General features: G+C 66.9%; 53 protein-coding genes, 2 tRNA genes and 1 pseudogene (1 of these 56 cut by a window edge). 40 read left to right on the top strand and 16 right to left on the bottom strand.

The window, feature by feature from the left end:
- The 3 genes from gltX to A5779_RS11460 all read left to right on the top strand — a co-directional run.
- Positions 1–999 carry the 3' portion of a glutamate--tRNA ligase gene (gltX, locus tag A5779_RS11470; RefSeq protein ID WP_064881894.1) on the top strand. The gene continues 468 nt to the left of window position 1, outside the view, so 999 of the gene's 1,467 nt are visible here — the last part of the coding sequence; the start codon falls outside the window, past its left edge; it ends in the stop codon at positions 997–999.
- Positions 1,000–1,140: 141 nt separating this feature from the next.
- Positions 1,141–1,215: transfer RNA gene (locus A5779_RS11465), tRNA-Gln, on the top strand.
- Between the two features lie 68 nt (positions 1,216–1,283).
- Positions 1,284–1,356: transfer RNA gene (locus A5779_RS11460), tRNA-Glu, on the top strand.
- A gap of 303 nt (positions 1,357–1,659) precedes the next feature.
- Here A5779_RS11460 and A5779_RS11455 read toward each other — a convergent pair.
- Complete coding sequence (locus A5779_RS11455; protein ID WP_064881892.1) at positions 1,660–2,361, bottom strand: IclR family transcriptional regulator; 702 nt, start codon at positions 2,359–2,361, stop codon at positions 1,660–1,662.
- A 119-nt stretch (positions 2,362–2,480) separates the two neighbouring features.
- On the opposite strand from A5779_RS11455, the gene leuC reads away from it, so the two are divergent.
- The 3 genes from leuC (at position 2,481) to A5779_RS11440 (ending at position 5,328) form a co-directional block, all read left to right on the top strand.
- The gene (gene leuC / locus A5779_RS11450) at positions 2,481–3,935 is read left to right on the top strand and encodes a 3-isopropylmalate dehydratase large subunit (RefSeq protein ID WP_064881890.1); all 1,455 of its coding nucleotides are present in this window, start codon (positions 2,481–2,483) and stop codon (positions 3,933–3,935) included.
- A gap of 21 nt (positions 3,936–3,956) precedes the next feature.
- A complete protein-coding gene (leuD, locus tag A5779_RS11445; protein WP_064881882.1) occupies positions 3,957–4,550 on the top strand; it encodes a 3-isopropylmalate dehydratase small subunit in 594 nt (197 codons plus the stop codon).
- Between the two features lie 214 nt (positions 4,551–4,764).
- The gene (locus A5779_RS11440) at positions 4,765–5,328 is read left to right on the top strand and encodes an HU family DNA-binding protein (RefSeq protein WP_064881872.1); all 564 of its coding nucleotides are present in this window, start codon (positions 4,765–4,767) and stop codon (positions 5,326–5,328) included.
- Positions 5,329–5,389: 61 nt separating this feature from the next.
- On the opposite strand, the gene mutT1 is transcribed toward A5779_RS11440, so the two are convergent.
- The 3 genes from mutT1 to cofC are packed head-to-tail and all read right to left on the bottom strand — an operon-like array spanning position 5,390 to position 9,279.
- Complete coding sequence (gene mutT1 / locus A5779_RS11435; protein WP_064881870.1) at positions 5,390–6,328, bottom strand: 8-oxo-(d)GTP phosphatase MutT1; 939 nt, start codon at positions 6,326–6,328, stop codon at positions 5,390–5,392.
- A 55-nt stretch (positions 6,329–6,383) separates the two neighbouring features.
- Positions 6,384–8,591, bottom strand: coding sequence for an RNA degradosome polyphosphate kinase (locus tag A5779_RS11430; RefSeq protein ID WP_064881868.1), 2,208 nt, complete (start codon positions 8,589–8,591; stop codon positions 6,384–6,386).
- A 22-nt stretch (positions 8,592–8,613) separates the two neighbouring features.
- Positions 8,614–9,279, bottom strand: a complete 666-nt coding sequence (gene cofC, locus A5779_RS11425) for a 2-phospho-L-lactate guanylyltransferase (RefSeq protein WP_064881861.1) — start codon at positions 9,277–9,279, stop codon at positions 8,614–8,616.
- A gap of 64 nt (positions 9,280–9,343) precedes the next feature.
- Between cofC and A5779_RS11420 the strand changes: the two genes are divergently transcribed.
- The 3 genes from A5779_RS11420 (at position 9,344) to A5779_RS11410 (ending at position 12,675) form a co-directional block, all read left to right on the top strand.
- Positions 9,344–10,342, top strand: coding sequence for an NAD(P)H-dependent glycerol-3-phosphate dehydrogenase (locus A5779_RS11420; RefSeq protein ID WP_082941650.1), 999 nt, complete (start codon positions 9,344–9,346; stop codon positions 10,340–10,342).
- 31 nt (positions 10,343–10,373) lie between these two features.
- On the top strand, positions 10,374–11,480 hold the full coding sequence (locus tag A5779_RS11415; RefSeq protein WP_064881859.1) for a cystathionine gamma-lyase: 1,107 nt from the start codon (positions 10,374–10,376) through the stop codon (positions 11,478–11,480).
- A gap of 61 nt (positions 11,481–11,541) precedes the next feature.
- A complete protein-coding gene (locus A5779_RS11410; RefSeq protein WP_064881858.1) occupies positions 11,542–12,675 on the top strand; it encodes a D-alanine--D-alanine ligase family protein in 1,134 nt (377 codons plus the stop codon).
- A gap of 2 nt (positions 12,676–12,677) precedes the next feature.
- On the opposite strand, the gene A5779_RS11405 is transcribed toward A5779_RS11410, so the two are convergent.
- Both A5779_RS11405 and A5779_RS11400 read right to left on the bottom strand, forming a co-directional pair.
- On the bottom strand, positions 12,678–13,241 hold the full coding sequence (locus A5779_RS11405) for a DUF3515 domain-containing protein (protein WP_064881849.1): 564 nt from the start codon (positions 13,239–13,241) through the stop codon (positions 12,678–12,680).
- Between the two features lie 10 nt (positions 13,242–13,251).
- Positions 13,252–13,494 (bottom strand): Lrp/AsnC family transcriptional regulator, encoded by a 243-nt coding sequence (locus tag A5779_RS11400; RefSeq protein ID WP_064881847.1) that lies wholly within the window; start codon positions 13,492–13,494, stop codon positions 13,252–13,254.
- 108 nt (positions 13,495–13,602) lie between these two features.
- On the opposite strand from A5779_RS11400, the gene A5779_RS11395 reads away from it, so the two are divergent.
- Together A5779_RS11395 and A5779_RS11390 are read left to right on the top strand one after the other, a co-directional pair.
- The gene (locus tag A5779_RS11395; RefSeq protein WP_064881842.1) at positions 13,603–14,595 is read left to right on the top strand and encodes a thiamine-phosphate kinase; all 993 of its coding nucleotides are present in this window, start codon (positions 13,603–13,605) and stop codon (positions 14,593–14,595) included.
- A 24-nt stretch (positions 14,596–14,619) separates the two neighbouring features.
- On the top strand, positions 14,620–15,303 hold the full coding sequence (locus A5779_RS11390; protein ID WP_064881841.1) for a uracil-DNA glycosylase: 684 nt from the start codon (positions 14,620–14,622) through the stop codon (positions 15,301–15,303).
- A 5-nt stretch (positions 15,304–15,308) separates the two neighbouring features.
- On the opposite strand, the gene A5779_RS33840 is transcribed toward A5779_RS11390, so the two are convergent.
- Both A5779_RS33840 and rpmB read right to left on the bottom strand, forming a co-directional pair.
- A complete protein-coding gene (locus tag A5779_RS33840) occupies positions 15,309–15,671 on the bottom strand; it encodes a hypothetical protein (RefSeq protein ID WP_131811633.1) in 363 nt (120 codons plus the stop codon).
- A gap of 70 nt (positions 15,672–15,741) precedes the next feature.
- Positions 15,742–15,936: a 50S ribosomal protein L28 gene (gene rpmB / locus A5779_RS11380; RefSeq protein ID WP_003881125.1), complete on the bottom strand. Its 195-nt coding sequence runs from the start codon at positions 15,934–15,936 to the stop codon at positions 15,742–15,744.
- Positions 15,937–16,193: 257 nt separating this feature from the next.
- Between rpmB and A5779_RS11375 the strand changes: the two genes are divergently transcribed.
- From A5779_RS11375 to A5779_RS11365, 3 genes are read left to right on the top strand one after another with little or no spacing between them, the layout of a single operon-like run.
- The gene (locus A5779_RS11375) at positions 16,194–17,819 is read left to right on the top strand and encodes a fatty acid kinase ATP-binding subunit FakA (RefSeq protein ID WP_064881837.1); all 1,626 of its coding nucleotides are present in this window, start codon (positions 16,194–16,196) and stop codon (positions 17,817–17,819) included.
- Complete coding sequence (gene recG, locus A5779_RS11370) at positions 17,819–20,068, top strand: ATP-dependent DNA helicase RecG (RefSeq protein WP_064881835.1); 2,250 nt, start codon at positions 17,819–17,821, stop codon at positions 20,066–20,068. The genes A5779_RS11375 and recG overlap by 1 nt, the downstream gene beginning before the upstream one ends.
- Positions 20,065–20,772 carry an HNH endonuclease family protein gene (locus A5779_RS11365; RefSeq protein WP_064881834.1) on the top strand — a complete coding sequence of 236 codons (708 nt, stop codon included), beginning with the start codon at positions 20,065–20,067 and terminating at the stop codon, positions 20,770–20,772. The genes recG and A5779_RS11365 overlap by 4 nt, the downstream gene beginning before the upstream one ends.
- Here the strand turns inward: A5779_RS11365 and A5779_RS11360 are convergent.
- Both A5779_RS11360 and A5779_RS11355 read right to left on the bottom strand, forming a co-directional pair.
- A complete protein-coding gene (locus tag A5779_RS11360) occupies positions 20,769–21,611 on the bottom strand; it encodes an aldo/keto reductase (protein WP_064881833.1) in 843 nt (280 codons plus the stop codon). The two genes, A5779_RS11365 and A5779_RS11360, sit on opposite strands and share 4 nt — an antisense overlap.
- A gap of 5 nt (positions 21,612–21,616) precedes the next feature.
- Positions 21,617–22,444: an aldo/keto reductase gene (locus A5779_RS11355; RefSeq protein WP_064881832.1), complete on the bottom strand. Its 828-nt coding sequence runs from the start codon at positions 22,442–22,444 to the stop codon at positions 21,617–21,619.
- Between the two features lie 13 nt (positions 22,445–22,457).
- Between A5779_RS11355 and A5779_RS11350 the strand changes: the two genes are divergently transcribed.
- From A5779_RS11350 to mutM, 11 genes are all read left to right on the top strand, one after another.
- Positions 22,458–23,594 carry an alpha/beta hydrolase gene (locus tag A5779_RS11350; protein ID WP_082941649.1) on the top strand — a complete coding sequence of 379 codons (1,137 nt, stop codon included), beginning with the start codon at positions 22,458–22,460 and terminating at the stop codon, positions 23,592–23,594.
- 27 nt (positions 23,595–23,621) lie between these two features.
- On the top strand, positions 23,622–24,482 hold the full coding sequence (locus tag A5779_RS11345) for a DsbA family protein (RefSeq protein ID WP_064881830.1): 861 nt from the start codon (positions 23,622–23,624) through the stop codon (positions 24,480–24,482).
- Positions 24,479–25,114 carry a vitamin K epoxide reductase family protein gene (locus tag A5779_RS11340; protein ID WP_064881829.1) on the top strand — a complete coding sequence of 212 codons (636 nt, stop codon included), beginning with the start codon at positions 24,479–24,481 and terminating at the stop codon, positions 25,112–25,114. Before A5779_RS11345 ends, A5779_RS11340 begins: the two co-directional genes overlap by 4 nt.
- A gap of 34 nt (positions 25,115–25,148) precedes the next feature.
- Entirely contained in the window at positions 25,149–28,571 is a 3,423-nt protein-coding gene (locus A5779_RS11335; RefSeq protein WP_064881828.1) for a pyruvate carboxylase, read from the top strand.
- Positions 28,568–29,122 carry a 16S rRNA (guanine(966)-N(2))-methyltransferase RsmD gene (rsmD, locus tag A5779_RS11330; protein ID WP_082941648.1) on the top strand — a complete coding sequence of 185 codons (555 nt, stop codon included), beginning with the start codon at positions 28,568–28,570 and terminating at the stop codon, positions 29,120–29,122. Before A5779_RS11335 ends, rsmD begins: the two co-directional genes overlap by 4 nt.
- A 40-nt stretch (positions 29,123–29,162) precedes the next feature.
- Positions 29,163–29,639, top strand: coding sequence for a pantetheine-phosphate adenylyltransferase (gene coaD, locus A5779_RS11325; RefSeq protein WP_055112796.1), 477 nt, complete (start codon positions 29,163–29,165; stop codon positions 29,637–29,639).
- An 83-nt stretch (positions 29,640–29,722) separates the two neighbouring features.
- Positions 29,723–30,289 (top strand): hemerythrin domain-containing protein, encoded by a 567-nt coding sequence (locus A5779_RS11320; RefSeq protein WP_064881823.1) that lies wholly within the window; start codon positions 29,723–29,725, stop codon positions 30,287–30,289.
- A 117-nt stretch (positions 30,290–30,406) separates the two neighbouring features.
- Positions 30,407–31,144: a cell division protein SepIVA gene (gene sepIVA / locus A5779_RS11315; protein ID WP_055112803.1), complete on the top strand. Its 738-nt coding sequence runs from the start codon at positions 30,407–30,409 to the stop codon at positions 31,142–31,144.
- A gap of 65 nt (positions 31,145–31,209) precedes the next feature.
- Entirely contained in the window at positions 31,210–31,827 is a 618-nt protein-coding gene (locus A5779_RS11310; RefSeq protein WP_064881821.1) for a YceD family protein, read from the top strand.
- On the top strand, positions 31,824–32,516 hold the full coding sequence (gene rnc / locus A5779_RS11305) for a ribonuclease III (protein WP_064881819.1): 693 nt from the start codon (positions 31,824–31,826) through the stop codon (positions 32,514–32,516). The genes A5779_RS11310 and rnc overlap by 4 nt, the downstream gene beginning before the upstream one ends.
- Before the next feature lie 6 nt (positions 32,517–32,522).
- Entirely contained in the window at positions 32,523–33,389 is an 867-nt protein-coding gene (gene mutM, locus A5779_RS11300; protein ID WP_064881817.1) for a bifunctional DNA-formamidopyrimidine glycosylase/DNA-(apurinic or apyrimidinic site) lyase, read from the top strand.
- A gap of 22 nt (positions 33,390–33,411) precedes the next feature.
- Here the strand turns inward: mutM and A5779_RS33835 are convergent, their stop codons facing one another.
- Positions 33,412–34,188 carry an Rv0361 family membrane protein gene (locus A5779_RS33835; RefSeq protein ID WP_064881815.1) on the bottom strand — a complete coding sequence of 259 codons (777 nt, stop codon included), beginning with the start codon at positions 34,186–34,188 and terminating at the stop codon, positions 33,412–33,414.
- Between the two features lie 137 nt (positions 34,189–34,325).
- Between A5779_RS33835 and A5779_RS11290 the strand changes: the two genes are divergently transcribed.
- The 3 genes from A5779_RS11290 to smc are packed head-to-tail and all read left to right on the top strand — an operon-like array spanning position 34,326 to position 38,652.
- Positions 34,326–34,733 (top strand): OsmC family protein, encoded by a 408-nt coding sequence (locus tag A5779_RS11290; RefSeq protein WP_064881813.1) that lies wholly within the window; start codon positions 34,326–34,328, stop codon positions 34,731–34,733.
- Positions 34,730–35,038: an acylphosphatase gene (locus A5779_RS11285; RefSeq protein ID WP_064881811.1), complete on the top strand. Its 309-nt coding sequence runs from the start codon at positions 34,730–34,732 to the stop codon at positions 35,036–35,038. The genes A5779_RS11290 and A5779_RS11285 overlap by 4 nt, the downstream gene beginning before the upstream one ends.
- A gap of 26 nt (positions 35,039–35,064) precedes the next feature.
- Positions 35,065–38,652 carry a chromosome segregation protein SMC gene (smc, locus tag A5779_RS11280; protein ID WP_064881808.1) on the top strand — a complete coding sequence of 1,196 codons (3,588 nt, stop codon included), beginning with the start codon at positions 35,065–35,067 and terminating at the stop codon, positions 38,650–38,652.
- Between the two features lie 7 nt (positions 38,653–38,659).
- On the opposite strand, the gene A5779_RS11275 is transcribed toward smc, so the two are convergent.
- Together A5779_RS11275 and A5779_RS11270 are read right to left on the bottom strand one after the other, a co-directional pair.
- Positions 38,660–39,283 (bottom strand): hypothetical protein, encoded by a 624-nt coding sequence (locus A5779_RS11275; RefSeq protein ID WP_064881806.1) that lies wholly within the window; start codon positions 39,281–39,283, stop codon positions 38,660–38,662.
- A 220-nt stretch (positions 39,284–39,503) separates the two neighbouring features.
- Positions 39,504–41,066: a PE-PPE domain-containing protein gene (locus tag A5779_RS11270; RefSeq protein WP_064881804.1), complete on the bottom strand. Its 1,563-nt coding sequence runs from the start codon at positions 41,064–41,066 to the stop codon at positions 39,504–39,506.
- 399 nt (positions 41,067–41,465) lie between these two features.
- On the opposite strand from A5779_RS11270, the gene ftsY reads away from it, so the two are divergent.
- From ftsY to A5779_RS11235, 7 genes are all read left to right on the top strand, one after another.
- Positions 41,466–42,833, top strand: a complete 1,368-nt coding sequence (ftsY, locus tag A5779_RS11265; RefSeq protein WP_064881802.1) for a signal recognition particle-docking protein FtsY — start codon at positions 41,466–41,468, stop codon at positions 42,831–42,833.
- Positions 42,834–43,062: 229 nt separating this feature from the next.
- Complete coding sequence (locus tag A5779_RS11260; RefSeq protein ID WP_064881800.1) at positions 43,063–44,367, top strand: ammonium transporter; 1,305 nt, start codon at positions 43,063–43,065, stop codon at positions 44,365–44,367.
- 6 nt (positions 44,368–44,373) lie between these two features.
- Positions 44,374–44,712, top strand: coding sequence for a P-II family nitrogen regulator (locus A5779_RS11255; protein ID WP_003881099.1), 339 nt, complete (start codon positions 44,374–44,376; stop codon positions 44,710–44,712).
- Between the two features lie 83 nt (positions 44,713–44,795).
- Positions 44,796–47,300 (top strand): [protein-PII] uridylyltransferase, encoded by a 2,505-nt coding sequence (locus A5779_RS11250; RefSeq protein WP_064881798.1) that lies wholly within the window; start codon positions 44,796–44,798, stop codon positions 47,298–47,300.
- A 28-nt stretch (positions 47,301–47,328) separates the two neighbouring features.
- Entirely contained in the window at positions 47,329–48,078 is a 750-nt protein-coding gene (locus A5779_RS11245; RefSeq protein WP_131811632.1) for a hypothetical protein, read from the top strand.
- 9 nt (positions 48,079–48,087) lie between these two features.
- On the top strand, positions 48,088–49,641 hold the full coding sequence (ffh, locus tag A5779_RS11240; protein ID WP_064881794.1) for a signal recognition particle protein: 1,554 nt from the start codon (positions 48,088–48,090) through the stop codon (positions 49,639–49,641).
- A 3-nt stretch (positions 49,642–49,644) separates the two neighbouring features.
- Complete coding sequence (locus A5779_RS11235) at positions 49,645–50,706, top strand: metal-dependent hydrolase family protein (protein WP_064881792.1); 1,062 nt, start codon at positions 49,645–49,647, stop codon at positions 50,704–50,706.
- Positions 50,707–50,781: 75 nt separating this feature from the next.
- Here A5779_RS11235 and A5779_RS11230 read toward each other — a convergent pair whose 3' ends face one another.
- From A5779_RS11230 to A5779_RS11220, 3 genes are all read right to left on the bottom strand, one after another.
- The gene (locus A5779_RS11230) at positions 50,782–52,353 is read right to left on the bottom strand and encodes a diflavin oxidoreductase (protein ID WP_064881790.1); all 1,572 of its coding nucleotides are present in this window, start codon (positions 52,351–52,353) and stop codon (positions 50,782–50,784) included.
- 83 nt (positions 52,354–52,436) lie between these two features.
- A complete protein-coding gene (locus A5779_RS11225) occupies positions 52,437–53,252 on the bottom strand; it encodes a D-alanyl-D-alanine carboxypeptidase (protein ID WP_064881788.1) in 816 nt (271 codons plus the stop codon).
- Positions 53,253–53,338: 86 nt separating this feature from the next.
- Positions 53,339–54,223, bottom strand: a complete 885-nt coding sequence (locus tag A5779_RS11220) for a D-alanyl-D-alanine carboxypeptidase family protein (RefSeq protein WP_064881786.1) — start codon at positions 54,221–54,223, stop codon at positions 53,339–53,341.
- Between the two features lie 75 nt (positions 54,224–54,298).
- On the opposite strand from A5779_RS11220, the gene A5779_RS11215 reads away from it, so the two are divergent.
- From A5779_RS11215 to A5779_RS32945, 5 genes and pseudogenes are all read left to right on the top strand, one after another.
- Positions 54,299–55,534 (top strand): osmoprotectant NAGGN system M42 family peptidase, encoded by a 1,236-nt coding sequence (locus A5779_RS11215; RefSeq protein WP_064881784.1) that lies wholly within the window; start codon positions 54,299–54,301, stop codon positions 55,532–55,534.
- A 19-nt stretch (positions 55,535–55,553) separates the two neighbouring features.
- Positions 55,554–55,973, top strand: coding sequence for a nuclear transport factor 2 family protein (locus A5779_RS11210; protein ID WP_055112870.1), 420 nt, complete (start codon positions 55,554–55,556; stop codon positions 55,971–55,973).
- A 250-nt stretch (positions 55,974–56,223) separates the two neighbouring features.
- On the top strand, positions 56,224–56,691 hold the full coding sequence (rpsP, locus tag A5779_RS11205) for a 30S ribosomal protein S16 (protein ID WP_064881782.1): 468 nt from the start codon (positions 56,224–56,226) through the stop codon (positions 56,689–56,691).
- An 8-nt stretch (positions 56,692–56,699) separates the two neighbouring features.
- Entirely contained in the window at positions 56,700–56,942 is a 243-nt protein-coding gene (locus A5779_RS11200; protein WP_003881089.1) for an RNA-binding protein, read from the top strand.
- Positions 56,943–56,952: 10 nt separating this feature from the next.
- Positions 56,953–57,087, top strand: a pseudogene (locus tag A5779_RS32945) (ribosome maturation factor RimM); the annotation flags it as partial.
- Between the last annotated feature and the right edge of the window lie 106 nt (positions 57,088–57,193).

The raw sequence follows: 57,193 nt of genomic DNA, 5'->3' as shown, positions 1-57,193 counted from the left end.
TTGCGCCTGCGGATGCCCGACGAGGACCTCGGCTGGACCGATCTGGTGCGCGGGCCGGTGAGCTTCCCGGCGGGTTCGGTGCCCGATTTCGCGATCACCCGCGCCAACGGAGATCCGTTGTACACCTTGGTCAACCCGGTCGACGACGCGATGATGAAGATCACCCACGTGCTGCGCGGCGAGGACATCATGCCCTCGACGCCGCGTCAGATCGCGCTGTACCGGGCGCTGATGCGGATCGGCGTGGCTGAGCGGGTGCCTGAATTCGCTCATTTGCCAAGTGTTCTCGGCGAGGGCAACAAGAAGCTGTCCAAGCGGGATCCGCAGTCCAATCTGTTCTTGCACCGTGATCGCGGTTTCCTGCCGGAGGGTCTGCTGAACTACCTGGCGCTGCTGGGCTGGGGCATCGCCGACGATCACGACGTGTTCAGCCTCGAGGAGATGGTGGCCGCGTTCGACGTCGTCAACGTCAACTCCAACCCGGCGAGGTTCGACCAGAAGAAGGCCGACGCGATCAACGCCGAGCACATCCGGCTGCTGACGGTCGAGGACTTCACGGCTCGGCTGCATGGGTACTTCGAAGCCCATGGCCACGACACAGGTTTGGACGACGCCGCATTCGCCGAAGCGGCCGCGCTGGTCCAGACGCGCATCGTCGTCCTCGGCGATGCGTGGGGGCTGCTGAAGTTCTTCGACGACGGCTCCTACGAGATCGACGAGAAGGCCGCTGCCAAGGAACTGCGCGAGGAGGCCGCACCGGTCCTGGATGCCGCTCTGAGCGCCCTGGAGGCGGTCGGGGAGTGGAACACCGCCAACATCGAGGCGGCGCTCAAGGAGGCCCTTCTGGACGGTCTGGAGCTCAAGCCACGGAAGGCGTTCGGGCCGATCCGCGTCGCCGTCACCGGCGCCACGATCAGCCCGCCGCTGTTCGAATCCATGGAACTGCTGGGGGCCGACCGCAGCCTGACGCGGTTGCGGTCCGCCCGGGCCCGGCTGTGAGCGCCGGGGGGTGGCGGGGCTTGGTAAAAAGCGCCGAAATTCTTTGGTAGTCTGCTCGTCGGCCCGAAAAGCAAAACGGGGAAGCCCCCGCTGAGCCGATCGGACCGAAATTGCCTGCCACCTGCGGTGATAGGCAATTAATGGGGTATGGTGTAATTGGCAACACAGCGGTTTCTGGTACCGCCATTCTAGGTTCGAGTCCTGGTACCCCAGCCATCCGGAGCGGTTCAGCCGGATTAGGCGAGCACCACTGCCTGAGCTATGCTGACCATCCGGAAGTTCTAGCCCCCGTCGTCTAGCGGCCTAGGACGCCGCCCTCTCACGGCGGTAGCGTGGGTTCGAATCCCATCGGGGGTACAGAAGGTGAGCGCCTCGGCGCGAACCGCAACAGCGCCCAGTTCTCACGAACTGGGCGCTGTTGCGTTGTATGGGATTCGTCCGCCCGGGTTTGCGTCGCTCTCCCGTCGTGCGCTCCTCTTGCGCCCGTCCCGCCGGCTTTGCCACGCCAGAGTGGCTCTGGGTGTCGAAGGTCACTCTGGCGTGACGCTCGGTGAGACTCGGTGGTGCGGGCGGCGGTGGGCCGCCTGGGTTGTCACGCTGGAGTGGCGCCGGCGCTCGACAGCCACTCTGGCGTGACACACCGGGCTACTGAGATTCGCCTCACAGTCGCCGGGTCAGGGCGTCGGACGCGGCGAGTAGATCGGCAGCCCAACGGGCTCCCGGCCGGCGACCCATACGGTCGATCGGTCCGGACACCGAAACCGCGGCGATCACGGCGCCGCGCCCGTCACGCACCGGCGCCGAGACGCTGGCCACTCCTGGCTCGCGTTCGGCGGCACTCTGGGCCCAGCCGCGCTTGCGGACCTCGGCCAGCGCCCGATCGGTGAACTTGGCCGCCGGAAGCACGGCCTGCTGGGTGGCCGCGTCGGCGTAGGCCAGTAGCACTTTGGCTCCAGAGCCCGCGGTCATCGGGAGGTGGGTCCCGACCGGCACGGTGTCACGAAGTCCGGCCGGCGGCTCCAACGCCACCACGCAGACCCGTGATTGGCCCTCGCGCCGGTACAGCTGGACGCTCTCGCCGGTGATCTCGCGTAGGCGGGGCAGTACCGCGGCCCCGGCGGCCAGCAGCGGATCGTTGACGTGGGAGGCCAATTCGGTCAGTGCGGGGCCGAGGCGCCAGCGGCCGTCGCCGTCGCGGGCCAGCAGCCGGTGGGTTTCGAGTCCCGCGGCCAGCCGGTGCGCGGTCGCTCGGGGGAGTCCGGTCCGCTCGCAGAGTTCGGCCAGCCCGCAAGGTGACTCGGCCACGGTGTGCAGCACACCCACCGCTTTGTCGAGAACGCCGATGCCGCTATCATTTCTCACAGAGAGATACTAGCGTCTCGCATTGTGAGATGACAGGCGAGATGACGACAGTACCGCCCAGCCCTGGCGGACTCTTGACGCAAGCCCGCATATGCCGTTAATCGAATCGAGAAGTAGCGATGGACCAATCGACACAGACATCCGTGAAGCCGCGCACACTGGCCGAAAAGGTTTGGGAAGACCACGTCGTGGCGCGCGGTGAGGGCGAGGGCGCGTCCCGCGAGCCCGACCTGATCTACATCGACCTGCATCTCGTGCACGAGGTCACCAGCCCGCAGGCGTTCGACGGTCTGCGCATGGCGGGTCGGCCGGTGCGACGGCCCGACCTGACGATCGCCACCGAGGACCACAACGTGCCGACGGTCGACATCGACAAGCCGATCGCGGACCCTGTCTCGCGCACGCAGGTCGAGACATTGCGGCGCAACTGCGAGGAATTCGGTATCCGACTGCACCCGATGGGTGACGTCGAGCAGGGCATCGTGCACATCATCGGACCGCAGCTCGGACTGACACAGCCGGGCATGACGGTGGTGTGTGGAGACAGCCACACCTCGACCCACGGGGCGTTCGGCGCCATCGCTATGGGCATCGGCACATCCGAGGTCGAGCATGTGATGGCCACGCAGACACTGCCGCTCAAGCCGTTCAAGACCATGGCGGTCAACGTCGACGGCGTGCTTCCGCCCGGGGTGAGCGCCAAGGACATCATCTTGGCCGTCATCGCCAAGATCGGTACCGGCGGCGGCCAGGGCCACGTCATCGAATACCGGGGCAGTGCCATCGAAGCGCTGTCCATGGAAGGCCGGATGACGATCTGCAACATGAGCATCGAGGCCGGGGCGCGGGCCGGGATGGTGGCTCCCGACGAGACCACCTATGAGTTCCTCAAAGGCCGTCCGAACGCTCCCAAGGGAGCGGACTGGGACGCCGCCATTGCCGCGTGGAGCCAGTTGCGCACTGACGAGGGTGCCGAATTCGACACCGAGGTCTACCTGGATGCCGCCGCGTTGAGCCCGTTCGTGACGTGGGGCACCAACCCGGGGCAGGGGGTCCCGTTGTCCGCTTCGGTCCCGGATCCTGAGTTGATCGGCGACGACGGCGAGCGTCAGTCGGCGGAGAAGGCTTTGGCCTACATGGATCTGCGGCCCGGGATGGCCATGCGCGACATCGCCGTGGACACCGTCTTCGTCGGCTCCTGCACCAACGGTCGCATCGAGGACCTCCGAGTGGTCGCCGACGTGCTGCGCGATCGCAAGGTGGCCGACGGGGTGCGGATGCTGGTCGTGCCGGGCTCGATGCGGGTGCGTGCCCAGGCCGAATCGGAAGGTCTAGACCAGATATTCACCGCCGCAGGCGCCGAATGGCGGCAGGCCGGCTGCTCGATGTGTCTGGGAATGAACCCCGATCAACTGTCCCCGGGGCAGCGCTGCGCCTCCACATCCAACCGGAATTTCGAAGGCCGACAGGGTAAGGGCGGCCGCACCCACCTGGTGTCACCGGCTGTCGCGGCTGCCACCGCCGTGCGCGGAAAACTCGCGTCCCCTGCCGATCTGCCCGCCGCGACCCGCTAAAAAGCCAGAAGGAGAAGCGTGATGGACGCTTTCAGTACACACACCGGAATCGGGGTCCCGCTGCGGCGGTCCAACGTCGACACCGACCAGATCATCCCCGCGGTCTATTTGAAGCGGGTCACCCGAACAGGTTTCGAGGACGGATTGTTCGCCGCCTGGCGCACGGATCCGTCGTTCATTCTGAATCTCCCGCCATTCGACAAAGGCTCCGTGTTGGTCGCCGGGCCCGATTTCGGTACCGGATCTTCTCGCGAACACGCCGTCTGGGCGCTCATGGACTATGGCTTCCGGGTGGTTATCTCATCCCGATTCGCCGATATTTTCCGCGGCAACGCCGGCAAGGCCGGGCTATTGGCCGCCGAGGTCGCCCAAGACGATGTCGAGCTGTTATGGAAGCTCATCGAGCAGAATCCCGGCCTGGAAATCACTGTGAATCTTCAAGATCGAAATATCGTCGCCGGAACGGTTGTGTTGCCGTTCAGAATTGACGACTACACGGCCTGGCGGCTGCTCGAAGGACTCGACGATATAGGCCTTACGCTGCGGAAACTGTCTTCGATCGAGGATTATGAGAAGCGCAGGCCGAGCTGGAAGCCGCGTACTCTGCCGGCCTGATCGAGGCCTCCCGAGGGCGCTTCAGCGCCCGAATTCGCCGCCTGCCAAACCGGTTCTGGACCCGTCCCGGCGGAGTCCAAGTGGGGCAAGCGGATTGCCGGATTGTTCGCTAGCTACGCCTGAAATTGCGCGTGGCTCTTGGAAATCAGTGGTCACAGGGTTTACCGTGTCCTCTAGTCGGTCCAAAGAGGACCACTGGTTTCGGAGGTTTTGGATGAACAAAGCGGAGCTCATCGACGTACTCACAACCAAACTGGGCACCGATCGTCGGCAGGCTACCGCCGCGGTCGAGAACGTTGTGGACACCATCGTCCGCGCGGTGCACAAGGGTGACAGCGTCACGATCACCGGCTTCGGTGTTTTCGAGCAGCGCCGTCGCGCTGCCCGGGTGGCCCGTAACCCGCGCACCGGCGAGACCGTGAAGGTCAAGCCCACTTCGGTGCCGGCTTTCCGGCCGGGTGCACAGTTCAAGGCGGTTGTCGCTGGGGCGCAGCGTCTCCCGGCTGACGGTCCGGCCGTCAAGCGTGGCGTCACCGCAGGCCCTGCCAAGCGCACTGCCGCCAAGAAGACCGCCGCCAAGAAGGCACCTGCCAAGAAGGCCGCGACCAAGGCTCCTGCCAAGAAGGCCGCGACCAAGGCGCCCGCCAAGAAGGCCGCAGTCAAGAAGGCACCGGCCAAGAAGGCCGCGACCAAGGCTCCTGCCAAGAAGGCCGCGACCAAGGCGCCCGCCAAGAAGGCCGCTGCCAAGAAGGCACCGGCCAAGAAGGGCCGCAAGTAATTACGGTAAAGGCACGTCGTGAGCCGTAGATGAGCTCACGACGTGCCTTTCTCGTGTGGGTTTACTGCTGCTTGGATAGTGGACTGCACATGTGGTCGGCGGCCAGCAGCCGGCCGTCCGCGATCGACAACACCCACGCACTGCCCTTGCGATTCCCAGTCGTGGCGGGTCGCACGCGGTCCCGTTCACACCACCAGGAGATCAACCCGGGGATCACCTTGCCTTGTGAGCAGATGACCGGTGTACCTGCACGCGCCGCGATGTCGAGCAATCGATTGCGAGCGGCCTTGTGATCGTCGGCGTAGGCCTCTTCGGTCAGTGCCGGCTCGTTGTGGATGTCCACACCGAGCTCCTGGCCCAGAGGTTCCAAGGTCTGATGGCAGCGCAGCCGATCGGCCGCGTAAAGCGTTGTGGCACCGAATGCCAATAGTTGGGCGACCAGAGCCTCGGCCTGCGCCCGACCTTTCTTGTCGAGTGGTCGCTTGCGGTCGTCGCCCTTGAATCGTGACCGCCGCCCGGCCGATCCATGCCGCACCACGATCACAGTTTTCGTATCTGGCGGGTATTTTTCGAAGCGGCGCAACACTTTTCGGTCATGCGGATAGGCGACCTGATCCATGGCCGCATGCACCGGCAGCCAGATGAGCTTGTCCACCTCGTCATTGGGCGTGAAGTCTCCTCCGGTGGCGCGAGCCGCCCAGTACCAGACCCGTTTGGTGCCCTGCGGAATCTCGTACGAGATCGAGCCGAGCCGGCGGCCGAGCTGTGCCGCGTACCCGGTCTCCTCGTGAACCTCGCGTACCGCGGCCACCGGATCGGTTTCGTCCGGTTCGACCTTCCCCTTGGGAAGCGACCAATCGTCGTAGCGAGGACGGTGGATCACGGCTACCTCGGTGACGGTCGCGCCTGCGGCGTCCTGACCGCCGCGCCACAACACGGCGCCTGCCGCGGGCACCAGCTTGGTGCCCGGTTTGGCCGCCTTCGTGCTGTCGTCGGACACCTCAACTCCTGCAGGTCATTCACCGGTCCGGGCTATGGGCCCGGCCAAGTGGGGATCAGGGGTGCCGGTGACGTTCCATCAGCGACACCTGGTGGTCGCGGACTGTCTGCCCTTCCTGGGGCAGCGCAGTCCAATGGCCGTCGTGTCGTAACTCCCAGCACCGGGTCGCCGGATCCATCGCGGACTCGAACACCTCGTTGAGTTGTGCGGCCAGCCTCGGATCCTTGACCTGAGCCATCACTTCGACACGGCGGTCGAGATTACGATGCATCATGTCGGCACTGCCGATCCAGAACTCGTTGATGGCGCGGAAGTGAATAATCCGCGAGTGCTCCAGGAAGCGTCCGAGGATCGAGCGCACTGTGATGTTGTCGGAATAGCCGGGCACACCAGGGCGCAGTGCGCAGATACCGCGCACCACGATCTCGACCGGGATCCCGGCCTGCGACGCCCGGTACAGCGCATCGATCACCTGCTCGTCGACCAGGGCGTTGGCCTTCAACCGGATTCCGGTCGTCGCTCCCTCATGGTGAGCGGCAATTTCGCGGTCGATGCGCTCGATGATGCCCTTACGCACGCCGCGCGGAGCCACCAGCAGATTGCGGTAGGAGTCCTTGCGTGAGTAGCCGGTCAGTGAATTGAACAGGTCGGTGAGATCGGCGCCGATGTCGGGATCGGCGGTGAGCAACCCCACGTCCTCGTACAGTCGCGCGGTTTTCGGGTTGTAGTTGCCGGTGCCGATGTGGCAGTAGCGTCGGATCGTCGACCCCTCGCGCCGCACCACAAGGCAGGTCTTGCAATGGGTCTTGAGTCCGATCAACCCGTAGACGACGTGTACGCCGGCCTGCTCAAGCGCTCTGGCCCACTTGATGTTGGCCTGTTCGTCGAAGCGGGCCTTGATCTCGACGAGCGCCACGACCTGCTTGCCGGCCTCGGCCGCGTCGATCAGAGCGTTGACGATCGGTGAGTCACCGGAGGTCCGGTAGAGGGTCTGCTTGATGGCCAGCACGTTGGGGTCGGCGGCGGCCTGCTCGATGAAGCGCTGCACCGTGGTGGAGAACGAGTCATAGGGGTGGTGCACCAGTACATCGCCGTCGCGCAGCGTCGAGAAAATGCTCTTCGGTGTCTCGCGTTCGCCGAAAGCCGGTGGGGTGGCAGGCACGAACGGCCGGTCCTTGAGCGCGGGCCGGTCCACGTCGTAGATCTGCCAGAGCGCGGAGAGATCCAGCAGCCCGGGCACCTCGATCACGTCGCCGGGGGCCACGTCGAGCTCCCGTAAGAGCAATTCGAGCATGCTCTCGGTCATGTCGTCGGAGACTTCCAACCGGACCGGCGACCCGAACCGTCGTCGAGCCAGCTCACGTTCCAGTGCCTGCAGCAGGTCCTCGTCGCGATCCTCTTCGACCTCGAAGTCGGCATTGCGGGTGATCCGGAACGCGTGGTGCTCGACGATCTCCAGGCCGGGGAACAGGACCGGCAGGAACGCCGCGATGAGTTCCTCCATCGGCAGGAACCGCACCACCGTCGATCCATCGGCAGGGGGCGTCAGTTCCACGAAGCGACCGACATTGTCAGGCACCTTGATCCTGGCGAAGTGTTGTCCGCCGTCGTCGGGGTGCTTGACGGTGATGGCCAGGTTCAGGCTGAGCCCGCTCACGAACGGGAACGGGTGCGCCGGGTCCACCGCCAACGGGGTGAGGACCGGGAACACCTGTTCGTGGAAGTACGTGGAGAGCTTTGCGCGTTCGGACTCGTCGAGCTGGGCCCAGTTGACGATGACGATGCCCTCTTCGGCCAGCGCCGGGCGGACCGAGCTGAGGAACACCTTGGCGTGCCGGTTGGCGATCTGCTGGGTGCGCTCGTTGATGCGACGCAACTGTTCGCGCGGGGACAGGCCATCGGCCGAGCGCACCGAAAGTCCCATCTCGTCGCGGCGTTTGAGACCGGCCACCCGGACCATGTAGAACTCGTCGAGATTGGACGCGAAGATCGCCAGGAACTTCGCCCGCTCGAGCAACGGCAGCGAAGTGTCGGCCGCCAGGGCCAGGACCCGGGCGTTGAAGTCCAGCCAGCTCAGCTCGCGGTTGAGGTAGCGGTCCTCGGGCAGCGCGTCGTCCACCGCAGGTGAGGTGGCCGCCGGTGGCGCTTCGGGTGTCGCCGACTCGTCGGACTGCCCCGATACGGCTGCCGCGGCGTCCCGGTGAGAGTTGTTCGACCGGGTACCTGGCTCGGCTTCGGTGGCTTCGCTCATCTGTCCGATCATTCCCTATCGCGCGGGTCCCCGGCTACCTAACGGCATGCCTGCCGAGGGTGCGTGCGGTGGCGGTGCCCACGCCGAGCCGCCGTGCCGTCTGCAAATCGTCGGGAGTGTCGATGTCGCAGCGCAAACCGGGCCAGGCGCCGGTGAGTTCGATCGCACCGGAGTGACGATGGCGCGCAGCCGAATCGGATCCGAAGTGCGGAGCCAGGGGAGTGCCGAACGCGAAGAGCGCCGAGGTTCCGGTGCCGTGCCGATCGCCGACGAAACTGCGTTGATAACCGCGGGCCAGAGACAGCGCCTCGGCCAACTCCTGGGGTTGCAGTGCAGGTAGATCCCCTTGGAGGACAACGATATTCGGTGAAGAGGAGCGGAGCTCGGCCTCTGCGGCGGCGATGGCGTTGTTGAGTGGGTCACGATGACCGGGCGGTGTGGGGTCCATCAGAACGCCGGCGCCGAGTTGCCGCGCGGCGTCGGCCGCCGTCTCGTCCGGGGTGACGACGGTGACGGGGGCGATGGACGACGCGGCGTTGATGGTGTCGACGAGCATGGCCAGCACGACGGCCTCGCGCGTGGCCGCGGAGAAGATGGGTGCCAGCCGGGTTTTGGCGGCCGACAGCCGTTTCACCGCGATCACGAGGGTGACGTCGGCGGCCTGCGTTGCTGCCGCGTTGCCGCTCCGGGAGCCGCTCATGGGTTCATCCTGCCAGCCCGGCCGGTGACGGCGCGTGGCGCAGCCGCCGGGATAGGGTGAACGGGTGGTAGAGGCTGCGGTGATGGGTGCCGGTGCGTGGGGGACGGCGCTGGCCAAGGTGCTGGCGGATGCGGGAAATCCGGTGACGATGTGGGCCCGCCGGCCCGAGGTCGCCGAGGAGATCAACACCGAGCATCGCAACAGTCGGTATCTCGGCGATGTCGTGCTGCCGTCGACGATCCGGGCCACTTCCGATCCGGCCGAGGCGCTGGCGGGCGCCTGCACCGTGCTGCTCGGTGTGCCTGCTCAGCAGCTGCGGGGGAACCTGGAGGGTTGGAAGCACCTGATCGGTGACGACGTCACCCTGGTCAGTCTGGCCAAGGGAATTGAGCTCGGCTCACTCATGCGGATGAGTCAGGTCATCGTGCAGGTGACCGGCGTCGATTCGTCCCGGGTCGCCGTCGTGACCGGGCCGAACCTGGCCAGTGAGATCGCCGACGAGCAGCCCGCGGCGACCGTCGTCGCCTGTAGTGACTCGGGACGCGCGGTCACGCTGCAGCGCGCACTGGCCACCGGATACTTCCGGCCCTACACCAACGCCGACGTGGTCGGAGCGGAAGTCGGCGGCGCCTGCAAGAACGTCATCGCGCTTGCCTGCGGTATGGCGGTGGGCGTCGGGCTGGGAGAGAACACCGTGGCCGCGATCATCACCCGCGGCCTGGCCGAGGTCATGCGGCTGGGTATCGCGCTGGGCGCCACCCCCGCCACGCTGGCCGGTTTGGCCGGCGTCGGAGACCTCGTGGCCACCTGTACGTCCCGGCATTCGCGTAACCGCACGTTCGGCGAGCGGCTCGGCAAGGGCGGCACCATGGAATCGGCGATGATCGCGGGAGGCGGTCACGTGGCAGAGGGAGTGGCCTCGTGTGAATCGGTGCTGGCGCTGGCGTCCAGCTACGGCGTCGAGATGCCGTTGACCGACGCCATTTATCGGGTGTGTCACAAGGGATTGTCTGTTCACGAGGCAGTCGCGGGACTACTGGGTCGCAGCACCAAACCGGAGTGACCGGCCTCCGGTGCGAGGAGGAAAAGCAGGTATGGACGGCTTGTACGGGGATTCCACGCGGAGCGTCAAAGCTGTTGGTCTGGAATCGGTTCCAGGCCAACCGGTGGCGCCGATCCCGGTGCCCGCGTCGACGTTTCATCTCTCGCCCGACGAAACCGAGCCGCTGGACAGCTACGGCCGCAGCTCCAACCCGTCATGGCGGCAGCTGGAAGCGGCGCTGGCCGAACTGGAGGGTGCCGGAGCTGCACTCACATTCGGGTCGGGCATGGCCGCGATCACCTCGGCGCTTCGGGTGCTGGCCAAACCGGGAACCACGCTCGTGGTCCCCGCCGACGGCTACTATCAGGTCCGCCGTTATGCAATGGAATACCTTGCACCACAGGGCATTACGGTAATCGAAGCGAGTGTCGCCGAGATGTGTGAGGCGGCCGCTCAAGCCGACGTGGTGCTTGCCGAGACGCCGGCAAACCCGGGGCTCGACGTCGTCGATCTGCACCGGTTGGCGATCACGTGCCGCAGTCGCGGCTCCACCCTCGTCGTCGACAACACCACCGCCACACCGCTGGGTCAACAACCACTTTCGCTCGGCGCCGACCTGGTGGTGGCCAGTGCCACCAAATCACTGTCGGGACACAGCGACCTGGTGGCCGGCTACGTGGCGGGCAGCCAGCCCGAGCTGATGGCCGCAGTGGAGCGCGACCGGCTGCTGGCCGGGCCGATCCTGGGTGCGTTCGAGGCGTGGTTGGTACTGCGCAGCCTCGGAAGTGCCGGACTGCGCTTCGAACGGCAGTGCCAGAACGCCGCAGCCCTGGCGGTGATGCTGCGCAGCCATCCGGCGGTGCGCTCGGTGCGTTATCCGGGGTTGCCCGAAGATCCGGCACACGAACTGGCGGCCACCCAGATGAGACGTTTCGGCGGATTGGTGTCGATCGAGCTGGCCGATGCCGCCGCCGTGCACGCCTTGGTGGAGCGCAGCACGTTGCTCATCGCCTCGACCAGCTTCGGCGGAATCCACACCTCGGTCGACCGCAGGGCACGCTGGGGTGACCCCGTTCCCGCCGGTTTCGCCCGCATCTCGGCCGGGATCGAGGACACCGACGACCTGCTCGCCGATGTCGAGCAGGCGTTGCAGCGATGAAGGCCCTGGTCGGGATGCGCCGGACGGCAGGTCCGGACCGGGACGGTAGCCTCTCTAGGTTGTGACAGCCCGCAACCAGACCGGATCCCGCACCCGCGTCGCCGTCGTCTACGGCGGGCGTAGCTCTGAGCACGCGATTTCCTGCGTATCGGCAGGCAGCATCCTGCGCAACCTCGACCCGGAGCGGTTCGAGGTCGTCGCCGTCGGGATCACCCCCGACGGTTCGTGGGTGTTGACCGACGGAAGCCCCGAGACCCTCGCAATCACCGACGGCCGGCTTCCCGAGGTGACCGAGACGTCCGGTACCGAGCTGGCGCTGCCCGCCGCCCCGAACCGCAGTGGGCAGCTGCTGGCGCTGAGCAATGGTCCCGGTGAACTGCTGGCCGCCGTCGATGTCGTCTTTCCGGTGCTGCACGGCCCGTACGGCGAGGACGGCACCATCCAGGGACTGCTGGAGTTGGCCGGGATTCCGTACGTCGGCTCCGGCGTGTTGTCCAGCGCAGCCGGTATGGACAAGGAGTTCACCAAGAAGCTGCTCGTCGCCGAGGGGCTGCCGATCGGCGACTTCGTGGTGTTGCGTCCCAGTCCCGACGGTTCCGTTCCGACCCTCGATCTGGAGGACCGCGAGCGCCTCGGCCTGCCGGTGTTCGTCAAGCCTTCTCGAGGCGGCTCTTCGATCGGCGTCAGTCGGGTGTCGACATGGGATGAGCTGCCCGCGGCGATCGAACTCGCGCGGCGCCACGACCCCAAGGTCATCGTCGAGGCCGCGATTCCTGGCCGCGAACTGGAATGCGGTGTACTCGAATTCCCCGACGGCAGCATCGAGGCGAGCACCGTGGGCGAGATCCGGGTGGCCGGCGTGCGCGGACGCGAGGACGGCTTCTACGACTTCGCCACCAAATACCTCGTCGATGCAGCCGAATTGGACGTGCCGGCCAAGGTCGACGACGACATCTCCGACGAGGTCCGCCGGTTGGCGGTGCGTGCCTTCACCGCGATCGACTGCCAGGGGTTGGCCCGCGTCGACTTCTTCCTGACCGACGACGGCCCGGTGATCAACGAGATCAACACGATGCCGGGGTTCACCACCATCTCGATGTTCCCGCGGATGTGGGCAGCCAGCGGCGTCGACTACCCGACATTGCTGACCGCGATGGTCGAGACCGCGCTGGCACGCGGGACCGGCCTGCGCTGACCTCAGCGCGCCGGAGCCGGTGCCGGCTCCTGCGCGGACATGGTGCGGGCGATCTGACCTGAGATCTGCTGAATGGGTGTCGGCCCCGACCCGGCTGGCAGGGTCAGCGCGACGTACACCGGGCGGTCGACCGCGTACCAGGTGCTGCGGCCCTGATCATCGGTGGCCGGTCCCGATTCGCCCACTCGGAACCACTGGATCTCGTCGACCACCTGCAGGGGCGTGCCCACGACGAAATCGGTGGGGCGCTCCAGCCCGCAGCGCAGGACGACCGGCTCGGTGTCGGGCTCGGCACGCCAGGCCGCGGTGCCCGGCGGGGTGGGGTCCACAGTCGGGGCACGACGGAAATCGCCGAGCTGCTGGGGTAGTGCGTTCAGGAGGTCGTGGCACTGCTGGCTGTCGGCCTGCGGTGCCGGTATCGACGGAATGGCGACGGGTTGCTGTTCGGGTGAGCGCTGCCGGGACGCCGCGATACCGAGGACGGTGATCAGCACCGAGACCGCAACGACGACCGCTGCGATCAGCAGGGTGCGGGGCGGTCCGTCGGCGGCGGGCGAGTCGGTCACACCACCAACTCTATGGCCGGCCGGTGTCGGCGATCGGGCAGGTCAGGGTCCGGGTGATTCCGGGTACCTGTTGCACCGCAGGCACCACGTCGGACTGCAGCTCGGCCAAGGTGTCGGCACTGACCCGCAAGACCACGTCATAGGGTCCGGTCACGTATTCCGCGGCGACCACACCCGGAAGGCCGGCGAGCTGTTTGGCGACGACTTCGGCGCGGCCCACCTCCGTCTGGATCAGCACGTAAGCCTCCACCACCGGCTGTCTCCTTGATCTCGCTGCATAAACTGCTGGCCGCAGGCACCAAACGTACCGCAGGTCGGGTCCGGTTTCTTCCGGCGCGGCGGCCGACCGGCAGGAGGCGACATGACCGGCAAGACGATCGGCGACGATCCCGGAGACGACGACGGCGACACCCTGGCGTCCGCCGGGGAATTCGTCGTCATCGACCGTCTGGTGGCCGGGCGCGCGCAAGCCGAGGCCGTGACGCTGGGCCCTGGTGACGATGCCGCCGTGGTGACGGTGTCCGACGGCCGCACCGTCGTCTCCACCGACATGCTGGTGCAGGACCGCCACTTTCGGCTCGACTGGTCGACGCCGCACGATATCGGGCGAAAAGCCATCGCTCAGAACGCCTCCGACATCGAGGCGATGGGTGGGCGGGCCACCGCATTCGTGGTGGCGTTCGGAGCACCGTCCGATACTCCCGTCACGGCGGCGAAGGAAGTGTCCGACGGACTGTGGGCTGAGGCACGTGCGCTGGGTGCCAGCATTGCCGGCGGCGATCTGGTCAGTGCCCCGCTGTGGGTGATATCTGTCACGGTGCTCGGTGATCTCGGCGGCCGGGAACCGGTGCGCCGCAGCGGCGCCCGAGTCGGCGACACCGTCGCGGTGGCGGGTGACTTGGGCCGCTCGGCAGCGGGCTTCGCGCTGTGGGAGCGCGGCATCGAAGGACAGGACGGCTTCGCCGAGTTGCGGCAGCGTCACCTGACCCCGCACCCGCCGTACGGCCAGGGCGCCCGCGCGGCCGACGCCGGGGCCACCGCGATGACCGATGTCTCCGACGGCCTGCTCGCCGACCTGGGTCATATCGCGACGGCTTCCGGCGTCGGCATCGACCTGGACCGCGGCCTTCTCGATGCCGATCGCCTCGCGGTCACCGATGCCGCCACGGCGGTGGGAGCCGACCCGTGGGAGTGGGTGCTCGGCGGTGGTGAGGACCACGCGCTGGCCGCCACTTTCCCCGGTGCGCTGCCATCCGGCTGGCGCGCCGTCGGGCGGGTGTCGGAAGGACCGGCCAGGGTGCTCGTCGACGGCGCGCCGTGGACGGGAAACGCGGGATGGCAGTCGTTCGACTAACGGCTCACGCTAAGTTGGCTTTCCGTGACTCCACGCCCCCTGAATGAACTTGTCGAGGACGGATGGGCCCGCGCGCTCGCGCCGGTGGAAACGCATGTCGCGCAGATGGGGGAGTTCCTCCGCGACGAGCTCACCGAAGGCAGACGTTATCTGCCGTCGGGCCAGAATGTTCTGCGCGCCTTCACCTTTCCCTTCGACCAGGTACGCGTGCTGATCGTCGGTCAGGACCCCTACCCGACGCCGGGGCATGCTGTCGGTCTCAGTTTCTCGGTGGGCGCCGATGTCCGTCCGCTGCCTCGCAGCCTGTCGAACATCTTCAGCGAGTATTCCGAGGATCTCGGCTACCCGCAGCCGGCCAACGGTGACCTCACCCCATGGGCGCAACAGGGCGTGATGCTGCTCAACAGGGTGCTGACAGTGTCGCCGGGCACTCCGGCCTCGCACCGGGGCAAGGGCTGGGAAGCGGTGACGGAGTGCGCGATCCGGGCGCTCGTCGCACGCGAGCAGCCGATGGTGGCGGTGTTGTGGGGTCGTGATGCCTCGACGCTCAAACCGCTCCTGGCCGAAGGCGACTGCGCGACGATCGAATCGCCGCACCCGTCGCCGCTGTCGGCGTCGCGGGGATTCTTCGGGTCACGCCCGTTCAGCCGGGCCAACGAACTGCTGCAGCAGAAAGGCGCCGACCCGATCGACTGGCGGCTGCCCTGACCTGGTCAGGGCATAGGGATGGCCGGCGGCGCGGGAATCGCCGGCGGCGCCGGGATCGGCGGGGGCGAGGGGATACCCGCTGAGGGAATCTGGACTGTCATGTCGCCGTCACCGCCGCCGTTGCCCGGAGGAGCGGGCATCTCAGCCGACGGTGACGCAGGTGCAGGCGATACCGGAGTTTCGATGACGGTGGTCTCGGTATGGGTCGCCGGACCCTCCGAGGTCACCGGCGCCTCCGTCGTCGTGGGAGTCTCCGAGGTGGTGTTGCCATCGGAACTGGTGCCGCCGCACGCGGACAGCACGAGACCGGCCGCGACTGCGGCCGCAAATGCACAGAGCGGTGAGCGCGATGCGCGACAAGAGGTCATGACGACAGGAGGTACCCTGCCGTGTCCTCAGATAAACAACAGCGTCGCGCACCGGATCAGGCGCGCGTGACTAGCCGCGCGAGACCTTGCCGGCCTTGATGCAGGAGGTGCAGGCGTTCACGCGCTGCTTGTTGCCACCCGGACGTGCCACGGCACGCACCGACTGGATGTTCGGATCCCAGCGCCGGCTGGTCCGCCGATGCGAGTGCGACACCGACTTGCCGAAGCCCGGGGCCTTTCCGCAGATATCGCACACGGCAGCCATATCAACAACTCCTCGAAATCAGTACTTGGGGGGCTGGGCCCGCTCGCCGCAAACGGCGGGGCTCGACCCGACAACCTGATCAGAATACCGGGAGGCCAGAGGATCGCCAAAACGGCTCGTGAACACGGCTCCAGGTTGTCCACAGCCGGCGATGCTCTGATCGGGTTTGTCGCTGTCACTGGATAGGCTGGTGACCACGGCGGTGACCGCGCCGCACGGGGGAATCTGTGCGGATCTGATGGGGATTGGGAGGTCCGATGTCGGCTCGGCGGTTGGATGCCCCCGCTCTGCGGGCTTGGGCGCATACCGCCGTCGATGAGCTGATCGTCCACACCGATGAGATCAACCGGCTCAACGTGTTCCCGGTGGCTGATGCCGATACCGGCACAAACATGCTGTTCACGATGCGTTCGGCGTGGGCGCACGTAGACGGCGAGCCGGCCGATGCCGACATCACGGCAGTGGCGAGCGCGTTGGCGGCCGGAGCGCTGCAGGGGGCCCGCGGCAACTCCGGGGTGATCCTGTCCCAGATTCTGCTCGGCCTGGCCGAGGTCATCACCACCGCCGCGGCCCGGCGTGACGGTGCCCTCTCCGCGGTGGACGGCGCGCTGCTCGGGGAGGCGTTGCGCCATGCCGCCGTCCTGGCCGTCACCTCGATGGGTGAGCCCGTGCCGGGGACCATCGTGTCCGTCCTGCAGGCGGCCGCCGAGGCCGGCGAGCACTGCGCGGCTACCGGCGGCGACGTCGCCGATGTGGCGGCCGCCGCCGGCGAGGCCGCCTCGGCAGCCCTCGACCGCACCCCGGAACAGCTCGACGTGCTCGCCAAGGCAGGCGTGGTCGATTCCGGAGGTCGGGGCCTGCTCGTGCTGCTCGACGCGATGACAACCACCCTGGCTGGCCACGCGCCGCGCCGGCCGGTCTACACCCCGGCCTCGCCGCAGGTGGCGCTGGCGGCCGTGGCGGCACCACCGCAGTTCGAGGTGATGTATCTCCTGAGTGGGTGCGGCGCGTCTGCAGTCGAGGGGCTGCGGGCAGCGTTGGAACAGATGGGTGAGTCGGTCGCCATCGCCACCTCCGGCAGCGATCAGTACTCGGTGCACGTCCACCTCGACGATGCCGGCGCCGCGGTCGAGGCCGGGTTGGCGGTGGGGTCGCTGAACCGAATCCAGATCACCGCGCTGACCGTCGCTGCGGGCGTCAGGCCTGCCGGTGGATGGACCCGCGAGCGGGCTGTGCTGGCCGTTGTGGACGGGGACGGCGGCGTCGAACTGTTCGCCGGTGAGGGTGCGCAGGTGTTGCGGCCCGAAGCAGGCGAGCCAATCAATGCGCAGCAGCTGTTGCGTGCCCTGATCGATGTGGGGGCGGCCCAGGTGATGGTGTTGCCCAACGGGTATGTCGCCGCCGAGGAGCTCGTGGCGGGCTGCACCGCCGCGATCGGTTGGGGCATCGACGTGGTGCCGGTGCCGGCCGGTTCGATGGTGCAGGGGTTGGCGGCGCTGGCCGTCCACGACGAGGGACGGCAAGCCGTCGACGACGGGTACACCATGGCGCGTGCCGCTGCCGGGGCGCGGCACGGTGCGGTGCGGATCGCCACCGAGGAGGCGTTGACCTGGGCGGGCACCTGCAAGCCGGGTGACGGACTCGGCATCGCCGGCGACGAGGTCCTGATCGTCGGGTCTGATCTCACCTCCGCGGCCGCCGGGTTGATCGATCTGATGATGGTGGCCGGCGGAGAGCTGATCACGGTACTGACCGGCGACGGTGTGGACGATGAGGTCGGGAAGGCGCTGCAGGCCCACGTCCACCGCGCGCACCTCGGCGCCGAGTTGGTGACGTATCACACGGGCCACCGCGGTGACGCCCTGCTGATCGGGGTCGAGTAGTGGTCGGTCTCGGTGAACGTCTCGAGTTCGTGATCGGAAAGAAGAACGCGGACAAGCTCAATGCCAATTTCGGTCTCCGCACGGTCAACGACCTGCTGCGTCATTACCCGCGCAAGTACAGCGACGGGATGACGGTGCGTGGGGAGGGCGAGGCGCTCGACCTGGAAGAAGGTGAGCACGTCACCTTCATCGACGTGGTGACGAAGGCGGAGATCGGTGAGATGCGGTCGACCGTGCGCACCAAATCCGGCGGCACCCGGCGGGCCAAGTACCTGCGGGTGGCCCTGGGGAATCATCGGCCGGCGGTGACCGCCACCTTCTTCAACGCCGGCTGGATGGTGGACAAGGTGGAGAAGGACACCCGCCTGATGCTGTCCGGCGAGGTCAAGTACTTCCGTAATACCCTTCAGTTGAACCATCCCGCCTTCCTGGTGCTCAATCCGCCGTCCGGCAAGCAGATCGGCACCAAGTCGCTGACCACCATCGCGTCGGCATCGGGTGCCAGCGGTGAGGAGATGCTGGCCGAGTTCGAGCGGGACTTCTTCCCGATCTATCCCGCGTCGGCCAAGGTGCAGAGCTGGGACATCTACGCGTGCGTGCGCCAGACCCTCGACATGCTCGACCCGGTCCCCGATCCTTTGCCGGAAGACTTTGTCCGCCAACACAATCTGATGTCCGAGGATGAGGCGTTGCGGGCCATTCACCTGGCCGAGAACACGACTGCGCGCGAGCGTGCCAGCGAGCGGCTGACTTACGACGAAGCGATCGGGCTGCAATGGGGGCTGGTGGCCCGGCGCTACAGTGAGCTGAGTGAATCCGGTCCTGCCGCACCGCGAACCGACGGCGGGCTGGCGGCCGCGCTGCGCAATCGGCTGCCGTTCGAGCTGACCACCGGACAGTCCGAGGTGTTGGAGGTGATCTCTGACGAACTGGCCTCGACGCGGCCCATGAACCGGATGTTGCAGGGCGAGGTGGGCTCGGGCAAGACCATCGTGTCGGTCCTGGCGATGCTGCAGATGGTCGACGCGGGCTATCAGTGCGCGCTACTGGCACCCACCGAAGTGCTTGCCGCCCAACATGCCCGATCGATACGTGACGTGCTCGGGCCGCTGGCCATGGCGGGTCAACTCGGTGGTGCCGAGGGTGCAACCGGGGTCGCGCTGCTCACCGGCTCCATGACGGCGCCGCAGAAGCGCGCCGTGCGCGAAGAGGTGGCGTCCGGGCGAGCCGGCATCGTCGTCGGCACCCACGCCCTGCTGCAGGAGGCGGTCGAGTTTCACAACTTGGGCATGGTGGTCGTCGACGAGCAGCACCGGTTCGGGGTCGAGCAGCGGGACACGTTGCGCGCCAAGGCCCGTGACGGGCTGACGCCGCACCTTCTGGTGATGACGGCCACACCGATTCCCCGCACCGTCGCGCTCACGGTGTACGGCGATCTGGAGACCTCGACGCTGCGCGAGCTGCCCCGGGGCCGTCAACCCATCACCACCAACACGATTTTCATCTCGCAGAAGCCTTCCTGGCTGGACCGGGCCTGGGCCCGTATCCGCGAGGAGGTGGCCGCGGGGCGCCAGGCCTATGTGGTCGCCTCACGCATCGACGAGTCCGACAAGCCCGGCGACAAGGACGAAGGGCGCGGCGGGCCGCCGCCGGTCACGGTGGTCGACCTCTTCGACCGGCTGAGCGCGGGCCCGCTGTCCGGATTGCGGCTCGGCCTGATGCACGGCCGGCTGTCCGGTGACGAGAAGGACGCGGTGATGGGCCTGTTCCGGGCCGGCGAGATCGACGTGCTGGTGTGTACCACCGTCATCGAGGTCGGCGTCGACGTGCCCAACTCCACGATGATGGTGGTGATGGACGCCGACCGGTTCGGCATCAGCCAGCTTCATCAGCTGCGCGGCCGCATCGGCCGCGGGCAGCACCCCAGCTTGTGCCTGCTGGCCACCCGGTTGCCGGAGACGTCCAAGGCCGGTGAACGGATCAAGGCCGTTGCGGCGACCTTGGACGGATTCGCCCTGGCTGATCTGGATCTCGACGAGCGACGCGAGGGAGATGTGCTGGGCCTCAACCAGTCCGGGCGCACCATCAATCTGCGTTTCCTGTCCCTGCGGGACCATCTCGAAGTGATCCAGGAGGCCCGGGCATTCGCCGAGCAGCGTTACGCGCAGAATCCGCATGATTCCGGGATGGACCTGTTGGCAGCGCAATTCGTGAACACCGATCGCGTCGAGTACCTGGACAAGGCATGACCCGCCGCCGGATGTGGTGGCTGGCTGCAGCCGTCGCACTCGCGGTGGTCGTCGCCATCCAGGTGACCTTGGCAACGCAGCGCTCCGCCCGGTTCACCGCCCAGGCGCAACCGCCCAGCGTGGTCGCCGGGGTCGATCTGTTGGCCGGAGTGCCCGAAGTACCGGTACGGGTGCGTGGCAACGACTATCGTCGCGCGGCATTCGGCGAGTCGTGGGACGACGACAACAGCGCGCCCGGTGGCCACAACGGCTGTGACACCCGCAACGACATTCTCAATCGCGACCTCGTCGACAAGACGTTCGTCGCGATCAAACGGTGTCCGACCGCCGTGGCGACCGGCACCCTGCACGACCCGTACACGAACGCGGTGGTGTCCTTCGTCCGCGGCAATCAGACCGGGGCCTCGGTGCAGATCGATCACATCGTGCCGCTGGCGTTGGCCTGGGACCTGGGCGCGCGGGACTGGCCTGACGACCTTCGGCTGCGGTTCGCCAACGACCCGGCGAACCTGCTGGCGGTCGCGGGTAAACCCAACCAGGACAAGAGCGATCAGGAACCAGCCCACTGGATGCCGCCCAATCGGGCGTTCTGGTGTCAGTACGCGGTGCAGTTCGTCGAGGTGTTGCGCGGCTACGCGCTGGCGGTCGACACCGCCTCGGCCGGGGTCTTGCGTGAGGCCGCCGGGACCTGCCCTACGGGCTAGCCCGTGAAGGTCGCCGGGTCGGGCCGGAACCGGGTGCCATCATCGAGGCTGCTGAGGCTGTCCATCTGCTCGGCGGTCAACTCGAAGCCGAACACGTCGAGATTGGAGGCGATCCGCTCGGGGTCGGTCGAGCGCGAGATCACGCTGTTGCCCAACTGGATGCTCCAGCGGATCAGCACCTGCGCCGGCGTCCTGCCGTGTGCCTCGGCGATGGCCGTGACGGCCGGGTTGTCGAGCAGGTTGCCGACGCCCAACGGGCTGTAGGCCTGCGTGGTGACGTTGTACTGGGCGTTGGCGGCACGCCAGGCACTCTGGTTGAGCAGCGGGTGCAGCTCGATCTGGTTGACCGCAGGAGCGACGAAGGTCAGGTCGACGATCGTCGACAGGTTCTCGGGGCTGAAGTTGGAGACACCGGTGGAACGGGCCAGCCCGGCCTGCTTGAGCGCCATCAGCCCACCCCAGCTGTCGACGTACTTGCCGACGTCGTTGCCCGGCCAATGAATCAGGTACAGGTCCACGTAATCCAGGCCGAGCCGCTCCAGGCTGGCCCGCCCGGCGTCCTGGGACGACGTGAAGCCGTGATCGGTGATGGCCAGCTTGGTGGTGACCGAGATCTCCTCGCGCGGAATCCCCGAGGCCGCGATGGCCCGGCCGACGCCTGCCTCATTGCCATAGGCGGCCGCGGTGTCGATCAGGCGGTGACCGGCCTCAAGGGCCGCCGATACCACGCGCTCCGCCTCGGAATCCGAGAGTCCGCCGACACCCAGGCCGACAACCGGGATCGTGCGGTCGTCGTTGAGCGTGACGGTGGGAATCGCAGCCCCGTCGGAGGAGGTCATGGCACCTATCCTGTGAAGTTGAAGGTTCGGGGGTCGGGTCCCAGGCGAGTGTCCGTCTCCAGCGAGGCGATGGCCGACATATCCGACTCGTTCAGATCGAAATCGAACACGTCGAAATTGCTGACAATCCGCTCGGGGTTCACCGACTTGGGGATGACGATATTACCCAGATGTATATGCCACCTAATCAGTACCTGTGCGGGCGTTTTACCATGCCGTCCGGCGATGCCGGTGATCACCGGATCGGTGAGCAGTGAACCCTGGCCCAGCGGGCTCCACGCCTCGGTGGCGATGCCCAATCTGGCGTGTACCTCGCGCAGCTCGTGTTGCGGTAGCAGCGGGTGCAACTCGATCTGATTGACCGCGGGCACGATGCCGGTGGCGTCGATCAGCACGTCCAGGTGTTCGGGCGCGAAGTTACTCACCCCGATTGACCGGATCCGGCCCTGATCACGCAGGTGTGCGAAGGCCTTGAAGGTGTCGACGTAGGCATTGTTGGCCGGTACCGGCCAGTGGATCAGATAGAGGTCGAGGTAGTCGACGCCGAGCCGCTCCAGGCTCGCGTCGAACGCGGCCAGCGTCGAGTCGTATCCCTGATCGCTGTTCCACAGCTTGGTCACCAGGAACACGTCTTCGCGGGGGACCCCGGAGTCAACCAGGCCCCGGCCGGTTTCGGCCTCGTTGCGGTACGCGGCCGCGGTGTCGATGTGCCGATAGCCTGCCTGCAGGGCCGCGCTCACCGCGCGCACGGTCTCCTCGGCAGGGGTCTGCCAAACCCCCAACCCGACTTGCGGTACCGAATTACCGTCGTTCAGCGTGACACGAGGACTCACAGAGGGAGCAGCCATGACTGAAAGTCTGCCAGGCGGCCCGGCCCAGGGTGGACCTGGTGGCCACAGCCGGGACACGGTCAGACAGGCGGTGCTCGAGCGGGCGACCAAGTTCACCCTGGCCGCGATCCCGCGGATTTCCGACCGGACCAAGCGACTGCTGCTGGGCGGACGTTCGGTGGTGGTCGACGGCAACACCCTGGACACCACGCTCCAATTCACCCTGGCCGCGCAGCGTGCGGCCGGGGTCGGAGGCCTGGTCGCCGACTACAGCACGGAGTCCGGCGTCGCGGTTTCGCGAGCCGCGCTGCGGGCCACCGCAGCCATGATGACGGCACGGATCCGCGCGGATGTGACCGAGATGTCGATTCCCGGTCCGGCCGGGCCCATCCCGGCGCGACGCTACGTCCCGGACGGCACCGGGTCTCCGGGCACGTCGGCGTTGTTGCTGTACTTCCACGGCGGCGGCTTTGTCATCGGTGACCTCGACACCCACGACAACCTGTGCCGGCTGATCTGCCGGGACGGTGGAATCCAGGTCATCTCCGTCGACTACCGCCTCGCGCCCGAGCACAAGGCGCCGGCGGCCGTCGACGACGCCTACGCGGCCTACCGCTGGGCGCTCGACCATGCCGCGGGTCTGGGGGCCACGCGCATCCTCGTCGGAGGAGACAGTGCCGGCGGCAACCTGGCTGCGGTGGTGACCCAACAGGCCCGCGACTCGGAACTGCCGCTGCCCGCGCTGCAACTGCTGCTCTACCCCGTCACCGACTGGTCGAGCGAGACGAGATCCAAGACGCTGTTCTCCGACGGCTTCTTCCTGCAGAAACGCGACATGGACTGGTTTGCCGCGCACTACCTCGATGGCGCCGAGGTGGCCGCCGACGATCCAGCAGTGTCACCGCTGCTGAGCGAAGATCTCACCGGCCTGCCGCCCGCGCTGGTGGTCACGGCCGGGTTCGACCCACTGCGGGACGAGGGGAACCGGTATGCGAGGGCCATGCAGGACGCCGGGGTGGTCGTGGACCTGCGCGAAGAACGGTCGATGATCCACGCATTCGCCAACTTCTTCCCGCTGGGCGGCGGCAGTGACACTGCGACGAGCGCAATGATCTCGGCCCTGCGCGCACATCTCAGCCACGCCGAAAGCTGACCTGTCGGCGCCGGTACGCTTGTCGACGTGGCCAAACCGAAGAAGACCGCGAAGTACGACCTCAAGGCGGCTGACCGCAAGCGCAACCTGTTCATTCAGATCGGGCTGACAGCCGTTGTGGTGCTGTTCGCCGTCGGCCTGGTGCTCTACATCGTGACGACCGGCCACAAGCGTCCGGCCTCCGGGGAGGCCCGGGCCGTGCACGAGGCGGCGCCCAGCGTGATCACCAAAGAGGGCACATCTGAGCCCAAGGTGACGCTGAGCCTCTACGAGGACTTCCTGTGCCCCGCATGCGGTCATCTGGAACAGCAGTTCGGCCCGACCATCAACAAGCTCATCGACAGCGGCGCAGTGGCTGTCGACTACCACATGGTGGCGATCCTGGACAAGGCGGGCAACGGCTACTCGTCACGCGCAGGCGGTGCTGCCTACTGCGTCGCCGACGAGTCCGTCGACGCATTCCGTCGTTTCCACTCCGCGCTCTTCACTCCCGGAATCCAGCCGGAGGAGGGCAGCGGCGTCTACCCCGACAACGCCCGGATCATCGAGCTCGCCCGCCAGGCCGGCGCCGCCGGTGATGTCCCCGACTGCATCACCAAGGGTCGCTACGTGGAGATGGTGCAGGGCATGGCCGCGGCCACCGAAATCCACTCGACTCCGACCGTCAAGTTCAACGGTGAGGACTACAGCCCCACCACACCTGACGAGCTGATCGCCAAGGTCAAGGAGGTCGTCGGTGACCTTCCGGCGCTGAACGCCCCCGCTCCTGCACCGGCCGCGCCCGCTCCTGCACCGGCCGCGCCCGCTCCTGCTCCCGGCGCACCGGCCGCTCCTGCTCCTGCTCCTGCGCCCGGCGCACCGGCCGCCCCCGCACCGGCCCACCCATGAGTGACGCCGCAGCGCCCGAGCTCGACGAACTCGGCGACTCCGGGGCCGAGAAGGCCCCCGGAATCGCCGTCGGCAAGCCCGCTGCGATCTGGATACTGATCGCCGGTGTCCTCGGGCTGGCGGCGGCACTGGCACTGACGGTCGAGAAGATCGAGCTGCTGATCGATCCGAGTTACGTACCGTCGTGCAGCATCAACCCGGTCATCTCCTGTGGCTCGGTGATGACCACCTGGCAGGCCTCGGTTTTCGGGTTCCCCAATTCGCTGATCGGGGTGGTCGCGTTCACGGTCACCCTGGTCACGGGTGTGCTGGCGGTCGCGGGCGTTCGGTTGCCGCGGTGGTACTGGGCCGGGCTGGCGGCTGGCAGCCTGCTCGGTGCGGTCATGGTGCACTGGCTGATCTTCCAGAGCCTCTACCGCATCGGGGCGCTGTGCCCGTACTGCATGGTCGTGTGGTCGGTGACGATCCCGCTGTTGGTGGTCACGAGTTCCATCGCGCTTCGACCGCTGCACACCAACGCGGTCGCTCGGGCGATCTACCAGTGGCGGTGGTCGCTGGTGGCGCTCTGGTTCACCTCACTTGTGCTGTTGATCTTGGTGCGTTTCTGGGAATACTGGTCAACGCTGCTGTAACACTTCCGAAATAACTTGTCGGTTAGGTCTACCCGTGATTTCCAAGCTGTTAGTCGCCAATCGTGGCGAGATCGCGATCCGTGCGTTTCGCGCTGCTTATGAGATGGGCATCGCGACGGTGGCGGTGTATCCGTATGAGGACCGCAATTCGCTGCACCGCCTGAAGGCCGACGAGTCGTATCAGATCGGCGAGATCGGTCATCCGGTACGGGCGTACCTGTCTGTTGAGGAGATCATCAGGGTCGCCAAGCATTCCGGTGCGGATGCGGTGTATCCGGGTTACGGGTTCCTGTCGGAGAATCCGGAATTGGCTTCGGCGTGTGCGGAGGCGGGCATCACGTTTGTGGGCCCCTCGGCGCAGGTTCTGGAATTGACCGGTAACAAGGCGCGGGCCATCGACGCCGCGCGGGCAGCGGGCCTGCCGGTGCTGGCGTCCTCGGCGCCGTCGTCGTCGGTGGATGAGTTGGTCGCTGCGGCACGGGATATGGAGTTCCCGCTGTTCGTCAAGGCGGTGTCCGGTGGCGGTGGGCGCGGTATGCGCCGGGTGACCGATCCCGAGGCGCTGCCCGAGGCGGTGGAGGCGGCTTCGCGCGAGGCCGAGTCGGCGTTCGGCGACCCCGAGGTGTACCTGGAGCAGGCCGTCATCAACCCGCGCCACATCGAGGTGCAGATCCTGGCCGATACACAGGGCAACGTCATGCACCTGTTCGAGCGGGATTGCAGTGTGCAGCGGCGCCACCAGAAGGTGATCGAGCTGGCGCCGGCGCCGAACCTGGATCCGGAGTTGCGCGAGCGGATTTGCGCGGATGCGGTGGCTCTGGCCCGCCAGATCGGTTACAGCTGTGCGGGCACCATGGAGTTCCTGCTCGACGGGCGTGGGCATCACGTGTTCATCGAGTGCAATCCACGAATTCAGGTGGAGCACACGGTGACCGAGGAGATCACCGATGTGGACCTGGTCGGTTCGCAGCTGCGGATCGCGGCGGGGGAGACGCTGGCCGATCTGGGTCTGAGCCAGGACTCGCTCGTCATTCGCGGGGCGGCGATGCAGTGCCGGATCACGACCGAGGATCCGGCCAACGGATTCCGTCCTGACACCGGCCGGATCACCGCCTACCGGTCACCCGGGGGTGCGGGTGTCCGCCTGGATGGCGGCACCAATGTCGGAGCCGAGGTGTTGGCGCACTTCGACTCGATGCTGGTCAAGCTGACCTGTCGCGGGCGTGACTTCTCCACGGCGGTGTCGCGGGCCCGCCGCGCGCTGGCAGAGTTCCGCATCCGCGGGGTGTCGACGAACATTCCGTTCCTGCAGGCCGTGATCGAGGATCCCGATTTCCGGGCCGGACGGGTCAACACGTCGTTCATCGATGACCGTCCGCAGCTTCTGACCGCGCACACACCTGCTGACCGCGGTACGAAGATCTTGAATTACCTGGCCGATGTCACGGTGAACAAGCCCAACGGCGAGCGGCCCTCGGCGGTGTACCCGCAGGACAAGTTGCCTGCGTTGGATCTGTCGACGGTGCCGGCGGCGGGGTCCAAGCAGCGTCTGATCGAGTTGGGACCCGAGGGGTTCGCGGCGTGGATGCGCGACAGCAAGGCTCTCGGGGTCACCGATACGACGTTCCGCGATGCGCATCAGTCGTTGTTGGCCACCCGGCTGCGGTCGACGGGGTTGCTCAAGGTCGCGCCGTATGTGGCGCGGATGATGCCGCAGTTGTTGTCCATCGAGTGTTGGGGTGGCGCGACTTACGATGTGGCGCTTCGTTTTTTGAAGGAAGATCCGTGGGAGCGGCTGGCCGCCCTGCGTGAGGCGGTGCCCAACATCTGTCTGCAGATGCTGCTGCGGGGCCGAAACACCGTGGGATACACGCCGTATCCGGAACTGGTGACTGAGGCGTTTGTCGACGAAGCCACGCGCACCGGTATCGATATTTTCCGGATCTTCGACGCGCTCAACAACATCGAGTCGATGCGTCCGGCGATCGACGCGGTCCGCGAGACCGGCACGGCCATCGCCGAAGTCGCGATGTCCTACACCGGGGACCTGTCTGACCCGGGCGAGAACCTGTACACGCTGGATTACTACCTGAAGCTGGCCGAGCAGATCGTCGACGCCGGTGCGCATGTGCTGGCGATCAAGGACATGGCCGGGCTGTTGCGTCCGCATTCCGCGCACCTTCTGGTAGGCGCGTTGCGGTCGCGTTTCGATCTGCCGGTGCATGTTCACACCCATGACACCCCGGGTGGGCAGTTGGCGACGTATCTGGCGGCCTGGCAGGCCGGCGCGAGCGCGGTCGATGGCGCCGCGGCGCCGTTGGCCGGCACCACCAGCCAGCCGGCGTTGTCCTCGATCGTGGCTGCCGCGGCGCACACGTCGTTCGACACCGGGTTGTCGCTGAGCGCTGTCTGCGATCTCGAGCCCTATTGGGAGGCGCTGCGCAAGGTGTACGCGCCGTTCGAATCCGGTCTTCCGGCGCCGACGGGACGCGTCTACACCCACGAGATCCCCGGCGGACAGCTGAGCAATCTGCGCCAGCAGGCGATCGCGCTGGGGTTGGGGGATCGGTTCGAGGAGATCGAGACCGCCTATGCCGCCGCTGATCGGGTGCTGGGCCGGTTGGTGAAGGTGACCCCGTCGAGCAAGGTGGTGGGGGACCTGGCGTTGGCGTTGGTGGGGGCCGGGGTCAGTGCGCAGGAGTTCGCCGCGGATCCCGCCAAATACGACATTCCCGACAGCGTGATCGGATTCCTGCGCGGCGAGCTCGGTGACCCGCCGGGTGGTTGGCCGGAGCCGTTGCGCACCAAGGCTCTTGAGGGCAGGGGGCCGGCCAAGCCGATTCAGGAACTCTCGGTTGAGGACGAGGAACTGTTGGCTGCGCCCGGACCCAAACGTCAGGCGGCGTTGAACCGGTTGCTGTTCCCGGCGCCGACCAAGGAGTTCGAGACACACCGCGAGACCTACGGCGACACCTCCGGTCTGAGCGCCAATCAGTTCTTCTACGGGCTGCGCTACGGCGAGGAGCATCGGGTCGAGCTGGAGCGCGGTGTGCAGTTGCTGATCGGTCTGGAGGCGATCTCCGATGCCGACGAGCGCGGCATGCGCACGGTGATGTGCATCCTCAACGGGCAACTCCGTCCGATCACGGTGCGCGACCGCAGCATCGCCAGCGAGGTTCCTGCCGCCGAGAAGGCCGACCGCAACAACCCCGATCATGTCGCGGCGCCGTTCGCCGGTGTGGTCACCGTCGGTGTGGCCGCAGGTGACACGGTCGAGGCCGGCGCGACCATTGCCACCATCGAGGCGATGAAGATGGAAGCCGCCATCACCGCCCCCAAGGCCGGCACCGTCGAACGTGTCGCAGTGGCCGCCACCGCCCAGGTCGAGGGTGGCGACCTGCTGGTCGTGGTGACCGGCTCGGCGGGCAAGGGTGAAGCAGCCGGGGAATCGAGCTGACCCGCATCATCGCGGGGGCGCTCGGCGGCCGCCGGATTGCGGTGCCCCGCAGCGGTACCCGGCCGACTTCAGATCGGGTCCGCGAAGCCGTGTTCAACGCCTTGACGGCGCGGCTGGATTTCGCCGGACTGGCGGTGCTGGATCTGTATGCCGGCTCGGGAGCGCTTGGGCTGGAAGCGCTTTCGCGTGGTGCAACCTCCGCCACCTTTGTCGAGGCGGATGCGCGGGCGGCCGCGGTCATTGCCGAGAACATCGCCGCGCTGGGCGTGCGCAACGCGGCGGTGCGCCGGGGCAACGTCGACACGGTGTTGGCCGGGGGTGCCACGCGACCGGTCGATCTGGTGTTCGCCGACCCGCCGTACGATCTCGATGACGCCGCGGTCGACGCGATGCTCACAACATTGGCCGCTGCCGGGTGGGTCGCCGCGGGCACCCTCGTCCTGGTGGAGCGGCGGTCGTCGAGCCGGCCGGTGAGCTGGCCGGAAGGCTGGGATGCGTTGAGTGCCCGCCGCTACGGTGACACCCGCGTCGAACTCGCCGAAGTGGGCTAGCAGGTCGGTCGCCGCGACGGGGCCTGTAGCGTCGTCACCCATGAGTGGCGCGGTATGTCCCGGCTCCTTCGACCCGGTGACCCTTGGCCATATCGACATCTTCGAGCGTGCGGCGGCGCAGTTCGACGAGGTCGTGGTGGCGATTCTGGTGAATCCCAACAAAAAAGGAATGTTCGACCTCGACGAGCGAATGGCGATGATCACCGAGTCGACCACACACCTGCCCAACCTTCGGGTCGAGTCCGGTCAGGGTCTGGTGGTCGACTTCGTCAAGGATCGCGGGCTGACCGCGATCGTCAAGGGCCTGCGCACCGGCACCGACTTCGAATACGAGCTGCAGATGGCGCAGATGAACAAGCACGTGGCGGGCGTCGACACCTTCTTCGTGGCCACCACGCCGCAGTACTCGTTCGTGTCGTCGTCGCTGGCCAAGGAGGTTGCCTCCTTGGGCGGCGATGTCTCGGCGCTGCTGCCCGAGCCGGTCAATCGCAGGCTGCAGGCCAAACTGGGCGGTTAGCTCACCGCGCCGACGGGTATCTGGTTCGCGTGGCGCTCAGCCCATGCGCCCAGACTTGTCACCCGATTCGCGGAGGTCCCGCTGTGCCCAACACATTCGTTCAATCCACCGACGATGTCGTGAAGTTCCTCAAGGATCAACACAATCTGATCAAGGACTTGTTTGAGGAGGTTTTCTCCGCCTCCACGGTCGAGGCCCGAGAAAAGGCATTCGTCGAATTGCGGCAGCTGCTGGCGGTGCACGAGACCGCCGAGGAGATGGTCGTGCATCCACGGGTGCGTCGAGAGGTCGCCGACGGCGACGAGATCGTCGATGCACGCCTGCATGAGGAGCACGCAGCCAAGGAGCAGCTGTCGAAGCTCGAAGGCATGGACTTCGACTCCGCCGAATTCCTGGCCGAGCTCGCCAAGTTCCGCGACGCCGTGGTCGACCATGCCGACCACGAGGAGCACGAAGAGTTCGACAAGCTGCACCGCAAGCTCGACGCCGATGAACTCGAAAGGCTGGTCAAGGCCGTGCAGGCGGCGGAGGCGATCGCGCCCACCCGCCCCCATCCAGGGGTGGAGTCGGCCGGGCTCAATTTCGTCGTCGGACCGTTCGCATCGATGCTCGACCGTGCGCGCGACCTGATCGCCGCGGCGATGCGGTGACTTTGCTGCATCCACGGCAGGCGATACCTCGCGGCGACACACCGATTGTGTTCCCTAGTCACAGGCGTAACACCAGGCACACTGGTAACCGACAACGACGACCTGGAGGGTTTTGCCGTGTACCGAGTTTTTGAAGCGCTCGACGAGCTCGGCGCGATCGTCGAAGAAGCGCGTGGTGTGCCGATGACGGCTGGCTGCGTGGTGCCCCGCGGTGATGTCCTCGAGCTGATCGACGACATCAAGGACGCGATCCCCGGTGAGCTCGACGACGCACAGGACGTGCTGGATGCGCGTGATTCGCTGCTGCGCGAGGCCAAGGAACACTGCGAGTCGGTGATGGGCAAGTCGAACGCCGACGCCGACGGCATGCTCAATCACGCCAGGGGCGAGGCCGACCGGTTGCTGGCCGACGCGAAGGCACAGGCCGACCGGATGGTCGCCGAGGCCCGTCAGCACAGCGAGCGCATGGTCGGAGAGGCACGCGAAGAGGCAGCGCGGCTCGCGGCCGCGGCGAAGCGGGAGTACGACGCGAGCACCGGCCGGGCCAAGGCCGAGGCCGATCGCCTGACCGAGAACGGCAACATCTCCTACGAGAAGGCCGTGCAGGAGGGCATCAAGGAGCAGCAGCGTCTGGTGTCGCAGACCGAGATCGTCTCGACCGCCACCGCGGAGGCCACCCGGCTCATCGACGCGGCACATGCCGAAGCCGACCGGCTGCGCGGCGAGTGCGATATCTATGTCGACAGCAAACTTGCCGAGTTCGAGGACTTCCTCAACGGCACGCTGCGCTCCGTCGGCCGCGGACGTCACCAGCTACGCACGACCGCGGGAACGCACGACTACGCGACCCGCTGACGGTCGTGGGTGACGGTCGGCGCACTGCGTCGTGGTGTGGTCTGACCCCGCCGTAGGATCGATGCATGGCGACGCATGCGAAATCGGCTGGGCGGGGAGGGCCTGAACGGCGCGGAGGTTCCCGATCGCCGCTGGTGATCGACGTCTTGCGACTCGGCCGGCGGCCGGGTTCGTTCCTGGCATACCAGGAGACGGTGCCGAGTCCCGTGCGGATCGGGGCCGAGCTGGTTGCCATCGAGAAAGGTGCGCCGCTCGATCTCGACCTGCAGCTGCAGTCGGTGTCGGAAGGCGTGCTGGTCAGTGGGACCGTATCGGCGCCCACGGTCGGTGAGTGCGCCCGTTGCCTCACCAAGCTCACCGGCGATGTCGAGATCGACCTCACCGAGCTGTACGCGTACCCGGACAGCACCACCGACGAGACCACCGAGGCCGACGAAATGGGCCGGGTGGGCGCCTCGGGACAGGCCGACACCGTCGACCTGGAACAGCCGATCATCGATGCCGTCGGGTTGGCGCTGCCGTTCTCCCCGTTGTGCCGTCCGGACTGCCCGGGCCTGTGCCCCGACTGCGGCGTCGCGCTGGCCACCGCAGAGCCGGGGCATCATCACGACAAGATCGATCCCCGCTGGGCCAAACTGGCCGGCATGCTGCCCGACGACGAGCAGCCCGGGGGCGAGAAGTGACCGATTCGCACGCAGCGCTGCTGGCGGCGCTGGGCGTCGACATCCCCGCCGAACTGCTCACCATCGCATTGACGCATCGCAGTTACTCCTACGAGAACGGCGGCCTTCCCACCAACGAGCGGTTGGAGTTCCTCGGAGATGCCGTACTGGGGTTGACGGTCACCGAGGAGCTCTACCACCGCCACCCCGAACGCTCCGAGGGTGATCTGGCCAAGCTTCGTGCCAGCATCGTCAACACCCAGGCACTGGCCGATGTCGGCCGTGGGCTCACCGAAGGCGGGCTGGGCAGCCACCTGTTCCTGGGCAAGGGCGAAGAGAACTCCGGCGGGGCGGACAAGTCCAGCATCCTCGCGGACGGTGTCGAATCCCTGCTCGGCGCAATTTATCTGGAGCACGGCCTGACCACCGCCCGGGAGGTCATCCTGCGGTTGTTCGGCGAGTTGCTCGATACAGCGCCGACACTCGGAGCCGGGTTGGACTGGAAGAGCAGCCTGCAGGAGTTGACCGCCTCGCGCGGGCTCGGTGCGCCCACCTATGTGGTGACCTCCACCGGGCCCGACCACGACAAGGAATTCTCGGCTGCCGTGGTGGTGGCCGACGTCGAATACGGCAGGGGCGTGGGGCGCAACAAGAAAGAGGCCGAGCTCAAGGCCGCGGCCGCGGCGTGGACCGCACTCGACAATGCGTGAGCACCGATGCCCGAGCTACCCGAGGTAGAGGTCGTCCGCCGCGGGCTGCAGGAACATGTTGCGGGCAAAACAATTTCGGCGGTACGCGTGCATCATCCGCGTGCCGTCCGCCGGCACGAGGCCGGCCCCGCCGACCTGACCGCCCGTCTGCTGGGGGCCCGCATCACCGGTACGGGACGGCGCGGTAAGTACCTCTGGCTGACGCTGGGGGAGGACGGCAGCGAAAACGCGACCGATGCGCTGGTGGTGCATCTGGGGATGAGCGGCCAGATGCTGTTGGGGCCGCTGCGCGACGACCGGCATCTGCGGATCGCCGCGCTGCTCGACGACGGCACCGCGCTGAGTTTCGTCGACCAGCGTACGTTCGGCGGCTGGCAGCTGGCCGATCTGGTGACGGTCGACGGCGCCGCGTTGCCCGAGCCTGTCGCTCACATCGCGCGCGATCCGCTCGACCCGCTGTTCGATCGGGACAGTGTGGTTACCGTATTGCGGCGCAAGCACTCTGAGATCAAGCGTCAGCTGCTCGACCAGACCGTGGTGTCCGGTATCGGCAACATCTACGCCGACGAGGCGCTGTGGCGGACGAAGGTCAACGGCGCCAGGACCGCTGCGCTGCTGACGCGGCGTCGGCTGGGGGAGCTACTCGATGCAGCTGCGGACGTGATGACCGATGCGTTGAGCCAGGGCGGCACGTCGTTCGATTCGCTGTACGTGAATGTCAACGGCGAATCCGGTTATTTCGAGCGGTCTTTGGACGCCTACGGCCGCGAGGGGGAGCCGTGCCGACGGTGCGGTGCGGTCATGCGCCGCGACAAGTTCATGAACCGGTCGTCGTTCTACTGCCCGAAGTGTCAGCCCCGTCCACGGGGCTGACCCGAGCCTCGTCCGCAGCAGATCAGGGCATGCTGGGCATGCCCGGCATGTCGGACATACAGATCTTCCACGATCCGCTTTCCTTGCGCAGGTACAACTTGCCGGGGCCCGCGGTGCTCGAGATGTCGACGACAGCCTTGCTGCCGTTCACCGTGATCTTGGTGATCTCCGCCGACCCGCTGCTGTCGGTCGTCTTCGGAATGTCGATCGCATCCAGGCCGCCGATCTTTTTGAACAGGTCCTGATCGGCCTGGCAGAAGTAGGGCAGGGCCTCTTTGAGGTCGCCGGAGCTCGACATCACCTCATCGAGGAACGCCCGCACCTCTTTCTCCGCATCGCTGGAACCGGAGGACTGCGACGAACCCGCGCTGCTGCGGCCGCCACTCGAACCCGAATCGCCGTTCAACGCGAAAATCAGGACGCCGCCGACAATGACCACCACGGCCAGCACGGCGCCGCCGATCGCCAACCACATACGGTTGCCGCCGCCCGACGGCTGCGGGGTGGGGTACCCGTACGGCGACTGCGGCGCACCGTACGGCTGCCCGTAGGGCGCCCCGTACGGCTGGGGTGCTCCGTAGGGCGCGCCGTACGGAGGTTGGGGCTGTTGCGGCGCTCCATACGGCGAGCCGTAAGGCTGTTGCTGAGGTGCCCCGTAAGGGGAGCCGTACGGCGGCTGCTCGGGGTTTCCGGCAGTGTTCGGATATCCCTCCGGCCCGCCCGGCTGCTGGTACGGCGGCTGCCACGGCCCGGGCGCTCCCGACGGCGGGGTGGGCGGATTGCTCGGCGGATAGGTCACAGTGCTCCTCAGCGATGTCGGTGGGCCGAGTCTATCGTCGCTGCCTGAGTCGCCGCCGTGTCCAACGGGGGCAGGTGACCGATCCGACGGCCATTACCCCTGGAATAACCGCGTATCGCGGCGTGTAGAAATACCGCATGACCGAACTTTGGGTTGACCGCACCGGTGTGCGCAGGTACGTCGGACGCAGTTCGCGCGGTGCAGAGGTACTCGTGGGCAGTGAGGACGTCGAGGGCGTGTTCACCCCGGGTGAGCTGATGAAGATCGCCCTGGCAGCGTGCAGCGGGATGTCCAGCGACCAGCCCCTGCGCCGGCGCCTGGGTGACGACTATCCGGCGACGATTCGGGTGTCGGGACCGCCCGACCGGGAGCAGGAGCGCTACCCGCTGCTGGAGGAGAAGCTCGAAATCGACGTGTCGGGCCTTTCGGAGGCCGAGGTGGCCCGCGTGTTGACCGTCGTCGAGCGCGCCATCGACCAGGTCTGCACGGTGGGACGCACCCTCAAATCCGGCACCGAGGTGAAATTCGAGGTCGCCACTTCGTGACGGAACCACACCCGCCTGAGGCCGGGCCCGACACCGAGGTGCGCCTGAGCGCCTGGGTGCATGGCCAGGTGCAGGGCGTGGGATTCCGGTGGTGGACCCGGTCGCGCGCGCTGGAACTCGGCCTGACCGGGTTTGCTTCGAATCGGCCCGACGGCCGGGTGCATGTGGTGGCGCAGGGGCCACGCGGGAAATGTCAGCGATTGCTTGAGCTGCTCCAGAGCGGGGAAACCCCGGGGTCGGTGGATCACGTCGTCGCAGATTGGGCGGATGCCGACGCCCCGATGGCGGGGTTCATCGAACGGTAGCCGGGTCGGCGGTAGGGTTTGACTCCGTGCACCTCAAGAGTCTGACGCTGAAAGGCTTCAAGTCTTTCGCCTCGCCGACGACTCTGCGCTTCGAACCCGGGATCACCTGCGTCGTCGGCCCCAATGGATCGGGTAAGTCGAACGTGGTCGACGCCTTGACCTGGGTCATGGGAGAGCAGGGCGCCAAGACGCTGCGCGGCGGCAAGATGGAGGACGTCATCTTCGCCGGCACGTCCTCACGGGCACCGCTGGGCCGCGCCGAGGTGACGCTGACCATCGACAACTCCGACAACGCGCTGCCGATCGAATACTCCGAGGTGTCGATCACCCGCCGGGTGTTCCGTGACGGTGCAGGCGAATACGAGATCAACGGCAGCAGTTGCCGATTGATGGACGTGCAGGAGCTGCTGAGCGACTCCGGCATCGGCCGTGAGATGCACGTCATCGTCGGCCAGGGCAAGCTGGCCGAGATCCTGGAATCGCGTCCCGAGGATCGCCGCGCCTTCATCGAGGAGGCTGCCGGGGTTCTCAAGCACCGCAAGCGCAAGGAAAAGGCGGTCCGCAAGCTCGACTCGATGGCCGCGAACCTGGCCCGGCTGACCGACCTGACCACGGAGTTGCGCCGTCAGCTCAAGCCGCTGGGCCGTCAGGCCGAGATGGCGCGGCGGGCGGCGACGATCCAGGCCGACCTGCGCGACGCCCGCCTGCGCCTGGCCGCCGACGACCTGGTCAGACGGCAGGTCGAGTTCCACAACACGAACCAGGCCGAGACCACACTGCGTCGCGAGCACGACGAGGCGACGGTCCAGCTGGAAACCTCGACCGTCGAATTGCAGGCACACGAGGCCGCGGTGGCCGAACTGACCCGCCGCGCCGAGGCCGCCCAGCAGACCTGGTTCCGGGCCTCGGCACTGGCCGAACGGGTGAGTGCCACCGTGCGGATCGCGACCGACCGGGCGCAGCTGTTCGAAGCCGAGACGGAGGTTTCCACGGGGCAGGACCCCGAGGCCCTGGAGGCCGAGGCCGACGAGGTTGCCGAGCTCGAGATGGAGCTGCTCGGTGAGCTCGAGGAGTCGCGCATCGTCTTGGAGAGCGCCCGGGCCGAGCTCGCCGAGCGTGAGCAACTCGCCGCAGAGGCCGAACGGGCGCATCTGGCCGCGGCGCGGGCCGAAGCCGACCGCCGCGAAGGGCTGGCCCGGTTGGCCGGACAGGTCGACACCATGCGCACCCGGGTCGAGTCGATCGACGACGGGGTGATGCGGATGTCGGTCAACATCGAGGAAGCTGCCACCAAAGCCCAACTGGCACAGGCCGAATTCGAGACTGTGCAGAGCCGGGTGAGCGAACTCGATGCCGGAGAAGTGGGCCTGGACGAGCAACACGACCGCTCGGTGGCAGCCCTGCGGATCGCCGACGAACGGGTGGCCGAACTGCAGTCGGCCGAGCGTGCCGCCGAACGTCAGGTCGCCTCGCTGCGGGCCCGCATCGAGGCTCTCTCCGTCAGCCTCGACCGGCGCGACGGTGCCGCCTGGTTGCAGAAGAACCACAGTGGCTCAGGGCTTTTCGGCACCATCGGGGAATACCTGAAAGTTCAGCCGGGCCACGAGGTAGCAGTGGCCACGGTTCTCGGGGCGGCTGCCGACGCGTTGGCCGCCGAGGATTTCGGTGTCGCGGCCGCCGCCGTCGCCGCGCTCAAGGAGTCCGACGGCGGGCGGGCCGCTCTGTTGCTTGGGGACTGGAAGGTCGACGGCTCGGCCCCGTCGGGAACGCTTCCCGACGGCGCGATCTGGGCCAACGACGTGGTCAGCGTCCCGGACCGGCTGCGTGGGGCGATCACCGCGATGCTGGCCGGGGTGGCAGTGGTCAGCGATCTGCCCGCCGGGGTGCAACTGGTTTCGGCGCGTCCGGACCTGCGCGCGGTGACCGCCGAGGGTGATCTGGTCGGTGCCGGCTGGATCAGCGGTGGGTCCGACCGCAAGCCCTCCACACTTGAGATCAGTTCCGAGATCGACAAGGCCCGACGCGAACTGGAGGTCGTCGAGCGGCAGACCGGCGAGCTGGAGGCCGCCTTGTCGGGTGCGCTGACCGAGCAGGCCGCTCGACAGGAGGCGGCCGAAGAGGCGATGGCCGCGCTCAACGAATCTGACACCGCGATCTCCGCTATCTACGAGCAGCTGGGCCGCCTGGGGCAGGATGCCCGCGGCGCCGGTGATGAGTGGCAGCGGTTGATCCGCCAACGCGACGAGCTTGAAGCCGGGCGCACCAAGACGGTCGAGGAACTCACCGAACTTGAGTCGCGACTGCACAATGCCGAACAGCTTCCGATGTTCGAGGCCGAGCCGGTGGACCGTCAGGCCTCGATGGCCGCCGCGGAGGCGGCTCGTTCGGTCGAGGTGGAGGCCCGACTGTCGGTTCGTACCGCCGAGGAGCGCGCGAATGCGGTTCGCGGTCGGGCTGATTCACTGCGCCGGGCCGCCGCTGCCGAGCGCGAGGCCCGGGTGCGGGCGCAGCGTGCGCGTGAGGCCCGTGAACATGCGGCGCGGGTGGCCGCCGCGGTGTCCGAGTCGGGACGCGTTGTGGCCCAACGGTTGAGCGCGGTCGTGGCGGTGGCGTCGCGGATGCGTGACGAACTGGCGACCGAGCGTCAGCTGCGTGCCACGTCGCTGTCCCAGGTGCGCGAGACGGTCACCGAACTCAACGCGAAGATCACCCGGCTCACCGACGCCTTGCACCGCGACGAGATGGCCAAAGCGCAAGCGTCACTTCGTATCGAGCAGCTTGAGGCGCAGGTGCTCGAGCAGTTCGGGATGCCGGCGGCGGATCTGATCGCCGAGTACGGTCCGCAGATCGCGTTGCCGCCCAGCGACTTGGAGATGGCAGAGTACGAGCAGGCCCGTGAGCGGGGCGAGCAGGTCATGGCGCCCGCGCCGATGCCGTTCGACCGGCCCACCCAGGAGCGGCGGGCCAAGAAGGCCGAACGTGAGCTCTCGGAGCTGGGCCGCGTGAATCCGCTTGCCCTGGAAGAGTTTGCCGCGCTGGAAGAACGCTACAACTTCCTCTCGACGCAACTTGAGGACGTCAAGGCCGCGCGCAGCGATCTGCTCGATGTGATCGCCGATGTCGACACCCGGATTCTGCAGGTGTTCACCGAGGCCTACGTGGATGTGGAGCGCGAGTTCGAGCAGGTGTTCTCCACCCTGTTCCCCGGTGGTGAGGGACGCCTTCTGCTCACCAATCCCGCCGACATGCTCACCACGGGAATCGAAGTCGAGGCCAGGCCGCCTGGCAAGAAGATCAAGCGACTCTCGCTGCTGTCCGGTGGTGAGAAGTCGTTGACCGCGGTAGCCATGCTGGTGGCGATCTTCCGGGCCCGCCCGTCCCCGTTCTACGTGATGGACGAGGTCGAGGCCGCGCTCGACGACGTGAACCTGCGCCGGCTGATCAGCCTGTTCGAGCAGCTGAGGGAGAAATCCCAGCTGATCGTGATCACCCACCAGAAGCCGACCATGGAAGTGGCTGACGCCCTCTACGGTGTGACCATGCGTGGTGACGGCATCACCACCGTGATCTCGCAGCGCATGCGGGGTCAGGAACTGGCCGCCAGCTCAGGCTGATCCGGGCTTATTCCGACTCGTAGATCGACGGCGCCGACCAGCCGGGGCCGCTGAAGCAACTATTGGCTGACGGTGTCGGACAGCCATTCTGCTGCCCGGGTTGAGGCGATGGCGGTGTCGGCGGGTCCAGCCGGAAGATGTAGGACGCCTTCGTGATTCCCGCAACGGCGACGGGCCTCTCCTTGTAGTACGCCTTCACCTCCAGCGGCTGCGGGATCGCCTGGTCGCTGGTGGCCACCAGGTTCCACGTTCCGTCGGTGACATTCGTCGTGCCCGTGAAGACCGGCGCCTTGGTGTCGCGCTGACGGACCGTCAGGCCCACGGTCTCCACGAAGGGGTCCGCCGTGCCGGAGATGGTCAGCGTCTTGCCGGAATCGCTGAGGACCATCGGATCGTCAACGAAAACGCGGTCATTGCTCTGGGTCTGGGTCGTCGGGATGGCCACGGTACCCGGCTCGTCCTTCATCATGTTGTACACGGTGGGAACGGCACCGATGAGCGCCGTTGCGATGGCGCCGATGACGGTGATCTTGGCAACCGACACCTCGTTCCCTTTTGCCGGCCCGTCGGTGGCGTCGGCCGAACGGCGCAGTTTGAACAGCTGGCCGACGGATTGTGAATGTGTGGTCATGGCAGTGCTCCGTGCTTGGACTTCATCCTTTCGAGATGCCGCCTGCCGAGGGCTTGTCGGCTGGCGTACGGAAATGATCACGCCATGATCACGGGCGACGCATGCGTAGTGGACTACTCGAATGTCCCGGTATTGCCGAAGAAGCTGTGCCGAGCGTGCGGGTCAGGCCCGGGTTCCCCCGTGGATCCGGGTGTGACCCGCACGCTCGAACGGTGCGCACCTACGCCGCGTCGGAGTGTCCGGAACGGTGGTTGGCGCGCGGCTTCTGTTTGGTGTCGCTGGTTTTCGTGTCCGTGGAGTTGGATTTCGACTGGACCGACTTGGTTTGGCCGACATGACGTTGCGGCGAGCGCCGCGGGCGTGGGTTGTCTTGTGGCGCAGCGTCGGTGTCGGTGGCTGCATCGGACGGCCTCTTGGGTGAGAATGCCTGTCGTAGCGACTGCCGGATGCGTTCAGCTCCCGGATTTGCCTGCTTCTGTTGCTGTTTCTGCTGAAGTGCTGTGTCGGAACGGGTCTCGGTGTCAGTTCCGGTGCTCGTTTCCACCTCGGGCTTCTGCGCCTCGGGCTCGGACGGCGGAGCGTCGGAAGCGCGGGTGAGGGTTCCGGCTCTGCCCGTGGAGTCGGTGCCGGTTTGACGCAGCCGTGTGCGGCCCGGCGACCCGATGGTCGCCGGCAGTTTGAGCCCAACTCTTTCGATATCCGACTTGGCAAGTGTGGCAACATCTTCGGTGTGGCTGCCAACGGCATCACCGGTGTCGATGCCCAGGTCGGCGAGCGCGTTGCGTACGCCCTCCCTGGCTGCTGCCCGCAGATCCGACGCAAGCTTGCCGAGGTCGATGTGGGGGATCAGTCCGGCCCGGGTCGGCACCCCCATGTTCTCCGGCGTGCGGTCATAACCGAGTTCGATCAGCACGCGCAGAGTCGGCTCGACCAGGTCGACCACCGGCGCAAGAATTCCGATGCCGCGAAACGGTTGCAGCAGCGGAAGGTGCTCGGTGTGCACCAGGTAATAGGTGGTGTTTCCGGAGGTATAGGACTCATATGTGCTCGGGTCGTTCAGGTTGACCACCGATGAGCCGTAGTTCGGATGTAGGTAGACGTAGCCCATCAGGGCATTGAGATCGGCCAGCAGATTGAGTGGATATTTGGGAAAGTCGGCGATCAGGTCGTACTGGCGGGCCACGTCGATTGTCCGGTATTCGTCGTCCGGGGTGGCGCCGTCGAAGCTGACGCCGAGGATCGGTATGTAGAGGCCTTCGAACCTGGCGAGGATTCCGCCGTTGGGCCGGTTGGGATTGGCCACGAAGACGAAAGACAACTCGTCCGGCGTGGGCACCGCCGCGCCCTGAGCCCGAAGCTCGGCCAGATTGCGCTTCTCCCGGGTGGCGATGTTGGCGCTCTGCGAGTAGCCGACGACAATCTTCTCACCCGGCGTGGTCTGCACAGCGTTGTTGAGGCTCAGCACGCCGCGAGCCACCGAGGTGTCGAAGCTGACGTCGGTCAGGCTGGTCGCGGGCCAGAACTGCTCAGGTGTCGACACCCACTTCAAGTCGTCCTCATCGAGGTGGTGGCCGGACAGGTAGGTGCTGTTGACCTGGTCCACGTACGTGCCGGCTCCCCATTGATGCGGATCACCCAGCGCCTTCATCCCCGTTCCGCCCATGATGAGCGCCGTGGCAGCCAGCTGAACCAGCGTGGACATGGTCGCTGTCACGACCAGCCCGACGGTGCCGATCAGCGCGACCAGCGTCAGTGCTACCCCCCGAAGCACACGAATGTGCATTCCCGTCCTCCCTCTCGACAAATTCCAAGGGAAAGACCACATGCTCACCGACGCTGAAGCCATTCCCGACCCATGTGGATCGTGAACCACGTCGAGACCTGCTGTCAGCGAATTCAAATAACTGGAATGAATAAACGAAACCAACAGTTGGGCGCGATAGTTTGATGATTTCGGCCAACACGGCAGCTAAGCCACAGATGAATTCTGCGGCTTGCCTGGTCATGTTCTTCAGCTCGTGTGGGTGAACGGAATATACCGCGTCGGTACGTTCGTGTACCACTATTTTCAGCAATCCCGTACGTCGATGTTCTGACCGGTTCTCATGGGCGGGATGGGCCGTGCTGAGTCCGCGGAACGGGGCCGATCGTTCGTACGCGGCCGCCCTGAGACAATGGCGGCGTGACACAAGGTGCGTTGTTGGGTCTGTGGATCGCTATCGCGGTCGTCGCTGTTCTCGTGATCGTCGCTATCACCGTGGGGCTGGTGCGGTACCGGCGGCGGCGGATCAGCCTGTCGGAACGAGACTCCTCGAAACCGATCGACCGCTCCGGCGGATATACGGCGTCCTCGGGTATCACGTTCAGCAAGTCGGGTACGCCGACGCTCGACCGCATCGACACCGGCGGACTCCCTGCCGTCGGCGATGACGCCACGATTCCGCGGGATGCGCCCAAACGCACCATCTCCGATGTGCAGTTGCCGGAGCCGCCGGTCGAGACAGCGGCGCCCGAGGTGCCACCTGTGCCCGTTGCGCCGACAGATTCTGTCGGCGCCCCGGTCATCCCCGAGGAGCCGGCCGCGCCGGAGACGGCTCCCGACGCCGTCGCCGCCGCCGTGGAGGACATCGCCCCGGCCGAAGGTCGCATGGATCGGCTGCGTGGCCGCCTTGCCAAGTCCCAGAACGCCTTGGGCCGCAGCATGCTCGGGTTGCTCGGCGGCGGCGATCTGGATGAGGACTCGTGGGAGGCCGTCGAGGACACCCTGCTGATCGCTGACCTCGGCCCGGTGGTGACCGAATCCGTGGTCGCGGCATTGCGTGAGCGGATGGCAAGTAAGAACGTGCGCAGCGAAGCCGACGCCCGCGCGGTGCTGCGTGAGGTGCTGATGTCGGAGCTGCGGCCCGAGCTGGACCGTTCGATTAAGGCTCTGCCGCATGCCGACAAGCCGTCGGTGCTGTTGGTGGTCGGGGTGAACGGCACCGGCAAGACCACCACGGTGGGCAAGCTGGCCCGGGTTCTGGTTGCCGACGGCCGTCGTGTCGTGCTGGGCGCGGCCGACACGTTCCGCGCCGCGGCCGCCGACCAGCTGCAGACCTGGGCCGCACGCGTCGGCGCGGAGGTGGTGCGCGGGCCCGAAGGCGCCGATCCGGCATCGGTGGCGTTCGACGCCGTCGACGAGGGTATCAAGGCCGGCGCCGACGTTGTCGTCGTCGACACCGCGGGCCGCCTGCACACCAAGACCGGCCTGATGGACGAGCTCGGCAAGGTCAAGCGGGTGGTGGAGAAGCGCGCCGCGGTGGACGAGGTGCTGTTGGTGCTCGATGCCACCATCGGACAGAACAGCCTGCCGCAGGCCAAGGTGTTCGCCGAGGTTGTCGACATCACCGGCGTGGTCCTGACCAAGCTCGACGGCACCGCCAAAGGTGGCATCGTCTTCCGCGTCCAGCAGGAACTCGGCGTCCCGGTCAAACTCGTCGGACTCGGCGAGGGGCCGGATGATCTCGCACCGTTCGAGCCCGCGGCATTCGTCGACGCGCTGCTGGGCTGACCGCCCGAAAACCCGCAAAAACCCACGGTGTAACACCGGCGAAACGCAGCCCGGCTATCCGTTCACACGAGCGAAACGCAGCGGCGTCGTAGCCGAAACATCCACTCAGCATTGTCTTGACCAGGTCAACGGCCCGTAAATCCTTGCGGCCGTGGCGTGGTGAAGGAGGAAACTGCGAGTGGAGCAATTCCCGATATTGGGTGCGCCGGACACCGGTGACACAGCATGGATGCTGGCCGCCGCTGCGCTTGTGCTGTTGATGACGCCGGGGCTGGCCTTCTTCTACGGCGGCATGGTGCGGGCCAAGGGCGTGCTCAACATGATCATGATGAGCGTCAGCGCGATGGGTGTCGTGACAGTGCTGTGGGCGCTGTACGGCTACTCGGTCGCGTTCGGTGACAACACCGCAGGCGTCATCGGCGACCCCGGGCAATTCTTCGGCCTCAAGGGGCTGATCGGAACGAACGGTTCGGCCGATGCGCCCATCGCGCTGGTCGGCACCATCCCGGCCACCGTGTTCGTGGGTTTCCAGCTGATGTTCGCGATCATCACCGTCGCCCTGATTTCCGGTGCCGTCGCCGACCGCATCAAGTTCGGCGGCTGGCTGCTGTTCGCCGCGCTGTGGGCGACCGTTGTCTACTTCCCGGTGGCGCACTGGGTCTTCGACTTCGACGTCAAGGGCTCCGATGGTGAGACGGTGATCCACCATGGGGGATGGATTGCCAACCAGCTCAAGGCAATTGACTTCGCCGGTGGCACCGCGGTGCACATCAACGCCGGTACCGCGGGCCTGGTCCTGGCCATCATCCTCGGCAAGCGGCTCGGCTGGCCGGGTACGCCGATGCGCCCGCACAACCTTCCTTTCGTGATGCTCGGCGCCGGCTTGCTGTGGTTCGGCTGGTACGGCTTCAACGCCGGTTCTGCGGTGTCGGCCAACGGAGTTGCCGGGTCGACCTTCGTCACCACGACGGTGGCGACTGCCGCTGCCATGCTGGCCTGGCTGCTCACCGAGCGGATCCGTGACGGGCACGCGACGTCACTGGGCGCCGCATCGGGCATCGTCGCCGGGCTGGTCGCGATCACCCCGTCCTGCTCCTCGGTGAACGTCGTGGGCGCGCTCGTGATCGGTGTTGCCGCAGGCGCACTGTGTGCCCTGGCGGTGGGCTTGAAGTTCAAGTTCGGATTCGACGACTCTCTCGACGTGGTGGGTGTCCACCTGGTCGGCGGTATCGTCGGTACGTTGCTGGTCGGCCTGGTGGCCACCAAGGAAGCACCTGCCGGCATTGCCGGTCTGTTCTACGGTGGTGGGTTCGATCAACTGTGGCGACAGGCGGTCGGGGCCGGTGCTGTTCTGCTCTATTCGGCGGTGGGTACCGCTATCTTGGCGTTGATTGTCAAATACACCGTGGGCCTGCGCCTGGACAAAGAAGAGGAGGCTTCCGGTATCGACGAGTCCGAGCACGCTGAGAGCGCTTACGACTTCGTCGCTGTCGGAACCGGTTCTGTTCTTGGTCGTCACGGCGGGGAGGAATAAGGGAATATGAAGCTGATCACTGCGATCGTCAAGCCGTTCACGCTGGAGGATGTCAAGACCGGCCTGGAGCAGACGGGCATCCTGGGGATGACGGTCAGCGAGGTACAGGGCTACGGCCGGCAGAAGGGCCACACCGAGGTTTACCGCGGTGCCGAGTACTCGGTCGACTTCGTACCGAAGGTCCGGGTGGAAGTTGTCGTCGACGATTCCGCGGTCGACAAGGTCGTGGACGTCATCGTGCAGGCCGCCCGTACCGGCAAGATCGGCGATGGGAAGGTCTGGGTCAGCCCGGTCGACACCGTTGTCCGTGTCCGTACCGGGGAGCGGGGCGCCGACGCCCTGTAGCGGTGGCCGGTCGTCGAGGTAGACGACCGAGTCCCCCGGTCAGGAAGTGCGGTGGCAGGTAGTTGACCGGGGGAGGAGTCCAAATGACAGAGCAGCAGCCAGATTCCATCCACGAGCCGGCCGGGACCTCCGGACAGGAGGGTCCGGTCGGCTCGCCGCGGCCGGCCACCGATCTGGCGGCGGCCAGCCAGCAATTGCTGGCCGGGGGATCCCGTCAACTGGATGCGGCCGCCCTGCGGGATGCATTACTCGATCTGCACGAATTCTGGCTCACCACAAAGGCTGCCGAGATCGGGATCACGGCCACCAGTGGGTTCGCCATCGTGGCCACCGGTGGTCTGGGCCGCGGCGAGATGTTGCCGTATTCCGATCTCGATCTCATGCTGCTGCATGACAACATGCCTGTCGAGCTCGTCTCTGAAGTGGCCGAGAAGCTCTGGTATCCGCTGTGGGACGCCAACATCCGGATCGACCACAGTGTGCGCACGGTTCCCGAGGCCCTCAAGGTGGCGGGTGAGGACATCGCGGTAGGTCTCGCGATGCTGGACGCCCGTCATATGGCCGGTGACGCCGACCTGTCGGCGCTACTGGTCGGCGGGGCGCGACGGCAGTGGCGGATCGGAATCGGCTCGCGATTCGACGAACTCGTCGAGCATGCGCAGGCGCGCTGGCAACGCAGCGGCCAGATCGCGCACCGCGCCGAACCGGACCTGAAGTCGGGCCGCGGCGGCCTGCGGGACGTACAACTGCTCAACGCGCTGGCGATAGCGCAACTGGCCGATGTTTATCCGAGTCATGCGCTGGCCTCACCTACCGGAACACTCGGCGGTGCCCACCTGTCGCTGCTGAATGTGCGGACCGAACTGCACCGCGCGTCGGGCCGTGGCCGGGAACTGCTGTTGGCCCAACATGCCGATGAGATCGGCGCGGCGCTGCGGATCGGTGATCGATTCGACCTGGCCCGCACCCTGTCGGATGCGGCCCGGACCGTGAGCTACTACGTCGACTCGGGTATCCGTACCGCCGCCAATGCCTTACCCCGGCGCGGTTTCGCCGCGCTTCGCCGCCCGGTGCGCCGCCCGCTCGACGAGGGCGTGATCGAGTTCGCCGGCGAGGTGATCCTGGCCCGCGATGCACGGCCGGAACGCGATCCGGGTCTGATCCTGCGGGTCGCCGCGGCGTCCGCCGCCACCGGCCTGCCGATGGCGGTGTCCACACTGAGCAGGCTGGCCGAGACGGCGCCCGAACTGCGTACGCCGTGGCCGCGGCAGGCGCTCAAGGACCTCCTGGTGTTGCTGGCGTCGGGTCCCGCGGCGGTCGCCACCATCGAAGCCCTGGACCGCACCGGCCTGTGGGGCCGGTTGTTCCCGGAGTGGGGTGCAGTGCGGGACCTGCCCCCGCGGGATGTCGTGCACACCTGGACAGTTGACCGACATCTGGTCGAGACTGTCTCGCGGGCAAGTGCTTTCACCACCCGCGTATCACGTCCCGATCTGCTGCTGCTGGGTGCGCTGTGCCACGACATCGGCAAGGGGCGGGGCGGCGACCACAGCGTGATCGGTGCCGAGTTGGCCACTCAGATCGGAACCCGGCTGGGTCTCTGGCCGTCTGACATCGATGTGCTGTCGAAGATCGTGCGGTACCACCTGTTGTTGCCCGAGACCGCGACGCGGCGAGACCTTCAGGACCCCAAGACCATTGACGCGGTAGCCGACGCGCTCGGTGGGGACATGGTGCTGCTGGAGCTGCTCCATGTGTTGGCCGAAGCCGACTCCCTGGCCACCGGCCCCGGGGTGTGGGGGGACTGGAAGGCATCGCTGATCGGCGATCTGGTGCGACGGTGCCGGCTGGTGATGGCCGGTGAACCGTTGCCCGAACCCGATCCGGTCGACTCGCGGTTCGTGGCGTTGGCCGCCGACGGCGGTGTCCACGTCGAGCTCTCCCCGGGTGACAGCCCACACATCTACAACGTGACGATGATCGGCGCGGACCGGCGCGGCCTGTTGTCCAAGGCGGCCGGCGTGCTGGCGCTGAACTCCCTGCGGGTGCACTCGGCGTCGGTCAACAGTCATGAGGGTTCGGCGATCAACACCTTCGCGGTGTCTCCGCACTTCGGTTCGCCACCACCTGCTCAACTGCTGCGCCAGCAGTTCATCCTGGCGCTCGACGGCGAGCTGGATGTGGTCGGCGCGCTGGAACGCCGAGACCAGGAGGCGGCCCAGCATCCGACCACCCGGGCCGGCGAGATCCTGGCGTCGGTGCCGGCCAACCACGTGCCCGCCCCGCCGCGCATCCTGTGGTCACCCGGCACGGCAGCCGAAGACCTGATCGTCCAGATTCGCACGATCGACCGGGCCGGCCTGTTGGCCCGGCTGACGGCGGTGTTCGAGCGCGACGGCTTGGATGTTGCGTGGGCCAAGGTGACCACACTGGGCTCATCCGTCGTCGACGTCTTCTGCATCACCGCCCCGGCACTGGCCGGCGACGAAGCGCAACGGGCCGTGGTACGCGCCGAGCTGGAGCGCGACTTGCTCGCGATCCTGCCTGCGCCGCCGGCCAAACCGAAACCGGCCGAGCATGCGAGCTGATCCTCGTCGATAGGTGATGATTGCCGGCGTGACGAATTTCGGGGGATATCAGAACGGCTTCGGCGCGCCACCTCAGTACGGGTTTGGCGCGGCACCTCAGTACGGATATGGCGCGCACGCGCAGATCCCGACTCCACCACCGGCGACCGAGCGCATCCCTCCCGTCGGTCAGATTCTCATCAGCGCCCTGCTGATACTCCCGACGATTCCGATCTTCTATGCCGGCTCGCGGCCGTTCCGGAGAGCGTGGCTGCACGAGTGGCCGCTAGGAGTGGCGATGTGGCTGCCGGGGGTTCTCCTCGCGCTGTACTTCGTGGTCGTCGTAGTGTGCTGGGCTCGGCCGGGTCGCCGGCTCCCTGCAGTGGCGACCGCTGGCGTCGTGGCGTTGTTCGACACGGTGCTGTCCGGCATATCGCACCAACTTCTCCAGGGCGGTGAGTTGGACCTCTCGACACGGCCTTCGTTTGTCCTGCCGGGGTGGTTCTATGCCGTGGCCCACGTGCTGATCTTGGTGGGTTACGTGGCTGCGTGGGGCCTGGCGCGCAGGCGCAACAACATCTGGGTGGTCGGACTGGTGGCGGCAGTGGTCTCCGCCTTGGTTGTGCGATGGATCTACCAGACGGAGGCGATCGACGTCTTCAAGGCCTCCTCGAGTTGGATCAACGCATGGGCCGTCCCGATGGGTGCCTTCGTACTGTCCTGCCTGATCTGTTGGGCGATCGACGCGATAGCTTCCGCCTCGCGGCGGCCAACCACGCCACAAATCCCGGGCCGCTAGGCTTACCACGTGTTTGAGAGCCTGTCTGACCGGTTGACCGGAGCCCTGCAGGGCCTACGCGGCAAGGGGCGGTTGACCGACGCCGATATCGACGCCACGGCGCGCGAGATCCGGTTGGCCCTCCTGGAGGCCGACGTCTCGCTGCCTGTGGTGCGTGCCTTCGTGGCGCGCATCAAGGATCGCGCCAAGGGCGCCGAGGTGTCCGCCGCGCTGAATCCCGCGCAGCAGGTGGTCAAGATCGTCAACGAGGAGCTGATCGGCATCCTCGGCGGCGAGACCCGCCAGTTGGCCTTCGCGAAGACCCCGCCGACGGTGATCATGCTCGCCGGTCTGCAAGGTGCCGGTAAGACCACGCTGGCCGGCAAGCTGGCGAAATGGCTCAAGGGTCTGGGCCACACCCCGCTGCTCGTCGCATGTGACCTGCAGCGGCCAGGTGCGGTCAACCAGCTTCAGATCGTGGCCGAGCGCGCCGGTGTGGCGTCCTTTGCGCCGCACCCGGGTACCTCGCCCGATGGCCTGGAGATCGGTGGCCACGGTGATCCGGTGGCGGTCGCGACGGCCGGTATGGCCGAGGCCCGGGCCAAGCATTTCGACGTGGTGATCGTCGACACCGCCGGCCGGCTGGGCATCGACGAAGAGCTGATGGGCCAGGCCGCGGCGATCCGCGACGCCGTGAAGCCCGACGAGACCCTCTTCGTGCTCGACGCGATGATCGGTCAGGATGCCGTCGCCACCGCCGAGGCGTTCCGCGAGGGCGTCGGTTTCACCGGTGTCGTGCTGACCAAGCTCGATGGTGACGCGCGCGGTGGTGCCGCGCTGTCGGTGCGCGAGATCACCGGCGTGCCGATCCTGTTCGCCTCGGCAGGGGAGAAGCTCGAAGACTTCGATGTCTTCCACCCCGACCGGATGGCCAGCCGCATCCTGGGCATGGGCGACGTGCTCACCCTCATCGAGCAGGCCGAGCAGGTCTTCGACCAGCAGAAGGCCGAGGAGGCCGCCGCCAAGATCGGCTCCGGCGAGCTGACGCTGGAGGACTTCCTCGAGCAGATGCTGGCGATCCGCAAGATGGGCCCGATCGGCAACCTGCTTGGCATGCTGCCCGGGGCCGGCCAGATGAAGGATGCGTTGGCCGCCGTCGATGACAAGCAACTGGACCGGGTGCAGGCGATCATCCGTGGCATGACGCCGGCCGAGCGGGCCGATCCGAAGATCATCAACGCCTCGCGCCGGCTGCGTATCGCCAATGGCTCCGGGGTCGAGGTATCCGAGGTCAACCAGCTCGTGGACCGGTTCTTCGACGCCCGCAAGATGATGTCGTCGATGGCCGGCCAGATGGGAATGCCGTTCGGGCGCAAGAACTCCCCGCGCAAGGCCGCCAAGGGCAAGAACAAGCAGGCCGGTAAGAAGAAGGGCCGGGGTCCGACCCCGCCGAAGAACCCGTTCGGCGCCGGGATGCCCGCCGGCTTCCCGGACCTGTCCAACATGCCCAAGGGCCTGGACGAATTGCCACCGGGTCTGGCCGATTTCGACCTGTCGAAGCTGAAGTTCCCGGGCCAGAAGTAGCCGATGGCGCTGCACGTTCGTGGTCGCGGACTTCCCGACGACGAAGAAGTGCAGTGGTGGATCCACCAGGGTGTGCTGTCGGCTGAGCCGATCGCCAACGCCGACACTGTCTTTGACGGTGGCTGGATCATTCCGGGCCTGGTCGACGCACACTGCCACGTGGGCCTCGGCCCTCATGGCGCCGTCGAGCTGGACGAGGCGGTGACCCAGGCCGAAACCGAACGGGACGCGGGCGCACTGTTGTTGCGGGACGCCGGCTCCCCGGTGGACACCCGAAGCTTCGACGACCGCGACGACCTGCCGCGCATCATCCGAGCCGGACGCCATCTGGCCCGACCCAAGCGTTATTCACCCGGCTTGCCGATCGATATCGAGGACGAGTCGCAACTGCCCGCTGCCGTGGCCGAGCAGGCCCGGTGGGGTGACGGCTGGGTGAAGCTGGTCGGCGACTGGATCGACCGAGGGGTCGGCGACCTGGCCCCGTTGTGGTCCGACGAGATCCTCAAAGCCGCGATCGACGCCGCCCACGCCGAGGGAGCGCGGGTCACCGCGCACGTCTTCGGTGAGGATGCGCTGCCCGGACTCATCAAGGCCGGAATCGACTGCATCGAGCACGGCACCGGGATCACCGATGACACAATCGAATTGATGCTCCAACACGGCACCGCGCTGGTGCCGACCCTGATCAACATCGACAATTTCCCCGGCATCGCCGACGCGGCGGGCAAGTATCCGCAGTATGCCAAGCACATGCGTGACCTGTACGGGTCCTGTCGCTCCCGGGTCGGTGCGGCCTACGAGGCCGGGGTACCGATCTTCGCGGGCACCGACGCCGGCGGCATGATCGCGCACGGCCGCATCGCCGACGAGATCGAGGCGCTCAAGGGCATCGGGATGAGCCCCATCGCCGCACTGGGAGCGGCAAGTTGGGATGCCCGGGTCTGGCTGGGGCGGCCCGCGTTGGAGGACGGTGCATCCGCAGACCTGGTCTGTTACACCGAGGACCCACGCCATGGCGGGGTCAGCCACCCGGATCTGGTGATCCTGCGCGGGCGGGTGTTCTGACTCTCCGCCGAGCAGACGCAAACTCGCATGAATTCGACCGGAAATGTATGAGTTTGCGTCTGCTCGCGGGGAAAATCAGTACACGTCACGCAGGTAGCGGTGGGTCTTGATCAGGTCATTGACATAGGCGTGCGCGGTGTCCGCGTCCATGCCCCCGCTCTCGGCGACGATCTCGTGCAGAGTGGCATCCACGTCCTTGGCCATCTGGTCGGCGTCACCGCACACGTAGAGGTGCGCACCATCCTGCAGCCACGCGAACAACTCGGCGGAGTGCTCCCGCATACGATGCTGCACATACACTTTCGTGTCCTGGTCGCGGGAGAAGGCCAGATCGAGCCGGGTCAGCGTGCCGGACTCGACGAATTCCGTCAACTCCTCGCCGTACAGGAAGTCGGTGGACCGGCGACGGTCTCCGAAGAACAGCCAGGAGCGGCCGGGCGCGGCGGCGGCCTGCCGCTCCTGCAGGAACGCCCGGAACGGGGCGATGCCGGTACCAGGGCCGATCATGATGACCGGCACATCGCCTGCGGGCAACCGGAAATGGTGGTTGGGCCGCAGGTGAACCTGCACCGTCGCGGTGCGCTCGGCCAGGTAGGTCGAGGCGACGCCACCGTGGCGGCGGTCGGCGCCGGGGTAGTGCACGGTGGCCACGGTCAGGTGCACGTGATCGGGGTGCGTCAGCGGACTCGAGGCGATCGAGTAGTCGCGGAACTGTAACGGGCGCAAGGTATCTACCACCTCGTCGACAGTGAGGTCGGTGCGCCGGATCAGATCGAGGACATCCTCACCGTAGGCGGCGGTACCCGCCAGCTCCTGCAGCGCTCGCGAGGGGGTCCGGATCTCCAGGTGTTCGGTGAGCAGGACGCCCAGAGTCTCTTCCGAGTCGCCGACGCGATGCTCGGGGCCGACCTGGAGTTCGGCCAGGATCGCGGCCACCAGGTCGGGATCGTTGGCCGGGTGGACGGCAAGCGAGTCGCCGGCCTGATAGGCGATCCCGGAGCCGGTGAGGTCCAGTTCGTAGTGGCGGACCTCCTTGTCGGATTCTGCCGCCGTGAGCAGTCGATTGACGGCCAGGGGAGCCGCGAAGGGGCGGTTGCGTTCCTGGCCGCGAAGCGGGGGTTCGGCCGCGACGGCCGCGACGGCCTCGACGCCGGAGACGGCAGCGGCGGGGCCGGACTGGGCGGCGATGAGTTGCTTGACCAGGTCGGTGGTCCAGGCCGCGGCCGGTTCTTCGTAGTATCCGTCGACGTCCACGCGGTCGGCGAGCCGGGTGGCGCCCAACTCCTCCAGCCGGGCATCGAGGAGTTTTCCTGCGTTGCAGAACAATTCGTACGAGGTGTCGCCGAGGGCCAGGATTGCGAAGCTCATGTGTTCCAGACGTTCGGTCGAGGCGCTGATCGCCTCCCAGAACAGCGTGGCGGTGTCGGGGAACTCGCCGTCGCCGAAAGTCGATGTCACCACGATGAAATGCGTTGCGGTACTGAGCTGGCTGAGTTCGACTTGGTTGAGCTCGACGGCCTCGGCAGGAATTCCGGCGGCGGTGGTGGCCTCGGCGAACGACATGGCAGCGTCTTCGGCGTTGCCCATGTCGGTGCCATAGGCGACCACCAACGAGAACTCACGGTCGGACACATCGGCTCCCCTCATCGCGCGCGGGCACTCCACACGAATTTAGGGTTACCTTAGTTGGGTGTGAGTCCCGGTGGGGCCCTACCTCTTAGCGTCGAAGGTCAGTGCGAGAAACCGTAATCGAACAAATCGATCGCCTGTCCGTACAGATCGCCGGTGCCGTACATCTGGACCACGATCAGACGACGGTTACCCCGTTGCGCGGCACCGACATACGTCTTGCGGGCCAGGTCCGTGTAGCCGGTCTTGCCGGCGATGTCGCCGGGGTAGCGCGCAAGCAGTTCGTTCTGGTTGGTCAGGGTCTTGCCGGGGAACTGGGCCGAGGGCTGGCGCATGATCTGCGCGATCAGTGGGTACGTCAGCGCGGCGCGCAGGATCACCGCCAGGTCGTGAGGAGTGGTCACGGTTTCCCAGCCGGGGCCGTCGAGGCCGGACGGTGAGCCGGCGCGGGTGTTGCGAGCGCCGACTGTGGCCGCCTTGCGCGTCATTGCCGCGACGGTGGCGGGACGGCCGCCGAGCATGTCGGCGAGCATGTTCGCCGCGTCGTTGCCCGACACCATGAGCAGTGCCTCGAGTAGCTGGCGGGTGGTGTACGGCTGACCCGGTTTCAAGCCCACACATGAACATTCGACCTTGGTATGGGATGCGTTGGCCCGGGCGAAATTATCGGGCCGGAGATGATCGAGCACCACCATCGCCAACAGGGGTTTGATGGTGCTGGCCGGGGCATACGAGCCGTTGGGGTCCTTGGACGCCAGTACCTGGCCGGTGTCCATGTCCGCAACCAGCCAGGCCTTGGCGGGTCCGTCGGGAATCTGGGCGCCTGCCGGCTGGACGCCGGGCTGCGCGTGCGCGGAGGGCGTGACCGCGAGCACCGCGCCGAGGGCGAGCACGGTCGCCGCGAAACGTCGTCGCACGGAGCTTGACGCTACGGATCACAGGACTCGCTCAGCGCGCGATCAGGTCTCCGTATGGTTGCGGCGCGGAGGTACGGATCAGCCCGTTACAACTGGCCGATGCCTGCTGAGTGGTCCTGAGCGAATCCCCAGTCCAACAGGCTGGTGGCCTGGTCCCAGTAGGTCGGGCCACCTTCCTTGACCAACCCGTACATCATGGCGACCACCAACCGGCGGCCGTCGCGCTGCGCAGCGCCGACGAACGTCTTGCGAGCCACGTCGGTGAAACCGGTCTTACCGCCGAGCATGCCTGGATAGCGGCCCAGCATCTCGTCCTGGTTGACCAACGTGACTGGTCCCGTGGCACCTGGAAAGGACGCCGACGGCGATGACGTGATCGCCGCGAACATCGGATTCGCCAGCGCGGCGCGGAAGATCACGGCCAGGTCCCGCGGTGTGGTGGCCCCGTCGATGCCGGGGCCGTTCAGACCCGATGGCGACCCGGCATGGGTGGCGTTCGCGCCGAGCGCGGCGGCCTTGGCGTTCATCTTGGCCACCGCGGCGTCGGTCCCGCCGAGCATGTGTGCCAGTGTGTTGGCGGCGTCGTTGCCGGACACCAGCAGTGCCGCATCCAGCAGCTGCCGCATGGTGTAGGTGCGTCCGGCCTTGATCCCGACGCAGGTGCACTCGACCTTGGCATCGGCTTCGTCGGCGACGACGGTTGCATCCAACGGAATCTCGTCGAGGGCCACCAGCGCCAGCAGAGTCTTGATGGTGCTGGCGGGTGCGTGCGGGGCGTACTGATCCCGGCCGGCCAGGATCTGGCCGGTATCCATGTCGGCGACGATCCAGGCCGGGGCGGGGCCGGCCGGGATGGGTGTCGCGCCGACCTGCTGCACGCTGGTGTCGGCGGAGGCCGTGGGGGAGCCTGGTAGAGCTGTTGGGAGAAGTGCTGCGAGACAGAGCGAGATCGCACCGACGAGCCTGACCATGTCCACTGACCCTAGTGGCACAATCCGCGGGCATCGGCGTGTGAGGAAGATCCGACGAATACGAGGTGAGAAAACGTGGCCGAGACCGCCGCCATGCCGGAGGCCGAACGTAAGTGGATGATCGACACGCTGCTGTCGTTGCTGCAGACTCCGAGTCCGTCGGGACGCACCGACGCCGTGATGCAGTTGATCGGCGATATCCTCAACGATCTGGGCGTGCCGTTCACGTTGACCCGGCGCGGTGCGCTGACCGCCGAGCTGCCTGGTGAGTCGCCCACGATCGACCGAGCGCTGGTGGTGCACGCCGACACCATCGGCTGCATGGTCAGGAATCTGAAGGACAACGGCCGGCTCGAATTGGTCCCCGTCGGCACATTCTCCGCACGGTTCGCTGCGGGCGCGCGGGTGCGGATCTTCTCCGACGACCCCGACGAGTTCTTCACGGGCACGATCATGCCGCTCAAGGCCAGCGGGCATGCCTACGGCGACGAGATCGACACCCAGCCCACCGACTGGGATCACGTCGAGGTACGGGTGGACCGAAATGTGTCGACACGTGCGGATCTGGAACGGCTGGGTCTGAACGTGGGTGACTTCGTCGCGCTGATCGCCAGCCCCGAACTCACCGAGGACGGCTTCGTGGTGTCGCGCCACCTCGACGGGAAGGCTGGGGTGGCGGTCGCGCTGGCCCTGGCCAAGACCATCTCGGAGCAAAAGATCGTGCTTCCGCACCGCGCCACTCTCATGGTGACCATCACCGAGGAAGTGGGGCACGGTGCCAGTCACGGGCTTCCGCCCGATGTGGCCGAGTTGGTTTCGGTGGATAACGCGGTCTGCGCCCCCGGGCAGCACTCGATCGAACACGGCGTGACGATCCCGATGGCCGACCTGCACGGTCCGTTCGACTATCACTTGACCCGCAAGCTCTGCCGCCTGGCCGAGGGACAGGGCATCCCGTTCGCGCGGGACGTGTTCCGCTACTACCGGTCCGACGCGGCAGCCGCCATCGAGGCCGGCGCGGGTACCCGCGCGGCACTGCTGGGGTTCGGCCTCGACGGGAGCCACGGTTGGGAACGGACCCACCTGGACTCGTTGGAGGCCACCTATCTGTTGCTCAACGCTTGGCTGCAGACACCGTTGACGTTTGAGGCCTGGGATTCCAGCCCGACCGGTGCACTGCGTGACTTCCCGTCCTCGAAGCAGCCGGCTCCCAGCGAGCAGTGGGTGCCGTTGTCCCGCGGCCACTTCACCGAGCCGGGGGACGCCTCGCCGGGCGCGCATTGGCCGCCGTCGGAGGGCCCTCAATCCTGACCTGGTGTTGAATCGAGACATGTTGAGCTTGGCCGAGATTTCGGACCGTCTGGAGATCCAGCAGTTGTTGATCGACTACTCCACGGCGATAGACCGTCGACTATTCGATGACCTCGATGCGGTGTTCACCTCCGATGCCTACATCGACTACCGGGCGATGGGGGGCATCGACGGTCGCTATCCCGAGGTCAAGGCCTGGCTGGCCGAGGTGCTGCCGAACTTCCCGGCCTACGCCCACATGCTCGGCAACTTCGATGTCCGGATCGACGGTGACAAAGCGTCCTCCCGCACCATCTGCTTCAACCCGATGGTGCTGCCGGGGCTGGAGCAACAGGTGTTGTTCTGCGGACTGTGGTACGAGGACGAGTTCGTGCGGACGGCCGACGGCTGGCGGATGAGCCGCCGTGTCGAGACCAAGTGTTTCGACAAGGTCGTCTGACCTTCGCAACCCGGGCGCCTCACGCGCCGAGTGGCCGGTTGTGACACGCAACCGGCGGCACGTTGTGCAATAACTGGCCATTCGAGCTGGATTTGGGCTGGTCGGCATCGTTCTGGCACAATTGGGCGCTGTCTGCCACGCGACTCGTTCAATGCGCTGCGCGGCGGTCACACACGTAAGGCAAAACCGGATCGGGCAATTCCGCCCGCATCGCTGAATTGCAGCGTGACATAGAGGAGAAGTCTCAACCATGGCTGTCAAGATCAAGCTCACCCGGCTTGGCAAGATCCGCAACCCCCAGTACCGCATCGCCGTCGCCGACGCGCGCACCCGCCGCGAAGGCCGCTCCATCGAGGTCATCGGGCGCTACCACCCCAAGGAAGAGCCCAGCCTGATCGAGATCGATTCGGAGCGCGCGCAGTACTGGCTGGGTGTGGGCGCGCAGCCCACCGAGCCGGTGCTGGCCCTGCTGAAGATCACCGGTGACTGGCAGAAGTTCAAGGGCCTGCCGGGCGCCGAGGGCACCCTGAAGGTCAAGGAGCCCAAGCCGTCCAAGCTGGACCTGTTCAATGCGGCGCTGGCCGAGGCCGAGAGCGGCACCGGTGCCGCGGCCGTCACGCCCAAGAAGAAGAAGGCTCCCAAGAAGGATGACGCTGCCGAGGCCGCCGCTGAGGCACCTGCCGAGGCCGCTGCCGACGACGCCGCAAGCGAGAGCTGAGCATCGCAGTGAGTTCTGTCGTGGTCGACGCCGTCGAGCACCTGGTCCGCGGCATCGTGGACAATCCCGACGACGTACGCGTCGACATGGTCACCAGCCGCCGCGGGCGGACCGTCGAGGTGCACGTGCACCCCGATGACCTGGGCAAGGTCATCGGTCGCGGCGGCCGCACGGCCACCGCGCTGCGCACCCTGGTCGCAGGCATCGGTGGGCGCGGAATCCGCGTCGACGTGGTGGACACCGACCAGTAGCGTCGGATCCATGGACCTGGTTGTCGGGCGGGTTGTCAAAGCTCACGGCATTACCGGTGAACTCGTCGTCGAGATTCGTACCGACGACCCGGATGCCCGATTTATCCCCGGCGCGGGCCCGGGGGGGCGCGGCCCCGGGGGGGGCGGCGGCCCGGTGGGGGGGGGGAGGGGGGCCGCGGGGTGGCGGGGGGGGGGGGGGGGGGGGCCCCCCCCCCCCCGGGGCCGGGGGGGGTTTAACCACTCCCCGCCCC

This window comes from Mycolicibacterium peregrinum, assembly GCF_001665625.1.
Lineage (GTDB): Bacteria > Actinomycetota > Actinomycetes > Mycobacteriales > Mycobacteriaceae > Mycobacterium > Mycobacterium peregrinum_B.
Note: the sequence above shows the minus strand (reverse complement) of the source record. Positions and strands in the feature narration are given on the sequence as shown.

Excerpts from the sequence above, each read along its gene's own strand:
- leuC (WP_064881890.1), top strand. The coding sequence starts at position 2,481 with ATGGACCAATCGACACAGACATCCGTGAAGCCGCGCACACTGGCCGAA.
- leuD (WP_064881882.1), top strand. The coding sequence starts at position 3,957 with ATGGACGCTTTCAGTACACACACCGGAATCGGGGTCCCGCTGCGGCGG.
- A5779_RS11440 (WP_064881872.1), top strand. The coding sequence starts at position 4,765 with ATGAACAAAGCGGAGCTCATCGACGTACTCACAACCAAACTGGGCACC.
- A5779_RS11430 (WP_064881868.1), bottom strand. The coding sequence starts at position 8,591 with ATGATCGGACAGATGAGCGAAGCCACCGAAGCCGAGCCAGGTACCCGG.
- cofC (WP_064881861.1), bottom strand. The coding sequence starts at position 9,279 with ATGAGCGGCTCCCGGAGCGGCAACGCGGCAGCAACGCAGGCCGCCGAC.
- A5779_RS11415 (WP_064881859.1), top strand. The coding sequence starts at position 10,374 with ATGGACGGCTTGTACGGGGATTCCACGCGGAGCGTCAAAGCTGTTGGT.
- A5779_RS11395 (WP_064881842.1), top strand. The coding sequence starts at position 13,603 with ATGACCGGCAAGACGATCGGCGACGATCCCGGAGACGACGACGGCGAC.
- A5779_RS33840 (WP_131811633.1), bottom strand. The coding sequence starts at position 15,671 with ATGACCTCTTGTCGCGCATCGCGCTCACCGCTCTGTGCATTTGCGGCC.
- rpmB (WP_003881125.1), bottom strand. The coding sequence starts at position 15,936 with ATGGCTGCCGTGTGCGATATCTGCGGAAAGGCCCCGGGCTTCGGCAAG.
- A5779_RS11375 (WP_064881837.1), top strand. The coding sequence starts at position 16,194 with ATGTCGGCTCGGCGGTTGGATGCCCCCGCTCTGCGGGCTTGGGCGCAT.
- A5779_RS11365 (WP_064881834.1), top strand. The coding sequence starts at position 20,065 with ATGACCCGCCGCCGGATGTGGTGGCTGGCTGCAGCCGTCGCACTCGCG.
- A5779_RS11360 (WP_064881833.1), bottom strand. The coding sequence starts at position 21,611 with ATGACCTCCTCCGACGGGGCTGCGATTCCCACCGTCACGCTCAACGAC.
- A5779_RS11350 (WP_082941649.1), top strand. The coding sequence starts at position 22,458 with ATGACTGAAAGTCTGCCAGGCGGCCCGGCCCAGGGTGGACCTGGTGGC.
- A5779_RS11340 (WP_064881829.1), top strand. The coding sequence starts at position 24,479 with ATGAGTGACGCCGCAGCGCCCGAGCTCGACGAACTCGGCGACTCCGGG.
- coaD (WP_055112796.1), top strand. The coding sequence starts at position 29,163 with ATGAGTGGCGCGGTATGTCCCGGCTCCTTCGACCCGGTGACCCTTGGC.
- A5779_RS11310 (WP_064881821.1), top strand. The coding sequence starts at position 31,210 with ATGGCGACGCATGCGAAATCGGCTGGGCGGGGAGGGCCTGAACGGCGC.
- mutM (WP_064881817.1), top strand. The coding sequence starts at position 32,523 with ATGCCCGAGCTACCCGAGGTAGAGGTCGTCCGCCGCGGGCTGCAGGAA.
- A5779_RS11290 (WP_064881813.1), top strand. The coding sequence starts at position 34,326 with ATGACCGAACTTTGGGTTGACCGCACCGGTGTGCGCAGGTACGTCGGA.
- A5779_RS11275 (WP_064881806.1), bottom strand. The coding sequence starts at position 39,283 with ATGACCACACATTCACAATCCGTCGGCCAGCTGTTCAAACTGCGCCGT.
- A5779_RS11270 (WP_064881804.1), bottom strand. The coding sequence starts at position 41,066 with ATGCACATTCGTGTGCTTCGGGGGGTAGCACTGACGCTGGTCGCGCTG.
- A5779_RS11260 (WP_064881800.1), top strand. The coding sequence starts at position 43,063 with ATGCTGGCCGCCGCTGCGCTTGTGCTGTTGATGACGCCGGGGCTGGCC.
- A5779_RS11255 (WP_003881099.1), top strand. The coding sequence starts at position 44,374 with ATGAAGCTGATCACTGCGATCGTCAAGCCGTTCACGCTGGAGGATGTC.
- A5779_RS11250 (WP_064881798.1), top strand. The coding sequence starts at position 44,796 with ATGACAGAGCAGCAGCCAGATTCCATCCACGAGCCGGCCGGGACCTCC.
- A5779_RS11235 (WP_064881792.1), top strand. The coding sequence starts at position 49,645 with ATGGCGCTGCACGTTCGTGGTCGCGGACTTCCCGACGACGAAGAAGTG.
- A5779_RS11230 (WP_064881790.1), bottom strand. The coding sequence starts at position 52,353 with ATGAGGGGAGCCGATGTGTCCGACCGTGAGTTCTCGTTGGTGGTCGCC.
- A5779_RS11220 (WP_064881786.1), bottom strand. The coding sequence starts at position 54,223 with ATGGTCAGGCTCGTCGGTGCGATCTCGCTCTGTCTCGCAGCACTTCTC.
- A5779_RS11210 (WP_055112870.1), top strand. The coding sequence starts at position 55,554 with ATGTTGAGCTTGGCCGAGATTTCGGACCGTCTGGAGATCCAGCAGTTG.
- rpsP (WP_064881782.1), top strand. The coding sequence starts at position 56,224 with ATGGCTGTCAAGATCAAGCTCACCCGGCTTGGCAAGATCCGCAACCCC.